General features: G+C 62.8%; 54 protein-coding genes and 1 riboswitch (1 of these 55 running past the window's edge). Of the genes, 31 read left to right on the top strand and 23 right to left on the bottom strand.

What is annotated here, in order from left to right:
- From AC2FNS_RS09210 to AC2FNS_RS09230, 5 genes are all read left to right on the top strand, one after another.
- Window positions 1-1335, top strand: a 1335-nt coding sequence (locus tag AC2FNS_RS09210; protein WP_496803823.1) for a glycine cleavage T C-terminal barrel domain-containing protein, incomplete at its 5' end; no start/stop codon positions are given.
- Window positions 1336-1337: 2 nt separating this feature from the next.
- Window positions 1338-2882 carry a trimethylamine methyltransferase family protein gene (locus AC2FNS_RS09215; protein WP_496711831.1) on the top strand — a complete coding sequence of 515 codons (1545 nt, stop codon included), beginning with the start codon at window positions 1338-1340 and terminating at the stop codon, window positions 2880-2882.
- Between the two features lies 1 nt (window position 2883).
- Window positions 2884-3570, top strand: a complete 687-nt coding sequence (locus AC2FNS_RS09220; RefSeq protein WP_496711830.1) for a TetR/AcrR family transcriptional regulator — start codon at window positions 2884-2886, stop codon at window positions 3568-3570.
- Complete coding sequence (locus AC2FNS_RS09225; RefSeq protein WP_496711829.1) at window positions 3557-4861, top strand: NAD(P)/FAD-dependent oxidoreductase; 1305 nt, start codon at window positions 3557-3559, stop codon at window positions 4859-4861. Before AC2FNS_RS09220 ends, AC2FNS_RS09225 begins: the two co-directional genes overlap by 14 nt.
- Before the next feature lie 54 nt (window positions 4862-4915).
- On the top strand, window positions 4916-5647 hold the full coding sequence (locus tag AC2FNS_RS09230) for a hypothetical protein (RefSeq protein WP_496711828.1): 732 nt from the start codon (window positions 4916-4918) through the stop codon (window positions 5645-5647).
- On the opposite strand, the gene AC2FNS_RS09235 is transcribed toward AC2FNS_RS09230, so the two are convergent.
- Entirely contained in the window at window positions 5635-9063 is a 3429-nt protein-coding gene (locus AC2FNS_RS09235; RefSeq protein ID WP_496711827.1) for an indolepyruvate ferredoxin oxidoreductase family protein, read from the bottom strand. The two genes, AC2FNS_RS09230 and AC2FNS_RS09235, sit on opposite strands and share 13 nt — an antisense overlap.
- A 139-nt stretch (window positions 9064-9202) precedes the next feature.
- Between AC2FNS_RS09235 and AC2FNS_RS09240 the strand changes: the two genes are divergently transcribed.
- Window positions 9203-9664, top strand: a complete 462-nt coding sequence (locus AC2FNS_RS09240; protein ID WP_496682521.1) for an Lrp/AsnC family transcriptional regulator — start codon at window positions 9203-9205, stop codon at window positions 9662-9664.
- Here AC2FNS_RS09240 and AC2FNS_RS09245 read toward each other — a convergent pair whose 3' ends face one another.
- A complete protein-coding gene (locus AC2FNS_RS09245) occupies window positions 9665-10036 on the bottom strand; it encodes a DUF3307 domain-containing protein (RefSeq protein WP_496727619.1) in 372 nt (123 codons plus the stop codon).
- 146 nt (window positions 10037-10182) lie between these two features.
- Between AC2FNS_RS09245 and AC2FNS_RS09250 the strand changes: the two genes are divergently transcribed.
- Window positions 10183-13269 (top strand): cyclic nucleotide-binding domain-containing protein, encoded by a 3087-nt coding sequence (locus AC2FNS_RS09250; RefSeq protein ID WP_496797723.1) that lies wholly within the window; start codon window positions 10183-10185, stop codon window positions 13267-13269.
- 6 nt (window positions 13270-13275) lie between these two features.
- Here AC2FNS_RS09250 and AC2FNS_RS09255 read toward each other — a convergent pair whose 3' ends face one another.
- The 9 genes from AC2FNS_RS09255 to AC2FNS_RS09295 all read right to left on the bottom strand — a co-directional run bounded on the left by AC2FNS_RS09255 (window position 13276) and on the right by AC2FNS_RS09295 (window position 21508).
- The gene (locus AC2FNS_RS09255; RefSeq protein WP_496797724.1) at window positions 13276-13563 is read right to left on the bottom strand and encodes an ArsR/SmtB family transcription factor; all 288 of its coding nucleotides are present in this window, start codon (window positions 13561-13563) and stop codon (window positions 13276-13278) included.
- A 115-nt stretch (window positions 13564-13678) separates the two neighbouring features.
- Window positions 13679-14911, bottom strand: a complete 1233-nt coding sequence (locus AC2FNS_RS09260; RefSeq protein ID WP_496711823.1) for a mandelate racemase/muconate lactonizing enzyme family protein — start codon at window positions 14909-14911, stop codon at window positions 13679-13681.
- A 31-nt stretch (window positions 14912-14942) separates the two neighbouring features.
- Window positions 14943-16037, bottom strand: a complete 1095-nt coding sequence (locus AC2FNS_RS09265; RefSeq protein ID WP_496711822.1) for a Zn-dependent alcohol dehydrogenase — start codon at window positions 16035-16037, stop codon at window positions 14943-14945.
- A gap of 80 nt (window positions 16038-16117) precedes the next feature.
- The gene (locus AC2FNS_RS09270) at window positions 16118-17317 is read right to left on the bottom strand and encodes a TCR/Tet family MFS transporter (RefSeq protein WP_496711821.1); all 1200 of its coding nucleotides are present in this window, start codon (window positions 17315-17317) and stop codon (window positions 16118-16120) included.
- Window positions 17318-17434: 117 nt separating this feature from the next.
- Window positions 17435-18148, bottom strand: coding sequence for an alpha/beta fold hydrolase (locus tag AC2FNS_RS09275; protein ID WP_496743104.1), 714 nt, complete (start codon window positions 18146-18148; stop codon window positions 17435-17437).
- 13 nt (window positions 18149-18161) lie between these two features.
- Entirely contained in the window at window positions 18162-18950 is a 789-nt protein-coding gene (pcaD, locus tag AC2FNS_RS09280) for a 3-oxoadipate enol-lactonase (protein WP_496682535.1), read from the bottom strand.
- A 73-nt stretch (window positions 18951-19023) separates the two neighbouring features.
- On the bottom strand, window positions 19024-19998 hold the full coding sequence (locus tag AC2FNS_RS09285) for a threonine ammonia-lyase (protein ID WP_496711819.1): 975 nt from the start codon (window positions 19996-19998) through the stop codon (window positions 19024-19026).
- Entirely contained in the window at window positions 19995-20822 is an 828-nt protein-coding gene (locus tag AC2FNS_RS09290; protein WP_496711818.1) for an alpha/beta fold hydrolase, read from the bottom strand. Before AC2FNS_RS09290 ends, AC2FNS_RS09285 begins: the two co-directional genes overlap by 4 nt.
- Complete coding sequence (locus AC2FNS_RS09295; protein ID WP_496711817.1) at window positions 20822-21508, bottom strand: haloacid dehalogenase type II; 687 nt, start codon at window positions 21506-21508, stop codon at window positions 20822-20824. The genes AC2FNS_RS09290 and AC2FNS_RS09295 overlap by 1 nt, the downstream gene beginning before the upstream one ends.
- A 128-nt stretch (window positions 21509-21636) precedes the next feature.
- Here AC2FNS_RS09295 and AC2FNS_RS09300 point away from each other — a divergent pair, with 128 nt between their 5' ends.
- A complete protein-coding gene (locus tag AC2FNS_RS09300) occupies window positions 21637-22065 on the top strand; it encodes an FKBP-type peptidyl-prolyl cis-trans isomerase (protein WP_149775631.1) in 429 nt (142 codons plus the stop codon).
- Between the two features lie 11 nt (window positions 22066-22076).
- Here the strand turns inward: AC2FNS_RS09300 and AC2FNS_RS09305 are convergent, their stop codons facing one another.
- From AC2FNS_RS09305 to fabA, 4 genes are read right to left on the bottom strand one after another with little or no spacing between them, the layout of a single operon-like run.
- Window positions 22077-22271, bottom strand: coding sequence for a hypothetical protein (locus AC2FNS_RS09305; protein WP_496682542.1), 195 nt, complete (start codon window positions 22269-22271; stop codon window positions 22077-22079).
- Window positions 22272-22330: 59 nt separating this feature from the next.
- The gene (locus tag AC2FNS_RS09310) at window positions 22331-23122 is read right to left on the bottom strand and encodes an enoyl-ACP reductase FabI (protein ID WP_496711816.1); all 792 of its coding nucleotides are present in this window, start codon (window positions 23120-23122) and stop codon (window positions 22331-22333) included.
- A gap of 5 nt (window positions 23123-23127) precedes the next feature.
- Window positions 23128-24357 (bottom strand): beta-ketoacyl-ACP synthase I, encoded by a 1230-nt coding sequence (gene fabB, locus AC2FNS_RS09315; protein WP_496686890.1) that lies wholly within the window; start codon window positions 24355-24357, stop codon window positions 23128-23130.
- A gap of 48 nt (window positions 24358-24405) precedes the next feature.
- On the bottom strand, window positions 24406-24915 hold the full coding sequence (gene fabA / locus AC2FNS_RS09320; protein WP_149775635.1) for a bifunctional 3-hydroxydecanoyl-ACP dehydratase/trans-2-decenoyl-ACP isomerase: 510 nt from the start codon (window positions 24913-24915) through the stop codon (window positions 24406-24408).
- A gap of 187 nt (window positions 24916-25102) precedes the next feature.
- Between fabA and irrA the strand changes: the two genes are divergently transcribed.
- Both irrA and AC2FNS_RS09330 read left to right on the top strand, forming a co-directional pair.
- Window positions 25103-25522 carry an iron response transcriptional regulator IrrA gene (gene irrA / locus AC2FNS_RS09325; protein WP_490360294.1) on the top strand — a complete coding sequence of 140 codons (420 nt, stop codon included), beginning with the start codon at window positions 25103-25105 and terminating at the stop codon, window positions 25520-25522.
- A 111-nt stretch (window positions 25523-25633) separates the two neighbouring features.
- On the top strand, window positions 25634-26431 hold the full coding sequence (locus tag AC2FNS_RS09330; protein ID WP_496711314.1) for a phytanoyl-CoA dioxygenase family protein: 798 nt from the start codon (window positions 25634-25636) through the stop codon (window positions 26429-26431).
- A 10-nt stretch (window positions 26432-26441) separates the two neighbouring features.
- Here the strand turns inward: AC2FNS_RS09330 and AC2FNS_RS09335 are convergent, their stop codons facing one another.
- Window positions 26442-27305, bottom strand: a complete 864-nt coding sequence (locus AC2FNS_RS09335) for a hypothetical protein (protein WP_496711315.1) — start codon at window positions 27303-27305, stop codon at window positions 26442-26444.
- 122 nt (window positions 27306-27427) lie between these two features.
- Between AC2FNS_RS09335 and miaB the strand changes: the two genes are divergently transcribed.
- The 16 genes from miaB (at window position 27428) to AC2FNS_RS09415 (ending at window position 44992) form a co-directional block, all read left to right on the top strand.
- Window positions 27428-28747, top strand: a complete 1320-nt coding sequence (miaB, locus tag AC2FNS_RS09340) for a tRNA (N6-isopentenyl adenosine(37)-C2)-methylthiotransferase MiaB (RefSeq protein WP_496711316.1) — start codon at window positions 27428-27430, stop codon at window positions 28745-28747.
- 244 nt (window positions 28748-28991) lie between these two features.
- Complete coding sequence (locus AC2FNS_RS09345; protein WP_496711317.1) at window positions 28992-29687, top strand: outer membrane protein; 696 nt, start codon at window positions 28992-28994, stop codon at window positions 29685-29687.
- A gap of 139 nt (window positions 29688-29826) precedes the next feature.
- Complete coding sequence (locus AC2FNS_RS09350; RefSeq protein ID WP_496682556.1) at window positions 29827-30849, top strand: PhoH family protein; 1023 nt, start codon at window positions 29827-29829, stop codon at window positions 30847-30849.
- A gap of 35 nt (window positions 30850-30884) precedes the next feature.
- Complete coding sequence (gene ybeY, locus AC2FNS_RS09355; RefSeq protein WP_496711318.1) at window positions 30885-31379, top strand: rRNA maturation RNase YbeY; 495 nt, start codon at window positions 30885-30887, stop codon at window positions 31377-31379.
- Window positions 31380-31415: 36 nt separating this feature from the next.
- Window positions 31416-32300: a hemolysin family protein gene (locus AC2FNS_RS09360; RefSeq protein WP_496682560.1), complete on the top strand. Its 885-nt coding sequence runs from the start codon at window positions 31416-31418 to the stop codon at window positions 32298-32300.
- Window positions 32297-33802, top strand: coding sequence for an apolipoprotein N-acyltransferase (gene lnt / locus AC2FNS_RS09365; protein ID WP_496797681.1), 1506 nt, complete (start codon window positions 32297-32299; stop codon window positions 33800-33802). The genes AC2FNS_RS09360 and lnt overlap by 4 nt, the downstream gene beginning before the upstream one ends.
- A 42-nt stretch (window positions 33803-33844) precedes the next feature.
- A riboswitch (SAM-SAH riboswitch) is annotated at window positions 33845-33894 on the top strand.
- A gap of 5 nt (window positions 33895-33899) precedes the next feature.
- The gene (gene metK / locus AC2FNS_RS09370) at window positions 33900-35081 is read left to right on the top strand and encodes a methionine adenosyltransferase (protein WP_496686899.1); all 1182 of its coding nucleotides are present in this window, start codon (window positions 33900-33902) and stop codon (window positions 35079-35081) included.
- 127 nt (window positions 35082-35208) lie between these two features.
- A complete protein-coding gene (gene trmB, locus AC2FNS_RS09375; protein ID WP_496682565.1) occupies window positions 35209-35919 on the top strand; it encodes a tRNA (guanosine(46)-N7)-methyltransferase TrmB in 711 nt (236 codons plus the stop codon).
- 68 nt (window positions 35920-35987) lie between these two features.
- Entirely contained in the window at window positions 35988-37334 is a 1347-nt protein-coding gene (aroA, locus tag AC2FNS_RS09380) for a 3-phosphoshikimate 1-carboxyvinyltransferase (RefSeq protein ID WP_496711320.1), read from the top strand.
- Window positions 37331-37948: a (d)CMP kinase gene (gene cmk / locus AC2FNS_RS09385; RefSeq protein ID WP_496711321.1), complete on the top strand. Its 618-nt coding sequence runs from the start codon at window positions 37331-37333 to the stop codon at window positions 37946-37948. The genes aroA and cmk overlap by 4 nt, the downstream gene beginning before the upstream one ends.
- 320 nt (window positions 37949-38268) lie before the next feature.
- Window positions 38269-39945: a 30S ribosomal protein S1 gene (gene rpsA / locus AC2FNS_RS09390; protein ID WP_496682571.1), complete on the top strand. Its 1677-nt coding sequence runs from the start codon at window positions 38269-38271 to the stop codon at window positions 39943-39945.
- A 273-nt stretch (window positions 39946-40218) separates the two neighbouring features.
- Complete coding sequence (ihfB, locus tag AC2FNS_RS09395) at window positions 40219-40503, top strand: integration host factor subunit beta (protein WP_149775649.1); 285 nt, start codon at window positions 40219-40221, stop codon at window positions 40501-40503.
- Window positions 40504-40510: 7 nt separating this feature from the next.
- Window positions 40511-40861 carry a lipopolysaccharide assembly protein LapA domain-containing protein gene (locus AC2FNS_RS09400; RefSeq protein WP_496682576.1) on the top strand — a complete coding sequence of 117 codons (351 nt, stop codon included), beginning with the start codon at window positions 40511-40513 and terminating at the stop codon, window positions 40859-40861.
- An 8-nt stretch (window positions 40862-40869) separates the two neighbouring features.
- Window positions 40870-41514, top strand: a complete 645-nt coding sequence (locus AC2FNS_RS09405; RefSeq protein WP_496686905.1) for a phosphoribosylanthranilate isomerase — start codon at window positions 40870-40872, stop codon at window positions 41512-41514.
- 118 nt (window positions 41515-41632) lie between these two features.
- The gene (trpB, locus tag AC2FNS_RS09410) at window positions 41633-42880 is read left to right on the top strand and encodes a tryptophan synthase subunit beta (RefSeq protein ID WP_496682055.1); all 1248 of its coding nucleotides are present in this window, start codon (window positions 41633-41635) and stop codon (window positions 42878-42880) included.
- Window positions 42881-43336: 456 nt separating this feature from the next.
- Window positions 43337-44992: an autotransporter domain-containing protein gene (locus AC2FNS_RS09415; protein WP_496711322.1), complete on the top strand. Its 1656-nt coding sequence runs from the start codon at window positions 43337-43339 to the stop codon at window positions 44990-44992.
- A gap of 27 nt (window positions 44993-45019) precedes the next feature.
- Here AC2FNS_RS09415 and AC2FNS_RS09420 read toward each other — a convergent pair whose 3' ends face one another.
- The 7 genes from AC2FNS_RS09420 to AC2FNS_RS09450 all read right to left on the bottom strand — a co-directional run bounded on the left by AC2FNS_RS09420 (window position 45020) and on the right by AC2FNS_RS09450 (window position 50897).
- Window positions 45020-45397, bottom strand: coding sequence for a DUF2237 family protein (locus AC2FNS_RS09420; RefSeq protein ID WP_496681978.1), 378 nt, complete (start codon window positions 45395-45397; stop codon window positions 45020-45022).
- Between the two features lie 9 nt (window positions 45398-45406).
- Entirely contained in the window at window positions 45407-46570 is a 1164-nt protein-coding gene (locus tag AC2FNS_RS09425; RefSeq protein ID WP_496711323.1) for a serine hydrolase domain-containing protein, read from the bottom strand.
- Between the two features lie 78 nt (window positions 46571-46648).
- The gene (gene pth / locus AC2FNS_RS09430) at window positions 46649-47329 is read right to left on the bottom strand and encodes an aminoacyl-tRNA hydrolase (RefSeq protein ID WP_496686909.1); all 681 of its coding nucleotides are present in this window, start codon (window positions 47327-47329) and stop codon (window positions 46649-46651) included.
- Window positions 47330-47458: 129 nt separating this feature from the next.
- Complete coding sequence (locus tag AC2FNS_RS09435) at window positions 47459-48106, bottom strand: 50S ribosomal protein L25/general stress protein Ctc (RefSeq protein WP_496681983.1); 648 nt, start codon at window positions 48104-48106, stop codon at window positions 47459-47461.
- Between the two features lie 110 nt (window positions 48107-48216).
- Window positions 48217-49383 carry an alpha-hydroxy acid oxidase gene (locus AC2FNS_RS09440; RefSeq protein ID WP_496711324.1) on the bottom strand — a complete coding sequence of 389 codons (1167 nt, stop codon included), beginning with the start codon at window positions 49381-49383 and terminating at the stop codon, window positions 48217-48219.
- A 158-nt stretch (window positions 49384-49541) separates the two neighbouring features.
- A complete protein-coding gene (gene trpA, locus AC2FNS_RS09445) occupies window positions 49542-50333 on the bottom strand; it encodes a tryptophan synthase subunit alpha (protein ID WP_496681988.1) in 792 nt (263 codons plus the stop codon).
- A 78-nt stretch (window positions 50334-50411) separates the two neighbouring features.
- Window positions 50412-50897 (bottom strand): acyloxyacyl hydrolase, encoded by a 486-nt coding sequence (locus tag AC2FNS_RS09450; RefSeq protein ID WP_496711325.1) that lies wholly within the window; start codon window positions 50895-50897, stop codon window positions 50412-50414.
- Window positions 50898-51091: 194 nt separating this feature from the next.
- On the opposite strand from AC2FNS_RS09450, the gene ychF reads away from it, so the two are divergent.
- The 5 genes from ychF to fdhF form a co-directional block, all read left to right on the top strand.
- Window positions 51092-52189 carry a redox-regulated ATPase YchF gene (gene ychF / locus AC2FNS_RS09455; RefSeq protein ID WP_005978002.1) on the top strand — a complete coding sequence of 366 codons (1098 nt, stop codon included), beginning with the start codon at window positions 51092-51094 and terminating at the stop codon, window positions 52187-52189.
- 72 nt (window positions 52190-52261) lie between these two features.
- Window positions 52262-53143, top strand: a complete 882-nt coding sequence (locus tag AC2FNS_RS09460) for a LysR family transcriptional regulator (RefSeq protein WP_496711326.1) — start codon at window positions 52262-52264, stop codon at window positions 53141-53143.
- An 86-nt stretch (window positions 53144-53229) separates the two neighbouring features.
- On the top strand, window positions 53230-54933 hold the full coding sequence (locus tag AC2FNS_RS09465; RefSeq protein ID WP_496711327.1) for an NAD(P)H-dependent oxidoreductase subunit E: 1704 nt from the start codon (window positions 53230-53232) through the stop codon (window positions 54931-54933).
- A gap of 1 nt (window position 54934) precedes the next feature.
- On the top strand, window positions 54935-55171 hold the full coding sequence (locus AC2FNS_RS09470; RefSeq protein WP_170364886.1) for a hypothetical protein: 237 nt from the start codon (window positions 54935-54937) through the stop codon (window positions 55169-55171).
- Window positions 55164-56555: the beginning of a formate dehydrogenase subunit alpha gene (gene fdhF / locus AC2FNS_RS09475; protein WP_496711328.1), read on the top strand. 1392 nt of this gene lie beyond the right edge of the window; the window shows 1392 of its 2784 coding nt (coding positions 1-1392); the start codon lies at window positions 55164-55166; its stop codon lies beyond the right edge, outside the window. The genes AC2FNS_RS09470 and fdhF overlap by 8 nt, the downstream gene beginning before the upstream one ends.

The raw sequence follows: 56555 nt of genomic DNA on the forward strand, positions 1-56555 counted from the left end.
GTCGGCAAGACGCTGGCCGAATGGATGATCCATGGCGAGCCCGAGGCCGACGCCTGGCCGATGGATGTGGCGCGCTATGGCGACTTTGCCCAGAACAAGCGCTACATCCGCGAAACCACCGGCCAGTTCTATTCCCGCCGCTTCGTGATGACCTATCCGAACGAGCAACTGCCTGCCGGACGCCCGTTGAAGATGTCGCCGGCCCATGACGCAATGACCGAGGCGGGTTGCAAATGGGGCATCAGCTGGGATCTCGAGGTGCCGCTTTATTTCGCGCCCAAGGGGTTCGAGGAAACGCCGACGCTCAAACGCTCGAATGCCTGCAACATCGTGGCCGAGGAATGCCGCACCATCCGCGAAGGCGTGGGCCTGATGGACATCACCGGGTTTTCACGGTTCGAGGTTTCGGGGCCGAATGCGGAAATCTGGCTTAACAAGGTGATGGCCTCGAAACTGCCGGGACCGGGCCGCGCGAAACTGGCGCCGATGCTGGGCGAGAACGGGCGGCTCAAGGGCGACCTGACGGTTCTGAACTGGGGCGACGGCACTTGGTGGATCATGGGCAGCTATTACCTGCGGGCCTGGCACATGCGCTGGTTCGACGATCACATGATCGACGGGGTCACCGTGCGCGACCTGGGCGAGGAGGTCTGCGGCTTTGCCGTGGTTGGCCCGAAATCGCAGGCGGTGGTCGAGAAACTGGCCGAGCAGGATATCTCAACCCTGAAATTCATGGGCTGCGGTGACTACGACATCGGCCTCGTGCGCGCCCGCGTGGCCCGCATGTCGGTCACCGGCGAAAAGGGCTATGAGATCAACTGCCGCTATGGCGACCACATCGCCCTGCGCCGCGCGCTGCTTGAGGCCGGAGCCAGCGAAGGCATCCGCGAATGCGGCTTCAACGCGATGCTGTCCACGCGGCTTGAGAAGAGCTTTGGCATCTGGTCGGCCGAATTCACCCAGGCCTACACACCCGGCATGACCGGCTTGGACCGCTGGATTGACTGGGACAAGGATTTCGTCGGTAAGGACGCAGCTCTGGCCGAGCGTGAGGGCAACGGCCCGGCGCAGGTTCAGGTGACGCTCGAGGTGGACGCGCTGGATGCGGATGCCAGCGGGTACGAGCCGGTCTGGGCGGGCGACCAGCGCGTGGGCTTCGTGACCTCGGGCGGGTATGGCCACTATATCGGAAAGTCGCTGGCGATGGCGCTGGTGGACCGGGACAAGGCGCAGCCGGGAACCGAACTGTCGGTGCACGTGGTCGGGGTCGAGCGTCCCGCGCGGGTGATCGCGCCGTCGCCTTATGACCCCGAGGGCAAGGCGATGCGGGGCTGATCGTGGCGGCGCGGGGCAGGGATCGCCGTCGGCGGGGCCGGGGCGCTGAGGCCGTACCCGCGACCCATCGGGATGTTAACTATCGCCAGTTGCGCAACCCGTTTCCGGTGATGGAGGTCTTTCCCGCCGACCAGATCGCCGACATGCACGAAACCGCTCTCCGCACGCTGGAGGAACTGGGCGTCAAGGTCCTGCTGCCCGAGGCGCGGCGCCTGTTCGCCGCCGCGGGGGCGCGGGTGGATGAAGACAGCGAAATGGTGTTCATCGGTCGCGATCTGGTCGAGGCTGCGGTGGACTCGGCCCCGAAATCCATCGCCTGCCGGGCAGGGGCGCGGCATCGCGACTTCACGCTGGAGCTGGGCAGCCTGGTGTTTCAACCCGGCGCAGGCGCGCCCAATGCCACCGATCTGGAACGCGGCCGCCGCCCGGCCAGCGGGCAGGATTACCTCGAGTTCCTGAAGCTCACCCATCATTTCGACGTGTTCCAGATGATTTCGCCGCAGGTCGAGCCGCAGGACGTGCCGACTCACCTGCGCCACTATTTCACCACGCAGGCGCAGATGGAGTTGACCGACAAGTTTCCGTTCTTCTTCTCGCGCGGGACGCCGCAGGTGATGGATTGTTTCCAGATGCTGGCCGTCGCGCGGGGCCTGCCGGATGACGAGTTTCGCGCCCGGCCGCATTGCTACACCATCATCAACACCAACAGCCCGCGCACGCTGGACATTCCGATGGCGCAGGGGCTGATCGACTTTGCCCGTCACGGTCAGATGTCGATCATCACGCCGTTCACGCTGATGGGAGCGATGGCGCCGATCACCGTTGCGGGCGCGATCACCCTGTCCCATGCCGAGGCGCTGGCCGCCCTGACCCTTACCCAACTGGCAAATCCCGGCGCGCCGGTCTGCTATGGCACCTTCACCAGTAACGTGGACATGAAATCAGGCGCCCCGGCCTTCGGCACGCCCTCGCATTTCCAGGCCTCACTGGCGGCGGGGCAACTGGCGCGGCATCTGGGCCTGCCGTGGCGGTCGGCGGCCGGGTCGGCCTCTAACGCCAATGACGTGCAGGCCGCCAATGAAAACCAGTTCGGGCTGTGGGGTTGTCTGATGGCGGGGGCCACGGTGATCATCCATTCGGCCGGGTGGCTGGAAGGGGGGCTGACCGTGTCCTTCGAAAAGCTGGTCTGCGATGCCGAGGTGCTGAACATGGTAGCCGAGCTGTGCGCAGGGGCTCAGGCGGGTTCGGCGGAGATCGGGTTTGACACTGCGTTGCGCGAGGTCGAGCCCGGCAGCCATTTCTTCGCCGCCAGCCAGACGATGGAGCGCTACACCACCGAATTCTACGAACCGCACCTGCATGACTATGCCAATTTCGGCACCTGGACCGAACGCGGATCGCTCGATGCGAACCATCGGGCCACCGCGGTCTGGCGGGACATTCTGAACAATTTCGAACCACCTGCGCAAGACCAGCCGGGGCTGGATGCCATGCGTGATTTCATCGCCCGCCGATCCGCCGAGGGCGGCGCGCCGCCGGAGAGTTGAGATGAACAGCAAACCCATCCTGCATCGTGACGACCCCAAGGCCGAGCCGCTTGTCGGCAACGTCAAGGTCACGCGCGATGACTGGTTGAACGTGGCGATGGATGTCTTGATCTCGGACGGGGTCGAGCAGGTCAAGGTGCTGAACCTAGCTGACCGCATGGCGGTGTCGCGGTCCTCGTTCTACTGGTACTTCAAGTCCCGGCAGCACCTGCTGGATGCGCTGCTGGATCGCTGGCAGGCCACCAACACTGCTGCCCTGATCGCGCAGGCCGAAGCCCCGGCCGAGACCATCACCGCCGCCGTCTGCAATGTGCATCGCTGCGTGGTCAACACCGCCTTGTTCGACACGGCGCTGGATTTTGCCGTGCGCGACTGGGCGCGGCGGTCGGGCAAGGTGCGGCGGATGCTGGACCAGTCCGATGCGCGCCGCCTGGCCGCGCTGCGCGCCATGTTTGCCCGCTATGGCTATGAGGCGGTCGAGGCCGAGACCCGCGCGCGCGTGCTGTACTACATGCAGATCGGCTATGATCTGGCGCAGTTGAACGAGCCATTGGCGACGCGCCTGTCGTTGGTGCCGCATTACCTGTACGTCTTTACCGGGGTCGAACCGCGGCCCGAGGAAATCGAGGAATTCAGCGCCTATGCCAAGCGCTGCTGGGAGGGAGGATCAAGCCATGAGCCAGCCTGACGCAATCATCATCGGAACCGGCGTGATCGGCGCGGCCATCGCGTTCGAGATGGCCAAGGCCGGGTGGAAGACCCTCTCGCTGGACCGCAACGCGCAGGTGGGGCATGGCTCGACCGCCGGGTCCTGCGCGATCATCCGGATGCACTATTCCACCTTCGACGGCACAGCCTTTGCGTGGGAGGGCTATCACTACTGGCGCGACTGGGCCGACTATCTGGGCCTGCCCGACGGGGCCGATCTGGCGCAGTTCCGCGAGACCGGGTGCCTGGTCATGAAGACCGAGGCCAACGGCCACTTGGAAAAACACAAGAAATACAGCGCCGAGTTGGATTGCCCCTTCGAAGAATGGTCAGTCGAACAGATTCTCGACCGCCTGCCGATCTACTCTCTTGAAAGTTTTGCCCCGGCCAAGCGGATGGACGACCCGGAATTCGGCCAGCCGAACGGGGCGCGGATGGGCGGCGGGGTATTTTGGCCTAAGGCGGGTTATGTAACCGACCCGGCCTTGTCGGCGCAGAACCTTCTGGATGCTGCCAAGCAACACGGCGCGCAGGTACGGACCGGGGTCGAGGTCGTAGAAGTCTTGCAGGAAGGTGGCAGGGTCAAAGGCGTCCGGCGGGCCTCGGGCGAAGAGATTCACGCGCCCGTGGTGATCAACGTGGCCGGGCCGGGATCGTCGATCATCAACCGCATGGCGGGTGTGCTGGACGACATGACCATCGAAACCCGCCCGCTGCGGCAGGAGGTGGTGCATGTGCCGGCGCCCGAAGGGTTCGATTTCGAGCGTCAGGGAACCATCGTCTCGGACAGCGACATTGCCTGCTACTGCCGGCCAGAACATGGCAATCACATCCTGATCGGATCCGAGGACCCGGACTGCGACCCGCATCAGTGGTGCGAGGACGATGTGCACTACAACCACGACTTCACGGACCAGTGGACGACGCAGGCGATGCGATACGCGCAGCGCGTTCCCAACCTGGGCATCCCCTCGCGGATGCGGGGGGTCGTGGATCTTTATGACGCCTCGACCGACTGGATCCCGATCTATGACAAATCCAGCCTGTCGGGCTTTTACATGGCCTGCGGCACCAGCGGGAACCAGTACAAGAACGCGCCGATCGCAGGCAAGATGATGGCCGCGCTGGTGGAGTATTGTGAGGGCGGTGCGGATCAAGACGCCCAGCCCCTGCAATTCGAGCTGCCCTATATCAAACGTACCATCGACGTGGGTTTCTATTCCCGCAAGCGGCCCATCAACGAGGAAAGCAGCTTTTCGGTCCTTGGCTAGCCATGCCGGACAAATGCGCTAGCTCTCGGGAAACACTGAGAGAGGGCGTGTGCGATGGCGGAGAATGACACCAGAGTTCTTATCTTGGGAAGTGCGCCCGCAGCACTGGCTGCGCGGGATTGGGCGCGCGGGGCGTTCACTCATATCGTGGCCATCAACAACGCCTGGCGCATCCGCGAAGATTGGGATTTCCTGATCCATCCCGAGGATTTTCCGGCCGAGAACCGCCCCGACTGTCTGACAGCGACGCAGCGCATCGTGACGGCGCAGGATTATGTCCCGATCCAGAACGCGTATGGCGGCTTCGTCTATGCCGGTGGAACCATGGCCTTTACCGCCGGGTACTGGGCGCTGGGCGATCTCAAACCATCGGTACTGGCCTACTTTGGCTGCGACATGGTCTATCCGCGCTCGGGCAATACCCATTTCTACGGCCAAGGAACGGCCGATCCCTTGCGCGCCGACGTCACCCTGCGCTCGCTCGAGGCGAAATCGGCACGGCTGGCGCTGCTGGCGGCGCGTCAGGATTGCAATGTGGTGCGGTTGTCCTCCGGACCCAGCCGGCTGGTCTATCCATCCGTTTCACATACAGAAGTGATCCCCGAGGCCCTGCCGAGCACCGAACACGTCGATGCTCTGCTGCAGGCCGAGTGTGAGGTCGGTTACGTGGTGCCATCCGGCCGGTATTGGGAGGTCGAAGACCGGTTCGATCCAGTCGTTGTCGACCGGCTGGATGCGGCTTGGCTCGCAGCTTACAAGGCCTCGGTGCTGGATCAGGCGGCCTGAGCGCGCGGCGCGCGCAACAAGTCTTCGACCTTTCGTCTGGCAGTCTCGGCCGCTTGTATCCGAACCGGGCCATAACCGCGGATCTCGTCAGCGCAGGCCAGGATGCTTTGCCACGTTTCGGCATCCCGATCGCCGTACTCGGCCACAACGCGGTCCAACAGCCCCTGATACCAATTCAGCAGATCGCGGTGGAGGCGCGCTTCGGCGTGATAGCCAAACGGATTGAGAGCTGTTCCGCGCAGCGCCCGCATCTTTGACAGGCCCCGCAGAACCGGCTGCATCCAAGGTCCGAACGCCTTTTTCAGCGGTCGGCCCCGTGCGTCCGTTTTGCGGCTCAGCAGGGGCGGAGCCATGTGAAAGCGGACCGCAAAATCGCCCTCGAACTGGTTGGCCAGGTCCTGGGCGAAATGGTCCGAAGTCATCAGCCGCGCGACTTCGAACTCATCCTTGTAGGCCATGAAGCGGAACAGGTTGCGAGCGACGCTGCGCAGCAGGGTCTCGTCAGCCTGCGGCAGCGCCGAGCGGAGGGCGGCGAAACGATCGGCATAGGCCTGCGCGTATTTTGCGTTTTGATACTCGGTCAGGTAGGCGGTGCGGCGCGCAATCATCTGATCCAGTGTTTCGTCCGAACCAAAGTCGTCGGAAGGCAGCGCCAGAACGTCCGGACGAACCGCCATGTTGCGCCCGATTGCAAAAGCCAGACGGTTCTTCTCGACAGCGACACCGTTCAGCAGGATCGCCTGACCCAGCGCGACATGCGATACCGGCACAAGACCGTGCTGCCACGCAAAACCCAGCATGATCACATTGGCAAACACGGCATCACCCAGCAGGTTTTCCGCCACCGCATTGGCGTCGAAACCGAACAGGTTTTTCGCCCCAACCACGTTCTGAATTGCCTGTTCACGGGCTTTTACCTGCAACTGAGCGTCGCGGCGCAGAACGATATCGCCGGTCGGCATTTCCGCCCGGTTCAGGACCACGCGCGTACCCTTGCGGTAATGCGCCGAGGCTTTGGGGGCCGAACTGACGACGACGTCGCAACCAATCACCGCATCGGCCGCGCCCTGATCAATGCGGACCTGGTTCAGCGCGTTTGGAGTGTCTCCCAAACGTATATAGCTGAGAACGGTTCCGAATTTCTGAGCAAAGCCTGTGAAATCCAGGACCGAGGCGCCTTTCCCCTCGAGATGGGCCGCCATCGTGATCAGCGCACCAACTGTCACCACGCCTGTGCCGCCCACGCCGGTGACCAGCAGCTCGAACGGTTTGTCCAGGCGGGGCAGGGTAGGGTCGGGGAGCCCGTCCTCGAGTTTTGCCAGATCCAGCTTTGCCATGCGTTTGCGGCGTTCGCCGCCTTCGATGGTCACGAAGCTGGGGCAGAATCCGTTGAGACACGAGAAGTCCTTGTTGCACGAGCTCAAATTGATCTTGCGCTTGCGGCCGAGCGGGGTTTCGCGCGGCTCGACGCTCAGGCAGTTGGATTCGACCGAGCAGTCGCCACAGCCTTCGCAGACTAGGTCGTTGATCCAGACGAACCGCTTGGGGTCCTCCATCGTGCCGCGCTTGCGGCGGCGGCGCTTTTCGGTGGCGCAGGTCTGTTCGTAGATCAGGACGGTCACGCCCGGCGTCTCGCGCAGCTCGCGTTGCAAGGTGTCCAGTTCGGCGCGGTCGTGGAAGGTTGTTTGCGCCGGGAAATCGGCGTGGTGGAATTTAGAGATGTCGTCCGAAACGATAGCGATCCGCTCGACGCCCTCGGCGCGGCAGGTCTGGGCGATGCCGGCCACGCTGACCGGCCCGTCCACCGGCTGGCCACCGGTCATGGCCACGGCGTCGTTGTAGAGGATCTTGTAGGTGATGTTGGTCCCGGCCGCGACCGCCTGCCGGATCGCCAGCGAGCCCGAGTGATACCAGGTGCCCTCACCGAGGTTTTGGAAGATGTGCTTGCCGCCGTTGAACTTGGACGCCACCACATGCGGCACACCTTCGCCGCCCATCTGGGCATAGCCGACGGTGTGGCGATCCATCCACGAGGCCATGACGTGGCAGCCGATGCCGCTGGCCGCCATCGAGCCCTCGGGCACCTTGGTCGAGGTGTTGTGCGGACAGCCCGAGCAGAAATAGGGCGTGCGGGTCGCTCCGGGCACGTTGATCAGTTGCGGCGGCCGTTCGGTCAGCGCCTTGGCTTTGGCGGGCAGGCCTTCTTCGGGGAAGAACTTGTCCAGCCGGGCCGCCACGATCGGGACCAGCATCAGCGGGTTCAACTCGCCCGTCCACGGGATCAGCGGCTCGCCATGGCTGTCGTATTTGCCCACCATCTTGTGCGGCTTGTCGCCTGGCCAATCGTAGAAGTATTCCTTGAACTGGCTTTCGATGATGCCGCGCTTTTCTTCGACGACCAGCACCTCGGCCTTGCCCTTCACGAAGCGCAGCGCGTTGCGCCGCGCCAGCGGCCAGACCATGCCGACCTTGTAGATGTCGATGCCCAGACGGCGGCAGGCGGTCTCGTCCAGTCCCAGCAGGCGCAAGGCCTCCATCAGGTCCAAATGCGCCTTGCCAGTGGTGACAAAGCCGAACTTGGCGTTGTCGATGTCATAGACGCGCCGGTCGATCGGGTTGGCCTCGGCAAAGGCGCGCACGGCGCGCAGCTTGTGCTGGATGCGGGTCTCGATCTCGGGGGAGGGCAGGTCAGCCGAGCGCACATGCAACCCGCCGGGGGGCAGGTCGATCTCGGGCAGGATGAACTGTCGGTCGGGGTGCAGCTCGACCGAACGGGCGCTTTCGACGGTTTCCGAAATCGCCTTGAACCCGACCCAAGTGCCGGAGTACCGCGACAGAGCAAAGCCGTATTCGCCGAATTCCAGATACTCCTCGACCGAGGCCGGGTTCAGCGTGGGCATGAACCATGCCATGAAGGCCACGTCGGACTGGTGTGGCATGGATGAGCTGACGCAGCCATGGTCGTCGCCGGCCACGACCAGCACGCCGCCCTTGGGGGCCGAGCCATAGGCGTTGCCGTGTTTCAATGCGTCGCCTGAGCGGTCGACGCCCGGCCCCTTGCCGTACCACATCGAGAAGATGCCTTCGAATTCGCACTGCGGGTCCAGGGTCGCCTGCTGCGCGCCCAGAACGGCGGTTGCGCCCAGATCTTCGTTCACGGCGGGCATGAAGGTGATGTTGTCGGATTTCAGCCGTTCGCGCGCGCGCCACAGTTCCAGATCCAGCCCGCCCAAGGGCGAGCCGCGATAGCCCGAGACGAACCCGCCCGTGTTCAGCCCGGCATCGCGGTCGCGCCGTGCCTGATCCATCAGGATGCGTGCCAGCGCCTGCGTGCCGGTCAGGAATACCCGGCCGGTGGTCTGTTCATAGCGGTCTGCAAGTTGATAGGTCCGAAGTGCGCTGTCGTGGTGGCTCATGGCTGGGGTCCGCGCGTAGTTTTGAACCCGAGAATTCTGGACCGATCTGTGTGAAAAATCGTTCCAATTTCTCCGAGAAAATAGGTATTATCCGAAAAATTTGTTCACAAATATGCGATTTTTGAAATAATCTGGGCGCATGTTGGAGCTGGACGACAGAGATCGCCGCATCCTGGCGCTTTTGCAGAAGAACAGTCGCATGTCGAATGCCGATCTGGCGGATGCGGTGGGTATGTCGGCTTCGGCCCTTTGGCGGCGCGTGCGCGCGCTGGAAGAGGCCGGTGTCATCGAACGCTATGGCGCGGTCGTGAACCCGGCCGCGATGGGGTTGGCGTTCGAGGCGATCGTGCATGTGCATCTGACCCGCCACGACCCGGACCGGATCGTGGAATTCATCCGCGCGATCGAGACATGCAAAGAAGTGCAGGAGTGCTATTCCACCACCGGCCAGGCCGATTACCACCTGCGGGTCCTGTGCCGGGATCTGGCTGCCTACAATGAGTTTCTCGAGAATTTCTTGTTTCGATTGCCGGCAGTTGCCAGCGCGCAGACGAATGTCGTCCTGCGCCCGGTCAAGCGCAACCGGCCGGTCGAGCTGTGATCATCTGGGCACGAACTCGACCCATGCCCAGGCCATACCGACATAGGTCAGGTTGTGTAAAAACTGATCCAGCCCCGCCGCGCGCCAATACGCCGCCTGGTTCGGTTGCAACTGCTTTTTGTCGGAATAGCTGGCCTTGGCGAAATCGATGTTGAAGTGGATGATCCACTCCAGCGCCACGATCATCAGAATGAAGGACAATGGGGCGCCGAAGATCACGAATACGATGACCGAGCCGATGACATGCACCAGCGCATGCTGGGCGCGCCCAGCATGGAAATACACCCCGCGCCCCGACAACATCTTGGGGGTCTGGAGATAGAAGTCGGCAAACATGTGCTTGACTTGAAGCAACGCAACCAAAAGCAGCACTGTGCCCAGTGTGGCAGGCAAATGAACCCTCCCGATATCATCCCCAGCACAGATTAGGTGCAAATTCCCGCGTTCGCAAATGAACTAGTTCACACAAGCCGAATTAGTTTCCCACCACCTGAATCCGTTTGCGTCGCCGATTGCGAATGCTGTACCGTCGGACTGCTTTGTTCATTCGAACGTTGCCAGTTTTGAGATTTGGTTCATCAGCAGGGGCAGGCGCCATAGAACGTTCGATTTTCGGGTTTATCTGGAAGTACTCAAAACGCGATCAGCTGATCCTGTTGGCCGTGACGGCGACCCTTTTCCCACTGCTGTATCTGACGCTGGAACTGCCCAAGCGCATAATCAACGATGCGATCGGCGCCTCGAGCGAGGTGGTCGATGTCTGGGGCTTTGCCCTGGAACAAACGACATTCCTAATCATTCTTTGTTTTGCGTTTTTGGCCGCCGTCCTGGCGCATGGCTTGATGAAAATGCGCATCAACACCATGAAGGGCGTTCTGAGCGAACGCATGCTGCGTCGGTTCCGCTATCAGCTGATCCGGCGGGCGGTGCGGTTCCCGCAGCCCTATTTCGAACGGGTCAGCCAAGGCGAGCTGGTTTCGATGATCACCGCCGAAAGCGAGCCGATGGGCGGCCTGATGGGCGACGCGATCAGCCAGCCGGTTCTGCAGGCCGGACAGATGCTGACCATCCTGTCCTTCCTGTTCCTGCAAAGCGTCTGGTTCGGCCTGGCCGCTGTGGCGCTGATACCGGTGCAGGCCTGGCTGATTCCGCGGCTGCAACGGCAGATCAACCTGCTCAACAAGCGTCGCATTCAAGAGGTCCGCGTTCTGGCCGCCCAGATCGGCGAAAACGCGGCCGGCGCGGCCACCCTGCGCCAGAACGGCGGATGGCGCTATCGTCTGGCGTTGATCTCGGCGCAGCTGGGCCGATTGTTCGGCATCCGGTTCGAGATCTACCAGAAGAAATTCTTCATGAAGTTCATCAACAACTTCATCACCCAATTGACGCCGTTCATGTTCTACCTAGTGGGCGGTCTGTTGGTGCTGCAGGGGTCGGTGTCATTGGGGGCGCTGGTGGCCGCCCTGGCCGCGTACAAGGATCTCAGCTCTCCCTGGAAGGAACTGTTGACCTACTACAACCAGACCCAGGACATGTCGCTGCGGTGGGAGGTGGTGATCGAACGCTTTGCCCCCCAAGGAATGTTGGATGAAAGGCTGTTCGAGGGCACGCCCGAGGACGTTCCGCACCTGAAGGGCGACATCGTGCTGGATCAGGTGACGGTGCGCGATCTGGACGGGAACCAGATTCTGGACGATCTGAACCTGACCTTCGGTGCCGGCCGGACCATCGGCATCGCCGCCCCCAGCGAGGAAGACCGCCGCGCGCTAGCCGATCTGCTCACGCGCGAGATCCTGCCCGGATCGGGCAAGGTCGAGGTCGCCGGGCAGGATCTGTCGGGCCTGCATCAGGCGGTGATCGCCGCCCGGATCGGGCATGCGACCTCGCGCCCGGTGATGTTTCAGGGAACCATCGGCGACAACGTGATGATGCCGCTGCGGCAGCGCCCGTTGACCCCACCGCCCGACGATCCGGACTTTCAGGAAACGCTGCGCGCTGGCAACAGCGCCGATCCGCTCGACGCCGAATGGCTGGAACCGTCGCTGGCCGGGTTTGAAACCACCCAGGACCTGCGGGACTGGTGGCTGAAGCTGATCGAGGGGATGGGTTCGGGACCGACCCTGTTTCAGCGCGGGGCCGAGCAGGTGTTCGATCAGGACCTGCACCCCGAACTGGCCGCCCGATTGATCGAACTGCGGCCGGTGGTGCAGGATGCCATTCGGACGGCCGGTCTTGAACAGCAGGCGCTGCTGTTTGACCGTGCGTCCTACAATCCGGCGCTGCCTGTGGCCGAAAATCTGTTGTTTGCGGTTCCGCGCGTTCCGGTGACCCAGCAGTTGCTGGCGCGGCAGACCGTTTTTCTAGGTCAGTTGCGAGACTTGGGGCTGGACGAGACGCTGGTGGCGTTGACGCGCGACGTGATCGAAATGTTGCGGCAGATCTTCGGGCTGGATGGAACCGACCACCCGCTGTTCCGGAAACTGGGGCTCGAGGCCGCAACCTACGAGGCGGCGGTCGAACTGGTCGAGCGGACGCGCGAGACCGGGGCTGCCGGGCTGGATGACGAGCAACTGGCCAGCTTGCTGGCGGTGCCGTTCGTGATCTCGGCCGAGCAGATCGGGCCGGCCTTTTCCGACGAATTGAAGAACCGCATTCTGGAATTGCGCCACAGCCATTCGCACAAGCTGATGGAGCGGCTGAACGACGTATTCGCGCCGCTGGATCCCAACCAATTCGCCCCGGGCCTGACGGTGTTGGAGAACGCGCTGTTCGGCAAGGTCAGCCAGATCGGCGGCGCCCGCTCGGACGAGGTGCGCAAACTGGTCGCCGATGTGCTGGCCGAGAACGGCGCGCGCCCGATGGTGATCGAACTGATCTACGACATCCCGGTCGCGCTGGGCGGGCAGAACCTGCCGGCGGCCCTGTCCGAGCCGCTGGCCTTCACCCGCGCCACGATCAAGAAGCCCGACATTCTGATCCTGGAAAACGCGCTTGCCAGCTATGGCATGGAAACCCAGATCGCGGTGTTCCGGAACCTGCGGGCGCTGCTGCCCGACACCACGATCATCTATCTGAACGATCAGTTCCAGACTCCGGGCGTGTTCGACATGTATGTCGAAATCCGGCAAGGTCGGGTCGTGTCAGATCAAATCGCATCCGAATCCGAAGGCGAAGGCGCAGCCTCGGCCGATCTGGTCCGCAAGCTGCGCGCACTTGAACAGACGCCGTTGTTTTCGGGGTTGGACCGGCGGCAGTTGCGCCTGCTGGCCTTCGGGGCGCAATGGTATCGCGCCAGCGCCGGAGAGGTCGTTTTCCTGAAAGACGATCAGCCCACCGACGGGGCCTATATGATCATCGAGGGCGAGGCGGGATTGTACCTGCCGCAAGAGAGCGGCCCCGACCAATTGGTGACCCGCGTCGGGCCGGGCACCCTGGTCGGCGAATTGGGGCTGATCCGCAAGGAGCCCCGCGCGCTGAGCATGGTGGCCGAAACCGATTTGACCTGTCTGCGCATCGGCGAAGAAGAGTTCCTGGCCGTGGTCGAAAACGACGCGGCGACGGCGTTCAAGTTGATGCAGGTGATCGCGGGGTATGTCTCGCGCTGATCCGGGTCAGCTTTGCGGCTTGCAGTACAGCGAATACAGCAGATCGATGACCTGCGCCGTGTTCCCGTCCGCAAGCGAATAAAAGACCGTCTTGCCCTCGCGTCTGGTCGAAACCAGCCCTTCGGCCCGCAGCCGCGCCAACATCTGGCTGACTGCGGCTTGGCGCAGATTCAGCAGTTTCTCCAGCTCTCCCACCGACTTTTCGCCGGCGCTCAGGTGGCACAGGATCATCAGCCGCCCTTCATGGGCGAGGGTCTTGAGGAACGCGGCGGCTTGGGTCGCGCTTGCGGCCATGTCCAACGTTGGTTTGGCGGGCTGAAATGTTCGGTCAGTGTCTGGACGGGTCAAGATACACCTTGCAGCGCTGAAGATCGGGCCGGGCCTGTATGCACCAAGCCGCCCGGTCTTGTCACCCCTCGGTGGCAGGGGCGCCGCCTTGGAAGGCATTGCCGTTGACATAATCGCAGGGGTCTTCCTGCATCTGCAGGTGCAGACCGTCGCCGGAATAGGGATGGGCGCGGGCCAGATCCTCATCGACCTCAATACCCAGACCAGGGGCCGAAGGCGGTTCGACAAAGCCGTTCTCGACCCGGATCGAGCCCTTGATCAGCCGGTCATGAAACGGCGTTTCGATGGTCTCCAACAGCAGCAGGTTCGGGATCGAGGCCGCGAGATGGATGTTTGCGGCCCATTCCACCGGCCCGGCATAGAGATGCGGCGCCATCTGCGCGTTGAAGACCTCGGCCATGGCGGCGACCTTCTTCATCTCCCAGATGCCACCAGCCCGCCCCAAAGCGGGTTGCAGGATCTCGGCCGCACCGGAGCGCAGGACCGCGCCGAATTCGGCCTTGGTGGTCATCCGCTCGCCTGTGGCCACGGGAATGCGGACATTGCGCGCGACGCGGGCCATGTCCTCGATCATGTCCGGAGGGGTGGGCTCTTCGAACCACAGCGGCGAGTAAGGTTCGATTGCCTGCCCAAGGCGGATGGCGCCCGCGGTGTTGAACTGGCCATGGGTGCCGAACAGCAGGTCGGCCTTGTCGCCCACGGCCTGGCGGATCGCCTTGCAGAAGGCCACCGACATCGAGATGTCGGACATGGCCGGCATATGCCCGCCGCGCATCGTGTACGGACCGGCCGGGTCGAACTTGACCGCGGTGAAGCCGCGCCGGACCATTTCGGCGGCGCTTTCCCCGGCCTGTTCGGGCGAGGTCCAGAAATCGGTCAGATTGTGCTGCGGCAGCGGGTACAGATAGGTGTAGGCGCGGATGCGATCGTTCATCCGGCCGCCGATCAGAGCGTATACCGGGCGGTCCCGGTCCTTTCCCAGAATGTCCCAACACGCGATTTCCAGCCCCGAGAATGCCCCCATCACAGTCAGGTCGGGGCGCTGCGTGAAGCCGCTGGAATAGGCGCGGCGGAACATCAGCTCGATATTCTCGGGGTTTTCGCCGGCCATGTGGCGGTCGAACACGTCACGGATGACGTGTTTCATCGCCTTGGGGCCGACCGAGGAGGCATAACATTCTCCCCAGCCCGTGATGCCGGTGTCGGTGGTGACCTTCACCAGAATCCAATAGCGCCCGCCCCAGCCCGGTGCGGGCGGAGCGGTCACGATGATGTCGAGATCCTGCAGTTTCATCCGGTCTCCTCCCGCCGGTGGTCCGGGGCCGTCAGCCCCGGTCGAATACGATGACGTTGCGCTTGGCCGACCCGGTCTTGGTGTCCTCGATGGCCTCGTTGATCTGTTCCAGCGTCCAGCGACCCGAGATCAGCTCGTCCAGCTTCAGCCGCCCCTGTTCATACAGATCGATCATCCACGGAATGTCGCGTTGGATCACCACGTCGCCCATCTTCGACCCGACCATGCCCTGACCCAGTGCTGCCAGAATGACCGGCTCATAGCTGGATTGCGCGCCGGAATGCGGCATGCCGATCATCACCGCCTTGCCACCACGACCCAAATAGCGGGGCGCCTGATCATAGGCGGGGATGGCCCCAACGGTGATCAGAACCGCATCGCCCCCCCGACCGCCCAGGGCCTTGTACGCCGCTTTCCACGGTTCTTTCAGCGTGGCCAGAACCCCGTGCGTGGCGCCGAACTCCTTGGCGATCTCGAGCTTTTCTTCGGTCATGTCGACGGCCACGATCCGCCGGGCTCCGGCCAGCCGCGCGCCCTGGATGGCGTTCAGGCCCACCCCGCCCGCGCCGATGACCACGACATCCTGACCCGGGCGCAACTGCGCGGCGTTGACCGCCGCCCCCAGGCCGGTGATCACCCCGCAGGACAGCAGGCTGGCCACGTCCTTGGGCATCGCGTCGGGGATCTTTACGATCTGGCGATGGCTGACCACAACTTTTTCGGCAAATGCGCCACAGGCCATCGCCTGTTCCAGCGGCCCACCGTCCGCCGTGCGCAGCGGCCCGTTCACCGTGTCATAGGGCGTTTCGCAGATCACCGGCTTGCCGCTGGCGCAGGACGGGCAAGACCCGCAAGCGCGGATCAGGGTCACCACGACCGAATCGCCAACCTTGAATCCGCCGCTGGCTTCTCCGACGGCCGAGACCACACCTGCGGCCTCGTGCCCGTAGACGGCGGGCAGAAACCCGCCCCACGCGCCGCTGGCATAGGTGATGTCGGAGTGGCAGATCGCCACCGCATCCAGCGTGACCTCGACCTCGCCCATGCCGGGCGGCGCGATCTGGATGTCTTCGATGACAAGCGGTTGGTTGAAGGCGCGGCATACGGCGGCTTTGATGGTCTGCATGGATCCCTCTTTTGGTTTGGGTCACGGTGGCGTTTGAAACCGTGGGCTGCAAGACGGAAAACGTCATTCCCATGTCGTTGTTACATATCGGAAGCCCGGACCCGTAAAAACAACGCGAAGCCCGCCAGCATCAGGCCCATCGCCAGCAGGAAAGGCGCCCCCGGCAGATAGATCGCGGCATCGGGCCGGGCGAACTGCGCAAACACTGCCGTCATGACCAGTGGGGAAAGGATCATGGACAAGGCGTGCAGGGCGGCCAGCACACCTTGCAACTCGCCCTGTTGCGAATCCGGCGTGGCGCGCGACATCTGCGCCTGCAGCGCCGGGGTGACCATCGCGCCCAAGGCGGTGATCGGGATCAGCATCAGGGCGATGGTGCCATTGGTCAGAAAGCCCAACAGCAGAAAGCTGACGATCTCGAACACCATGCCCAGCAGGATCGTTCTGCGCTCGCCCAGATGCCGGGTGGCCGGGCGGATCAGCCCGCCCTGAACGGCAGCCATGCCCAGCCCGTAAACGGCCAGAGACAGCCCGATCATCTGGGTCGACCAGCCGAACCGCTCGACCGTGAAATAAGACCAGATGGCCGGGTAGACATAGATCGACACCGAATACAGGAAATAGACCCACAGCAGCGGCCTGATACCGGGCAGGCCGGCAATCGCGCGCAGGGCGCTGTCGGGCCGGGCGCGCCGCCACTGGAACGGGCGGCGGTTTCTGTCGGTCACCGTTTCCGGCATGACCAGAAATCCAAGGCAGAAATTCAGCACCGACAGCCCCGCGGCGGCCCAGAAAGGTGCGCGTGTGCCATATTCGCCCAGCAGCCCGCCCATCAACGGCCCCAGCACGAATCCGACCCCGAATGCCGCGCCCAAAAGCCCGAAATTGGCTGCCTTGTCATGGGGTTTCGACACGTCGGCGATAAAAGCCGCGGCGGTGGAATGCGTGGCCGCCGTGATGCCGCCCAGAAGGCGCCCGGCCAGCAGCAGCCAAATGCTGCCCGCAATCGCCATCACGACATAGTCCAGCGCCATCATCAGCAGCGACACCAGCAGAACGACCCGGCGCCCATAGGCATCGGACAGATTTCCCAGAACCGGCCCGAACAGGAATTGCATGGCCGCGAAGGCGGTGCTGAGAATGCCGCCCCAGATAGCGGCCGAGGCCAGAGACCCGCCCTGCACCTCGACGATCAGCTGCGGCATGATCGGCATGATCAAACCGATGCCCATTGCATCGATCATCACGGTTCCGAACGCAAAAAGAAAAGGAAGCCGCATGCCTGTGCCAACTGTTATTTTTCGGGCCGAGCCTAGCGAGGCCATGCCGGTCTATGAACCCGCTCGGGGTGGTTTGCGGCGGCAAACGGCTTGTGACGTGCGGTCACTTCCCAACCGCTAGAGCCGGGCGGCCAATCCGCTCAGTTGCTGTGCAAGATGTCCGGGTTGCGAAAAGAAGGGCGAGTGCGAACTGTCGATGGATAGGCGCAGATCCGGTGGTGCGATCTGGCTCATGTCCTCTTGGTATTCCGGGGGAATGGTCCGATCGTCTGTGGCGCGGATATAGGCCTTGGGAACGCGGGCAAAACCGCCGCTCAGGTCCAAAGGCGTGTCCTGGGGGCGGATGGCCTGGGGGCACAACCGCGCAAGGGCATAGCGCACCGTTTCAGGCGCGCAGTCATGATAGAACAGGCCCTCCACCCGTTCCGGCAGGACGGTGTAGGATAGGCCGTCGGCCGATTTTTCAACCGCATCCGCAATGAGTTGTCGCGGAGACTGCCGGCGCATGTCGATCATCGAAAGGCCGGGCCGGGGCACGTAGGCACACAGGTATATCAGCGCCCGCATCCGGTCGGGCGCATGGTCGGCCGCGGCACTGATCGGATAGCCGCCCCAGGAATGCCCGACCAGGATGGTGTCGGGAGTGGACGCCGCAAGTATCGCGTCACGGCAATCGTCAAGGGTGACGGCCGACACCGGCGTCGGGTCCGCGCCGTGGCTGGGCAGGTCGATAGCGCGCGCGCTGTGCCCCAGCGATCTGAGTTTGGGGATCAGGTCGCGCCAGCACCAGGCGCCATGGCACGACCCGTGGATCAACAGAAAATTCGCCACCGGTTCCTCCTTCTCAGACGTGCCCGGTTTCGGCCAGAAAATCCGACAGCAGCGCCGCGTAGTCGCCGGGCCGTTCGACGCAGGGCAGGTGTCCGGCCTTGCGGATCAACTCGAACCGCGAGCCGGGGATCAGATCGACCGTTTCGCGCACAAGGTCCGGGGGTGTTGATCCATCCTCGGACCCGGCGATGCCCAGCGTCGGCAGGCGCAATCCGCTGGTCGGCGTGAAGAAATCGGTTCCCGATATCGCGGCGCTGCAGCCCAGGTACCCTTCCAACGGCTGCCGCACCATCATGTTGCGCCACAGGTGGACGTCCGGCGAGGACCGGAACGCCTTGGAAAACCATCGCTCCATCGTCGCGTCGGCCAGGGCTTCGATCCCGCCTTTGCGCGCAGCCGCGATCCGGTCGGCCCATATCGCCGGAGTGCCAATCTTGGCTGCCGTGTTCGACAGCACCATCGCCCTGATCTGGTCCAGTCGTTTCACGGCCAGACCCTGTGCAATCATACCACCGATGGACAGTCCGACAAAGACACAGTCGCGGACCTGAAGGTGATCCAGCAATCGCTCGGCATCGCGCACCAAAGCGCCCATCGAATAGGGGCCGGGCGGCTGCGAAGACAATCCATGCCCGCGCTTGTCATAGCGGATGATGCGCAGACCGTCGGGCAGCAACGGCAGGATCGGGTCCCACAGGCGCATATCGGTCCCCAGCGAGTTTGCAAAGACGACGGGTGCCCCGTCAGGGGTTCCGTCCTCGCGATAGTGCAGCTTGACCTCTCCGAAATCCGCGATGTGCATCTGGGCGACCTTTTTCTTCTATTGGGTTTCTGCAGCGTTTGCCGCACCTTATGGCATCTGTCCCGACCGCTTGTCAGGTCAGGAATTCCAATGCCCCGGCAAAGACCTGCGGATCGACATTCCCGCCCGAGGCCACGACGATCACCGCATCGCCCGCGATCTCGTCCTTTCGGAACAGCGCCGCCGCCAGCGAAACCGCACCGCCGGGTTCCAGCACGATCTTCAGGCGCAGAAAGGCCTGGGCCATCGCCTGCAGCGCCTCGGCCTCGGAGACCGCCAGACCGGGCTCGCACAGGCGGTTGAGGATGGGAAAGGTGATCTCTCCGGGTTGCGGCGTCAGGATCGCGTCGCAGATATTGCCGGAGGTGGCCGCATTCGCCTGGATGCTGCCTGCGGCCAGCGAGCGTTTCACATCGTCGAACCCCTCGGGCTCGCAGGGGCGGGCGCGCAGGCCGGGCGCGTGGCGGTCCAGCGCCAAGGCGACGCCGGCAGTCAGCCCCCCGCCGCCGCAGCATACCAGAACATCGGCAGTCTCGACACCCAGATCGCGGGCTTGCTGCGCCAGTTCCAGGCCGACGGTGCCTTGCCCGGCGATCACCTGCGGTTCGTCATAGGGGCGGATCAGGGTCAGGCCACGTTCGGCCGCCAGCGCCTCGCCGATATCCTCGCGGCTTTCGGAGGCGCGGTCATACAGCACGACCTCGGCCCCCAGAGCGCGGGTGTTCTCGATCTTCAGCCGGGGCGCGTCTGCGGGCATCACGATGATCGACCTGGTGCCATGCAGCGTTGCGGCATGGGCTACCCCTTGCGCATGATTGCCCGAGGAATAGGCAATAACCCCGCGTTTGCGGGCCGCGTCGTCCAGCACGGAAATGGCCGACCAGGCCCCGCGGAACTTGAAGCTGCCAGTGTGCTGCAGGCATTCTGGTTTCACCAGCACCCGGCGCCCCGCGATCTGGTCCAGAAAGGGCGAGGTCAACAGCGGCGTTTTGCGCACATGGCCAGCCAGACGGTCGGCGGCGGCTTCGATCAGGTCAATGGTGCTCATGCCAGTTCCAATGTCTTGCGGATGATGTCGAGGGATTGTGGCTCGTCCAAAAACGGGACATGGCCGCGATCGGGCACGTCGCCCGTGATCAGGCCGGGATGGCGCGCGCGCATGGCATCGACCGTTTCGCGGCTCAGAAGGTCCGAGTTGGCGCCGCGGATCACGCCTGTTGGCACGGCGCGCAAGGCATCGAACAGGGGCCACAGGTCCGGGGTTTCGCCGGCTTCGATCTGTTCCAGCAAGGCGGTGCGCAGGGCCGGGTCATAGCGCAGGGCCAAACCATCGGCCGTTTCCTCGTACTGGAACGCGGCCTGTTTGCGCCAGACCGCAAGCGGAACGCCGGGGAATTGCGGCTCCATCATCTGTTTCAAGATCGCAGCCGCCTGATCAAGCGTTTTCGACACCGGTTTGCGGCCCACATAGTCGATGATCCGGGCGATGCCCTGCGGCTCGATCACCGGGCCGACATCGTTGAGAATCACGGCGGCCAGACGGTCGGGATGGGTGGTTGCCAGCGTCATGGCGATCAGCCCGCCGCGCGAGGTACCCAGGATGCTGGCCCGGTCCAGGGCCAGATGGTCCATCAACGCGATTACGTCCTGCGCCTCGTGCGCGACGGTATAGTTGCGGTAGTCGGGGTCGTGGGCCGATTGCCCCCGGCCGCGATAATCCAGCGCGATCATGCGCAGATCGGCGACATGCGGTGCCAGGAACGAGAAATCGAGACTGTTGCGGGTCAGCCCGGCCAGGCACAGAAGCGGCTGCCCCTGGCCGGTGTCCGCGTAGTAAAGGTTCAGTCCATCGGTGGTCGTGAAACGCGGCATCACAGGCCCGCCAGTTCGGGGATGCGCGTCAGGTCGGACAGCACATGGGCGGGTGCCCAAGGCAGCCGGTCCATCGGCTCACCCGCTCGGTTCACCCAGGCCGTGACGAAGCCGTATCCGCTGGCGCCGGCCGCGTCCCAGCCGTTCGAGCTGACGAACAGCACTTCGGACCGGTCGCAACCGAACCGGGCGGGGACAAGATCATAGACCTTGGCATGGGGTTTGAACACGCCGACGCTTTCGACCGACAGCACATCGTCCAGCAACGCGCCGATGCCCGCCGACCTGACGGCGGCGTCAAGCATCGGTGGCGAGCCGTTCGACAGGATCGCGGTCTGCAGACCGCCGGATTTCAAGGCCTTCAGCATCGCGGGTACTTCGGGATAGGCCTGAAGCTCCCAATACAGATCCAGCAGACGCTGGCGCAGGTTTGGGTCGCCCTGAAGGCCGGTCGCGTCGAGCGCCCAGTCAAGCCCGTCCTGCGTAACGTCCCAGAAATCGGCATGTGCGTCGGCCACGGCGCGCAGCCATGTGTATTGCAACTGCTTCAGGCGCCAGTGATTGGCAAGCTCGGGCCATTTGGCCTGCAACGCTTCAAAGCCGGGCTCGGCTGCCGCCTGCCGCGCCGCGGCGGTCACGTCGAACAGGGTGCCATATGCGTCGAAAACGCAGGTCGTGATTGCCATGTGATCCTCCGCCGTGATTGCGCGCAGGTTTGCACAACTGCCCCAGTGGGAAAAGCGCAAAAGGGTTTACAACGGCGCGGCAGGCTCTAGGTTGGGCGGCTCTTTCTACTTCAAGGCCGGAGGCCACCATGACCGCAATCAAACAAGGCGACACCGTTCGCATTCACTACACCGGCACTTTGCAGGACGGCAAAGTCTTCGACAGCTCGGAAGGGCGCGAGCCGCTGGAATTCGCGGTCGGATCCGGCCAGATCATTCCAGGGCTGGATTCGGCCCTGCCGGGGATGGAAGTCGGCGACAAGAAACGGGTCGAAGTGGCGTGCGAAGACGCCTATGGCCCGGTGAATCCTGCGATGCGTCAGGACATCCCGCGCGAAGGCATTCCGGCCGACATTCCGCTGGACCCCGGCACCCAGTTGCAGATGCAGACCCCGGACGGGCAAGCGTTGCCGGTCACCGTGGTCGAGGCCACCGACACCACTGTTACGCTGGATGCCAACCATCCGCTGGCCGGGCAGGATCTGACCTTTGATATCGAGGTCGTTTCGGTCAACTGACCGGTCCGGGCCTATAGCCCGGGCACCAGATCCAACAACGACCCAACCGCGGACCGCAGCTGCGGTTGGGTATAGAACACCCACAAGATCAACAGTGTCGTGAGGGTCAGCAGCAGTTTGCGCGCACGCTCGCTGAGGAACCTTTCCTTTCGACGGGCCTGTTGCACGCGCGGGCTGCTGGCGATTATTCGGTCAAGTTTGCTCATGTGCCGAAACCTGCCGCCGAAAATTGGTCAAATCTTGGCGGCGACAGGGAAAGATCGAGTCACATGAAAACGGGCTGAGGCATGCCCAGAACGTGGAACCCGCCATCGACCCGGATGATTTCACCGCTCGTGCAGGCGCCGGCATCCGAAGCCAGATAAACGGCGGTGCCGCCCACCGCTTCGAGCGTGGCGTTCGAGCGCAGCGGCGCGTTCTGGTCGCAGAACTTGTAGGTCTTGCGCGCACCGCCGATTGCCGCACCGGCCAGCGTCTTCATCGGGCCCGGCGAAATCGCGTTGACCCGGATGCCGTCGGGCCCCAGGTCGTTGGCCAGATAGCGGGTCGCCGATTCCAGCGCCGCCTTGGCCACGCCCATCACGTTGTAGTTCGGAACCACGCGGTTCGACCCCTGATAGGTCAGGGTCAGCAGGGTGCCGCCATTGTCCTTCATCATCGGATAGGCGCGACGCGCGACTTCGATGAAGGAATAGGCCGACACATCCAGCGAGTGCTTGAAGTTGGCCCGCGTCGTGTTCAAGAACCGGCCGGTCAGTTCGGTCTTGTCCGAATATGCGATGGCATGGACCAGAAAGTCGATCGTCGGCCAGCGCGCGGACAATTCGCCAAAGGCCCGGTCCAGCGAGGCGTCGTCGGTCACGTCGGCATCGACCATGAAGTCGCTGCCCAAGCTTTGCGCCAGCGGCTCGAGCCGCTTGCCGAAGGCCTCGCCCTGATAGGTGAAGGCCAGCTCGGCCCCGGCCTCGTGCATGGCCTTGGCGATGCCCCAGGCGATCGAGCGGTCATTGGCTACGCCCATGATCAGACCGCGTTTTCCCTTCAGACAGTTTGACATCTCGATCACCCGTTATACTTGGACAGAACCATGGAGCCATTCGTGCCGCCAAAGCCGAAGCTGTTCGTCATGACACTATCCAAGCCTGCGTTTTCAACCACTTGCGTGGCAATTTCGCCGGGCTGAATGCCTTCGGCCAATGTGTCGACGTTGATCGACGGTGCAATGAAATCATGTTCGAGCATGAGCAGGCAGAAGATCGCCTCGAGCGCGCCCGCCGCGCCCTGCGCATGGCCGGTCATCGACTTGGTCGAAGAAATCGGCGGCACGCTGCCCTCGCCGAAAATGCGGCGCACAGCCTCGACTTCGCCCACGTCTCCGACCGGGGTCGAGGTACCGTGCGCGTTGATATAAGAGACCTTCCGGCCCTCGGGCAGGGTCTGCAGCGCCAGGCGCATGGCCCGCTCGCCACCTTCGCCCGACGGGGCGACCATGTCATGGCCGTCGGACGTCGCGGCAAAGCCGGTCACCTCGGCATAAATCTTGGCGCCCCGCGCCAGCGCGTGGTCCAGATCTTCCAGCACGACGATGCCCCCGCCGCCGGAAATGACAAAGCCGTCACGATCCTGATCGAACGCGCGCGAGGCTTTCTCGGGCGCGTCGTTGTACTTGGACGACATCGCGCCCATCGCGTCGAACAGGCACGATAGGGTCCAGTCCAGTTCCTCGCCGCCGCCGGCGAACATCACGTCCTGCTTGCCCATCATGATTTGCTCGGCCGCATTGCCGATGCAGTGCAGCGAGGTCGAGCAGGCCGAGGTGATCGAATAGTTGATGCCCTTGATCTTGAAGGCGGTGGCCAGGTTGGCCGAAATGGTCGAGCACATGCACTTCGGAACGGCAAACGGGCCGATCCGCTTGGTCGCGCCGGTTTTCAGAACGGTCTGATGCGCCGTCAGCATGGCGCTGGTCGACGGCCCGCCCGAACCCGCCACCAGGCCGGTGCGCGGGTTCACGACCTGATCTTCGGTCAGGCCGGCATCGGCGATCGCCTGGCTCATCGCGATATGCGCATAGGCGGCGCCGGGGCCCATGAACCGCAGTGCGCGTTTGTCCACGTGCTCGGCCACGTCGATCTTGAGTGAACCGGCCACCTGGCTGCGAAAGCCGTGTTCGACCATCTGTTCGTTGGCCTCGATGCCGGATTTACCTGCCTTGAGCGAGGCCAGAACCTCTTCGGCATTGTTCCCAATGGAGGAAACGACCCCCAATCCGGTTACGACGACGCGACGCATAAGCGTACTCCTGTATTCCGTTCTGTGCTTGTTGCCGATCAGCTGAGGTCAGCTTTCTGACAATGCAACCTTCATGTCCTTGACCTGATAGATGACTTCGCCATCCGCCTCGACCCGGCCATCTGCCACTCCCATGGTCAGACGGCGGGTTTGCACGGCCTTGGTGAAATCGACGTAATAGGTCAGCATCTTGCGGTCGGGGCGCACCATGCCGGTCAGCTTGACTTCGCCCACACCCAGCGCATAGCCACGACCCTGCCAGCCCCGCCAGCCCAGGTTGAACCCGGTCAGCTGCCACAGGCCATCCAGGCCCAGGCAGCCGGGCATGATCGGATTGCCGGGGAAGTGGCATTCAAAGAACCACAGGTCCGGGGTGATGTCGAACTCGGCAACCACATGGCCCTTGCCGTGCGCGCCCCCGTCGGCCGAGATCTCGGTGATCCGGTCCATCATCAGCATCGGCGGCGCGGGCAGCTGGGCGTTGCCGGGGCCGAACAATTCGCCGCGGGCGCATTTCAGCAGATCGTCCTTGTCAAAGCTGCTAGGGAATTGGGCCATTCTGCCGCGTCTCCTGCCTGGGGTCTGTTGGTTCAATCTGGCCTCGTCTAGCACCCGTTTGCAAGGTCCTGCAAGAGCAGCCGAACACATCGGGCGGATGGGGCCGATCGGATTGCGAATGAATTTCAATTGAAATTGCCGGCGGACGGCACTTATATATTGGATCAGACAATCGGATTGCGAATTCATGACGGATCAAAGCCGGGACATTGCGACGAACTGGTTGGTGCACGCCGGGCTGCGCCCGACGCGTCAACGGGTTGCCTTGGCCGAACTGCTTGTCGGAGACGGGCGGCACCGCCATGTCACCGCCGAAAGCCTGTTCGAGTCGGCCAAAAAGAGAGGTGATGCCGTTTCGCTGGCCACCGTCTACAACACGCTGCGCGCCTTTTGCGATGCGGGTGTACTGCAAGAGATCACGGTGGACGGGTCCAGAAGCTATTTCGACACCAACACCCATGACCACCCCCATTTCTTCTGGGAAGACGAGGGCCGGCTGAGTGATGCGCCCTCGGATCAGCTGGTGATCCAGCGTCTGCCCCAGGCGCCCGACGGGGTCGAGATCGCATCCGTCGATGTGGTCATCCGCCTGCGCAAGAAGGCCTGACAGGCGCGGCCTTTTCCCCCTTGGTGTCTGCGGCATTTCACGTCGGAACTTCCGGTTGAACTGAGTCGTCGATCGTGCACAGATCGCCGGGCACGTCAGTCGGAGTTCATCATGCCACACCCCCTTGTCACTCCACAGATGATCGATGCCTTTCAGAAGGACGGCGTGGTTCTTGTCAAAGGCCTGTTCGCTGATCACGTTCAATCCCTGCGTGACGGGGTGGCCCTGAACATGGAACAGCCCAGCCCCTATGCCTCGGAAAACAGGAAAAAGGGCGAGACGGGCCGGTTCTTCGACGATTACTGCAACTGGTCGCGCATTCAGCAATTTCAGGAGGTCATCCAGTCTTCGCCTCTGGCCGAGGTCGCCGCCGACCTGATGCAGTCCGAAACCGTGCAGATGTTCCACGACCATGTGCTGGTAAAAGAGCCGGGCACCTCGATGGCCACGCCGTGGCATCAGGATGGGCCCTACTATTTCGTCGAGGGGCGGCAGACGATCAGTTTCTGGTCGCCGCTGGATCCGGTGCGCGAGGCCACGCTGCGGTGCGTCGCCGGCTCGCATCTGTGGGAAAAAGAGGTTCTGCCGACGCGCTGGGTCTCGGAGGAGGGGTTCTTTCCCAACGAAGGCCAGTACATCCCGGTGCCCGACCCCGAGGCCGAAGGGATGCGGATCGTCGAATTCGAGATGGAGCCGGGCGACGCGGTCGCCTTTCATTTCCGCACCCTGCACGGCGCCCGGGGCAACCGCTCGGACCGGCGTAGGCGGGCGTTTTCGGTGCGTCTGGTGGGTGACGACGCGCGCTATGTCGAGCGTCCGGGGCGGACCTCGCCGCCTTTTCCGGGCCATGACATGCGGCCGGGTCAGCGTCTGCGCGAGGACTGGTTTCCGATACTGCTGAGGCGCTGAAGGCGCGGCTTCAGAACCACTGGCCCGGCTCGATCAGGCCCAGTTCGAGCAGTTGGTTGGAATTCCACTGGAACGGAACCGAGTTGGGCCAGCGAAAGCTGGTGATCGGGCCGCCCGGCCCGGCCGTGCTGCACAGCGCCTTGGCCGCGCGGAACGAACAGATGGCCGCGGTCAGGTTGTGGTGCCAGGGGCAGGCATATGTGTTGTACTCGGGCTCGTTGAAGCTGTGGTCTGGCAGAAGCGTCAACCCTTTGCGGGTCTTGAACAGGCCGATGCGGTCGATGCGTCGCCGTTCGTAGGGGATGCGGTCCTCGAACCGCCAGCGCAGCCCGCCCGACATGTCCAGTTGACGTTCCAGCGGGGTGCCATCCCGGTCGTGCCGGCTGTGGGCGTAGTATCCGGTGCTGTCCAGCATGGCGTGATCGGGGGCGACCCCGTTTGGATGTGCGGTCAGGTCGTCGGCATAGATGTCGATGACATGGCACAGCATCGCATCGCTGCGTTCTTCGGCGTGAAAGGTCAGCATTTCGCCGATCGATCGCGTCTCGCAGAAGGGAAAGACCAGGTATTCCGAGTTGTAGCAGTAATACATCCAGATCGACGGCGTCGCGCGGATGATGCGGTTGATGGCGTCAAAGACCGCCTCGCGCGGGGTGCAGCGCATGGACACCCGGTGGACGCGCTGGGTAAGGTCGGGCGCCATCGCGAAATCCGGCGGCATGAAAGCGATCACCGATTTGAATCCGAGGTCGAGGTGATGGCGCAGCGTGCCGTCGATTTCCACGTCGTCCTCGGCAAAGATCAGGGCCACCGGCCCCTTGGACAGGGCCGCCCGCCCGGATCTGAGGAAATCATCGAGAGAATCGTGCTGCATCGCCTGTTTGCTGCCTGCCTCGCTGGAATTCTCGGTCAAATTCGGGTAATTGCGCCGGCATTGCAAGCGGCGTTCGATGCGTATAGACGACGCCGGTCCAGCGAACGTAGAAGGCCCAGCCCATGTCCGAACCGAAAAAGCTGTATATCAAGACCTATGGCTGTCAGATGAACGTCTATGACAGCGAACGCATGTCCGAGGCGCTGGGCGGGCAGGGCTATGTGGAAACGCAGTCGCCCGAAGATGCGGACATGATCCTGCTGAACACCTGCCACATCCGCGAAAAGGCGGCCGAGAAGGTGTATTCCGAACTGGGCCGCTTCAAGGGGTTGAAGGCCGAAAAACCCGATCTGAAGATCGGCGTGGCGGGCTGTGTGGCGCAGGCCGAGGGCGAAGAGATCATGCGCCGGCAGCCGCTGGTCGATCTGGTTGTCGGACCGCAGAGCTATCACCGCCTGCCCGAACTGGAAGCCAAGGCGCGTGCGGGCGAAAAGGCGCTGGATACCGATTTCCCCGAAGAGGACAAGTTCGAGAAGCTCAAGAACCGTCCAAAGGCCAAGCGCGGCCCGACGGCCTTCCTGACCGTGCAGGAAGGCTGTGACAAGTTCTGCGCCTTCTGCGTTGTGCCCTATACCCGAGGGGCCGAGGTCAGCCGTCCGGCCGACCGCATCCTGCGTGAGGCGCAGGACCTGGTAGAGCGCGGCGTGCGCGAGATCACGCTGCTGGGCCAGAACGTCAACGCTTATCACGGGGCCGGTCCCGATGGCGACATGACCCTGGCCGGGCTGATCTGGGAGTTGAACAAGATCGACGGGCTGGAACGCATCCGGTTCACCACTTCGCACCCCAACGACATGACCGACGATCTGATCGAGGCGCACGGCACCTGCGAAAAGCTGATGCCCTATCTGCACCTGCCGGTGCAGTCGGGGTCGGACAAGATCCTCAAGCGGATGAACCGCAGCCACACCGCCGAAAGCTATCTGCGTCTGATCGAGCGGATTCGGGAAGCGCGCCCCGATATCCTGATGTCGGGCGATTTCATTGTGGGCTTCCCGGAAGAAACCGAAGAGGATTTTCAGGCCACGTTGGATCTGGTCGAGCAGGTTCGCTATGGCTATGCGTATTCGTTCAAATATTCGACCCGGCCGGGCACGCCCGCAGCCGAGCGCCCGCAGGTCGATCCGCAGGAGGCGGATGAGCGCCTGCAGCGTCTGCAGGCCCTGATCACGCGGCATCAGCGCGAGGTTCAGGACGCCATGGTCGGTCGCACCGTGAACGTCCTGTTCGAGAAACCCGGCCGGCTGCCGGGGCAGATGGTTGGGAAATCCGAGTACCTGCACGCGGTGCATGTCAGCGGAGCTGAGCTGTCCGCCGGCGATCTCCGGCCAGTCCGGATCACGGCGTCGGGGGCGAACTCGCTTGCGGGGGAGCTGCTCTGATTCGCTTTGGATGGTTGTCGCGCCCCACGAATTGACGCGCAGTCTCCAAATTTACCCTTGATTTAGTGTTTGCTCCTATGGTCCGAGGGGCCCAGTCGAGTTTTGGGCTGGCATGGCCCGGTTTGGGATCAGGCGCTCTCGGATGGTGTCCGTCACGGGGCGAAGGAGGTGACGAGTGAAACGAGTATGGGGTGCGCACGCGCGACAGGTGCGGATGACTCTTGCAGGCGCGGCAGTGGCGGCAATGGCTGGAACATCGACAGCGGCGAGTGACTTGGGTGGAAATGTTCGCGATCCTCAGGTGGTCGGGCCTCAGCGGTACGCGGATGATGTCAGCGCCTTCTATGTCGGGATCAGCGGGGCCTATGGGTCTGGTGGTTCCGATCGGTTCGGTCTGACCACGCCCATCCGCACCTTCCCCATCGGAGAACTGGATCTGAAAGGGTACTATGGCGGGGTCCGCGGCGGTTGGCGCGGTGTCGTTCCCGCCACGGGGGGCCGAGATTATGTCTACGGATTCGAATTGGGGTACGACTGGTCCGGTCTGGACGATGACGTGGTGACCGATATTGCGGGCACGGTGGTTCGCGGCGGCTCTGAAATCAACAACGTGATGTCTGTTCGTTTCAAGAACGGCCTGACCAATCCCAGTGGTACGGTGCTTTACTTCCTGACGCTTGGGCTGGTCTATGGCGATATCACCACCACCAATAGCATAACCATCGGTGGGACCACGCAATCATTCGACAACGACGACAGCCGCAACGGTTTCACGGCCAGCATCGGAGCCGAACACCAGTTGGGCAACAACTGGTCCATCACCGGTGAGTTCGAGTATGTTCAATTCCAGTCGGAAGTCATCGATTTCGGTTCGGGTTTCTCGACGAAATCCACACCCAGCTACAAAGGGCTGAGGTTTGGTTTGAACTATCGGTTCTGAAACCGCGTTGGGCATTGTGCCCGCGCACTCGGTATTGGCGGATTTGTTCACACCCAAGCAAATTCCTGAAACTGTGGCTTGCGCCCACCGATCCTTGTTGTCTACGCTTGGGATGACAACGCCAAGACAGGAGAACGGATTGGCCATCGGTGCCCTGACCCCACCGCAAAACGAAATGCCCCACGGCGAGGCGTTTCTGGAATTTCCCGACAACCGGCTGTTGATTGACCTTTGCGGTGAATATGACCGCAACCTGGCCGACATCGAAAGCAAGCTGACTGTTCAGATCGTCCGCCGCGGCAATCAGTTGGTTGTGATGGGCGACGAGGAGGCGCAGAAACAGGCGATTGAGGTTCTGCAGGCCCTGTACGCCCGGTTGGAAGGTGGCCGCGATGTCGCAGCCGCCGATGTGGATCGCGAATTGCGGATGGGCAACTCCGAGGCCGGCACCGGCTCACGTGATGGCGATCAGCTCGAGATGTTCAAGGGCGGACCGGTCGAAATCAAGACCCGCAAGAAGCTGGTCGAACCCCGGACCGACGCGCAGAAGGCCTATGTTCAGTCCCTGTTCCAAAACGAGCTCGCCTTTGGCATCGGGCCGGCCGGGACGGGCAAGACCTATCTGGCCGTGGCGGTCGGTGTTTCGATGTTCATCGGCGGGCATGTGGACCGGATCATCCTCAGCCGCCCGGCCGTCGAGGCGGGCGAAAAGCTGGGCTATCTGCCAGGCGACATGAAGGACAAGGTCGATCCCTACATGCAGCCGCTTTATGATGCGCTGAACGACTTTCTGCCGGGCAAGCAACTGGCCAAGTTGATCGAAGAAAAGCGGATCGAAATCGCGCCGCTGGCCTTCATGCGCGGGCGGACCCTTTCGAATGCCTTCGTCGTCCTGGACGAGGCGCAGAATGCCACGACCATGCAGATGAAGATGTTCCTGACCCGCTTGGGTGAAGGCAGCCGGATGGTCATCACGGGGGATCGGTCGCAGGTCGATCTGCCGCGGGGCGTCGCTTCGGGGCTTGCCGATGCGGAACGGTTGCTGAAGACGATCCCGAACATCGGTTTCAACTACTTCACCTCGAAAGATGTCGTACGCCACCCGCTTGTCGCCGCGATCATCGAGGCGTATGAGGCCGATTCAGGCCGGGAGGCCGGCTGAAATCCGACAGCCCGTCGGCCGTGGAGCAGTGCGACATGAACCTGGAGATCTCCATCGAGGATACCCGCTGGCAGCGGTTGGAGGCGCTGTCCGGCAAGGCGGTTTCGGCAACGCTTGCGCATCTGGGGCTGGACCCCGACTTGTGCGAGGTCAGCATACTGGGCTGCGACGATGCCCGAATCGCCGAGCTGAACGCCGAATTCCGAGGCAAGCCCGCACCCACAAACGTGCTGAGCTGGCCGGCCGAGGATCTGGCCCCCGAAGATCCCGGTGCCACGCCGCCCTTACCGGAACCGGATTTCACCGGCGAGATCGCGTTGGGCGACATCGCGATCTCGTTCGATACCTGCCGGCGCGAGGCGGAGGAGGTCGGAAAACCGATGGACGACCATGTCACGCATCTGATCGTTCACGGAATGTTGCATTTGTTGGGCTATGACCACGTTCGTGACCAGGACGCCACTGTGATGGAGCGGTGCGAAATCGAAATACTTGGCAAAATGGGTATCGGTAACCCATATAATGCGTGACATGGGGCCTTGTGCCCGATCAACTGGAACAGGAAAATGGGCGACATAGACGGCAGTTCTGGGGCAGCGCAAAGCGCGCATTCACGGAACGGCGACGAAACCAAAGAGAAAAGCGGGCTTTTCTCGCGCTTGCTGGAAGCGTTCTCTCCAAACAGCGAAGACACGGGCGGCGCGGTCAACGGGCATGCGGCCGAAACAGTGCAGCCTCGTGGCATGATCAACCTGCGGCGGATGCGGGTGGAGGACGTGGCCATACCGTCGGCAGATATCGTCTCGGTTCCAGTAACGATCGGCAAGGATGAGCTGGCGCAGGTCTTCCGCGAGAGCGGCCTGTCGCGCATTCCGGTCTATGAGGGCACGTTGGACACGCCGCTTGGCTTCGTCCACCTGAAGGATTTTGCGCTGACCCACGGGTTCAATGGCAGTACCAAGCCGTTCGACCTGCGCTCGATGCTTCGGCCGCTTCTGTTCGTGCCACCGTCCATGCCGATTGGCGTTTTGCTGGCCAAGATGCAGACCGAGCGGCGCCACATGGCGCTGGTGATCGACGAATATGGCGGTGTTGACGGTCTGGTGACCATCGAAGACCTGATCGAACAGGTGGTCGGCGAGATCGAAGACGAGCATGACGCCGACGAAGACCAGATGTGGGTCCAGGAGCGGCCCGGCTGCTACATCGTACAGGCCAAGGCGCCGCTTCAGGATTTCGAGGCCGAGATCGGCAGGTCTCTGACCAATCACGAGGACGTGGACGAGGAAGAAATCGAAACTCTGGGCGGTCTGGTCTTCATGCTTTCAGGGCGCGTGCCGGCGCGAGGCGAGGTGGTCCAACATCCCGACGGGCCGGAATTCGAGGTGATCGATGCCGACCCGCGCCGGATCAAGCGTTTGCGCGTGATGGTGCCGGATATGGCTGCATGAACCCAGCGAAGCGGTGGTCGCGCGCTGTGCGGTACCTGGCGGCCGCCGGGCTGGGTGTGGTTGCGGCATTTGGTCTGGCGCCATTTGGGTATTGGTGGGCCACTGCTGTATCGTTGGTTCTGTTGACGCCGCTGTTCTTGGCCAGCGAGACCCGCACGGGCGCGGCCGCAGTCGGCTGGTTTTTTGCGACCGGCTATTTCTCGCATGCGCTCTCGTGGATCATCGAGCCGTTTCTGGTTGAGCCCGAACGCCATGGCTGGATGGCGCCGTTTGCGCTCGTGTTCATGGCGGGCGGGCTGGCCCTGTTCTGGGCGCTGGCGTTCGGGCTGGCGCATTGGGTGCGGGGAACGGCGATGCGCCGGGCCATGTTGCTGGCGCTGGCCGTGTCCCTGGCCGAGTTTGCGCGCGGATATGCTCTGACGGGGTTCCCTTGGGCGGGTCTGGCGCAGATCTGGGTGGATACGTATGTCGCGCAGGTATTGGCCCTGGTCGGCCCCTATGGTCTGGGTGCGCTGACCCTGTTTTTGTTTCTGCCGCTGGGCGCTGCTTTGGTTGGCGATCGTCCGGCGCGGCATGCGGTGGGGTCTTTGGTCGCGATTGCGGTCTGTGCCGGGCTGGGTACGGCCTATGCCGCCATGCGGCCACCGGTTGCGCAGACCGGAAAGATCGTGCGCCTGAACCAGCCAAATGCCCCCCAGCACCAGAAATGGGACCCAGCCTTCACGCCCGTGTTCTTTGCGCGCCAGATCGAGTTCACGGCCGCCGAACCCAGGCCCCACCTGATCGTCTGGCCCGAAACCTCGGTGCCGGCGTGGCTGGACAGCGCGCAGCCCTATCTCGACGCCATTGCCGATGCCGCGCAGGGCACCCCGATGGTTCTGGGAATTCAGCGGGCCGAGGGGCTGCGCATCTACAACTCGGTGGTGTATCTGGATGAATCCGGAAAGCGGGCAGGCCTGTATGACAAACATCATCTAGTGCCGTTTGGCGAATACATCCCCTTGGGCGATCTGCTGGAGCGGTTCGGGCTGAGCGGCCTGGCCGCCACGACCGGAAGCGGATTCAGCGCCGGTCCCGGTCCGCGCCTGTTGCGGGCCGGAGATCTGGGGAGCGTTCTGCCGCTGATCTGCTACGAGGCCATTTTCCCGCAGATTGCCGCCGCCGGACCTGAACGGCCCAGCCTGCTGTTGCAGGTCACCAACGATGCCTGGTTCGGGACTCGGTCGGGCCCGTACCAGCACTTGGCCCAGGCCAGAATGCGTGCGATCGAACAGGGGCTGCCGCTGGCCCGGTCTGCCAATACCGGCGTTTCGGCGATGATCGACCCGCTGGGCAACGTGACCGCTGCGCTGCCGCTGGGCCAGGCGGGGCATGTCGATGCCGGCCTGCCGCTGCCATTGCCGCCGACCCCTTATTCGCGGTTCGGGGATTTTCCGGTGTTTGTGCTTCTGGTGGGCCTGTTCGTGCTGCTTGGGCGCAACGTTCGGCCTGTTGGCGAATAAATACCGATTGACCGTCTGTTTCTGGGGGCGTATCCCGTCGGATGCCCGTCACAACGGCTTCCTGGCGTGACGGGGGAAATCTTAATGGAGCGCTTTCATGTCCCGACAGAACTACACCTTTACTTCGGAATCCGTTTCCGAAGGGCATCCCGATAAGGTCTGTGACCGTATTTCCGATGCAGTCCTCGATGCCTTTCTGAGCGAAGAACCCGAAGCGCGCGTAGCGTGTGAGACCTTTGCCACAACCGATCGTGTGGTGATCGGGGGTGAGGTCGGGCTGTCGGATCAGGAGCGGCTCCATGACTACATGGGCCGGATCGAAGAGATCGCGCGCGCCTGTATCAAGGATATCGGGTACGAGCAGGACAAGTTCCACCACGAAACGGTCGAGGTGACGAACCTGCTTCACGAGCAATCCGCGCATATCGCACAGGGGGTGAATGCGTCGGGCGACAAAGACGAAGGCGCAGGCGATCAGGGCATCATGTTCGGTTACGCCACAACGGAAACCCCGGCCCTGATGCCGGCGCCGATCCAGTATGCGCATGCAATCCTGCGCCGCCTGGCCGAGGTTCGCAAAAGCGGCGCCGAGCCTGCGCTGGGACCCGATGCCAAGTCGCAGTTGTCGGTGATCTACCGCAACGGCAAGCCGGTGGGCGTCAGCTCGATCGTGCTGTCCACGCAGCATCTGGACGAAGCGTTGACGTCGGACGACATCCGCCAGATCGTCGAACCCTATGTGCGAGAGATCCTGCCCGAAGGCTGGCTGACCGACCAGACCGACTGGCATGTGAACCCCACCGGCAAGTTCGTCATCGGCGGCCCCGACGGCGATGCCGGCCTTACCGGGCGCAAGATCATCGTCGATACCTATGGCGGTGCGGCCCCGCATGGGGGTGGGGCGTTTTCGGGCAAGGACCCGACCAAGGTCGACCGGTCGGCGGCCTATGCCGCGCGGTATCTGGCCAAGAACGTCGTGGCCGCCGGCATGGCCGAGCGTTGCACGATCCAGCTGAGCTATGCGATCGGCGTGTCCAAGCCGCTTTCGATCTACGCCGACACCCACGGCACCGGACAGGTTGACGACGCCTCGATTGAACGGGCCGTCGGGCAGGTAATGGACCTGACCCCGCGCGGCATCCGCGAGCATCTGCAACTGAACAGGCCGATCTATCAGCGCACCGCGGCCTATGGGCATTTCGGGCGTGAACCGGATGCCGACGGCGGCTTCAGCTGGGAGCGGACCGATCTGGTCGAGGCCTTGAAAAAGGCTGTCTGAGCCGGCATCGGGAAACAAAACACGGCATGGCGCGTCCGATGTGGCGCGCCGTTTCCGTTTCGAAGGGCGCCCCTCCGGCGCGGCCCGACCCTTGCAACGCAAACGCCGCCGCAGTAAGGGCACCGGCATGAGCACCCAGTCACCCGAACGCCCCCGCAGAAACTTCTACGGCCGCTTCAAGGGCAAGACCCTGAAGCCCAGCCAAAAGACCTATCTGTCCGAGGACCTGGCCGCCCTGTCGCCGGGCGCGGTGGATTGGGACAGCAACCCCGACCGCACCCCTATCGACCTAGACGCGCTGTTCGGCGGCAAGCCGGTATGGCTTGAGGTCGGGTTCGGCGGTGGTGAGCATCTGGTGCACCAGGCGCAGCAGAACCCCGATATCGGCATCATCGGCGCCGAGCCGTTCATCAACGGCGTGGCCATGCTGCTGGGCAAGATCCGCCGGGCCGAAGTGACCAACCTAGCGGTGCATCCCGGCGATGTGCGCGACCTGTTCGACGTGCTGCCCGATGCCAGCATTTCGCGCGCGTTCCTGCTCTATCCCGATCCGTGGCCCAAAAAGCGGCACCACCGCCGCCGCTTCGTGACGCCCGAGCATCTGGAGCCGCTGGCACGTGTGCTGAAACCCGGCGCGATTTTCCGCGTGGCGACCGATATCCCGGACTACGTCCGCCAGACACTCGAGGAAGTGCCCCGCGCCGGTTTCGAATGGCTGGCCGAGGGGCCCGAGGATTGGCGCAAGCCGTGGGACGACTGGATTTCTACCCGCTACGAGCAGAAAGCCCTGCGTGAAGGCCGCACGCCGCACTACCTGACGTTCCGCCGCAACGGGTGATTGCGGCTGGACGCTGCGGCGCCAATTCGCTAATCGGCAGGGGCACTGATAGCGCAAAAGGAGCCCTCATGTCCGGACACGGCACGCCCATCCCGATGACCTCGCATCCCTGCGGCCCGCTGACCGGCACGGCCGAAGTGCCGGGCGACAAGTCGATTTCGCACCGCTCTCTGATCCTTGGGGCGATGGCCGTGGGCGAGACCCGGATCTCGGGCCTGCTGGAAGGCGAAGACGTTCTGGACACTGCCAAGGCGATGCGCGCGTTCGGAGCCGAGGTGATCTCGCACGGGAATGGCGAATGGACGGTGCACGGCGTCGGCGTGGGCGGCTTTTCCGAGCCGGATCAGGTGATCGACTGCGGCAACTCGGGCACGGGCGTGCGCCTCATCATGGGCGCGATGGCCACCAGCCCGATCAGCGCGACCTTCACCGGCGATGCCAGCCTGAACAAGCGCCCGATGGCGCGGGTGACCGATCCGTTGGCTTTGTTCGGGGCACAGGCCGTGGGCCGCTCGGGCGGGCGCCTGCCCATGACGATCGTCGGCGCGGCCGATCCGGTGCCGGTGTGGTACGAAGTGCCGGTGCCCTCGGCCCAGGTGAAATCAGCTGTTCTACTGGCCGGCCTGAACGCGCCCGGCAAGACCGTGGTGATCGAGAAGGAAGCCACCCGTGACCATTCCGAGCGGATGTTGGCGGGGTTTGGCGCCGAAATCACGGTCGAGGACACCGACGAAGGCCGGGTCATTACCCTGACCGGCCGGCCCGAGTTGAAGCCGCAGGTGATCGCCGTGCCGCGCGATCCGTCCAGCGCTGCCTTCCCGGTCTGTGCGGCGTTGATCACGCCGGGCTCGGACGTTCTGGTGCCGGGCATCGGCCTGAACCCCACGCGTGCCGGCCTGTTCACCACGCTGCGCGAGATGGGTGCCGATCTGACCTATGAAAACATGCGCGAGGAAGGCGGCGAGCCGGTTGCCGATCTGCGTGCGCGCTACTCGCCCGACATGAAGGGCATCGACGTCCCGCCCGAACGCGCGGCCTCGATGATCGACGAGTATCCGGTGCTGTCGGTGGTTGCGGCCAACGCGACCGGCAAGACGATGATGGGCGGCGTCAAGGAACTGCGCGTCAAGGAAAGCGACCGCATCGACGCCATGGCGCGTGGCTTGCGGGCCAACGGCGTCACGGTTGACGAGGGCGATGACTGGTGGTCGGTCGACGGGCTGGGCATTGGCGGCGTGCCCGGCGGCGGCGCCTGCGCAAGCTTTCTGGACCATCGCATCGCCATGTCTTTCATGGTGATGGGCATGGGCGCGCAACAGGCTGTCTCGGTTGATGATGGCAGCCCCATCGCGACCTCGTTCCCGATCTTCGAGCCGTTGATGAACGGCTTGGGCGCCAAGGTCGAGCGCACATGAGCTTTACCGTCGCCATCGACGGCCCGGCCGCTGCGGGAAAGGGCACGATCTCCAAGGCCGTGGCCGCGCATTTCGGGCTGGCGCACCTGGATACGGGGCTGCTGTATCGTGCGGTCGGCCGGCGCACGCTGGACGGCACCGACCCGGTCGAGGCTGCGCGGTCCTTGACGGCCGAGGAGTTGGAACAGGGCGATCTGCGCACTGCCGAGATCGCGCAGGCGGCGTCGAAGGTGGCGGTGATTCCCGAGGTGCGCGCAGCCCTTGTCGATTTCCAGCGCAGCTTTGCCCGGCGGGCCGGCGGCGCGGTGCTGGACGGGCGCGATATAGGCACGGTGATCTGCCCCGAGGCCGAGGTGAAGCTGTTCGTCACCGCCAGCCCCGAAGTGCGCGCCGAGCGGCGCTATTTGGAACTTGTGGGGAAGGGCGCGGATGTGACCCGCGCGCAGGTTTTGGCCGATGTCCGCGAGCGCGACGCGCGGGATGCCGAACGCAGCACAGCCCCGATGAGACCGGCCGACGATGCCGTTCTTTTGGACACCACGGACCTGAGCATCGAGGCCGCTTTGGAAAAGGCGATCACCGTCATTCAGGAAAAGCTGTCCTCGGGCATGTGAGGCCGCGGACAAACCGTTTGAAAATGCCGGGCCGCGAACAGCAGGGTGGCCGCCCGGGCGCTGGAGTGACCGCCCGAGCCTGCATGGCATCGCCGAATGCGCCGGAATCGTCCGGAAACCCTTGCGGTGCGGCCGCCAAGTTGCTACAGAGCGCCCGTCGACAAGGCAATTTGAGCCATAAAACAATGAGACGAGCAGGGTCGGACACAACCGGCCCTCTTTGTTTTGTGGCACTGTTTCAGGTTGCCGGACCAACTCCAAGACCGGCGGAGACAACCGCTCGGCCAGAAAAAACGTTATGCAAAGGAAAACAACGCCACATGGCTAACGCAACCATGGAGGAATTCGAAGCCCTCCTGAACGAAAGCTTCGAAATGGACACCCCCGAAGAGGGTTCGGTTGTCAAAGGCAAGGTCATCGCGATCGAAGCGGGCCAAGCCATCATCGACGTCGGCTACAAGATGGAAGGCCGGGTCGATCTGAAAGAATTCGCAAATCCCGGCGAAGCCCCTGAAATCGCTGTTGGCGACGAGGTCGAAGTGTACCTGCGCGCCGCAGAAAACGCCCGTGGCGAAGCCGTCATCTCGCGCGAGATGGCCCGCCGTGAAGAGGCCTGGGATCGTCTGGAAAAAGCCTATGCCGACGACGAGCGCGTCGAAGGTGCCATCTTCGGCCGCGTCAAGGGCGGCTTCACCGTGGATCTGGGTGGCGCAGTTGCGTTCCTGCCCGGCAGCCAGGTTGACGTGCGCCCTGTGCGCGACGCTGGCCCGCTGATGGGTCTGAAGCAGCCGTTCCAGATCCTGAAGATGGACCGCCGCCGTGGCAACATCGTCGTGTCGCGTCGCGCCATCCTGGAAGAATCGCGTGCCGAACAGCGCGCCGAAGTCATCGGCAACCTGTCCGAGGGCCAGACCGTCGAGGGTGTCGTCAAGAACATCACCGAATACGGTGCCTTTGTTGACCTGGGTGGCGTTGACGGCCTGCTGCACGTCACCGACATGGCATGGCGCCGTGTGAACCACCCGTCGGAAATCCTGTCGATCGGCGAGACCATCAAGGTTCAGGTCATCAAGATCAACAAGGAAACCCACCGCATCAGCCTGGGCATGAAGCAGCTGCAGGAAGATCCGTGGGATCTGGTTGCCGCCAAATACCCGCTGGGTTCGGTGCACAAGGGTCGCGTCACCAATATCACCGACTACGGTGCGTTCGTCGAGCTCGAGCCCGGTGTCGAAGGTCTGGTGCACGTGTCCGAGATGTCCTGGACCAAGAAGAACGTCCACCCCGGCAAGATCGTTTCGACCAGCCAGGAAGTCGACGTCATGGTTCTGGAAATCGACGGCGCCAAGCGTCGCGTGTCTCTGGGCCTCAAGCAGACCCAGCGCAACCCGTGGGAAGTGTTTGCAGAAACGCACCCCGAGGGCACTCAGGTCGAAGGCGAAGTCAAGAACATCACCGAATTCGGTCTGTTCATCGGCTTGGAAGGCGACATCGACGGCATGGTGCACCTGTCCGACCTGTCGTGGGACGAGCGTGGCGAAGATGCCATCCAGAACTACCGCAAGGGCGACGTCGTTCAGGCGGTCGTTTCGGAAGTTGATGTTGAAAAAGAGCGGATCTCGCTGTCGATCAAAGCCCTGGGCGGTGACAAGTTCGCCGAAGCCGTGGGCGGCGTGAAGCGTGGCTCGGTCATCACCGTTGAAGTGACCGCGATCGAGGATGGCGGCATCGAGGTGGAATACGAAGGCATGAAGTCCTTCATCCGCCGTTCGGACCTGAGCCGCGACCGTGCCGAACAGCGCCCCGAGCGTTTCTCGGTCGGTGACAAGGTCGATGTCCGCGTGACCAACGTCGACAGCAAGACCCGCCGTCTGGGCCTGTCGATCAAGGCGCGCGAAATCGCCGAAGAGAAAGAAGCCGTTCAACAGTACGGCTCGTCGGACTCGGGCGCATCGCTGGGCGACATTCTGGGCGCCGCGCTGAAGTCGGGCGACTAAGCCCGGCCCAACGGCATAAACCCGAATTGGCGGCCCCGTACATCCGTGCGGGGCCGTTTCTTTTTCGAATCAACGCGTTCTGAAAATCCGGGTTAATCGGCATTAGGTTCATGCTTGTTTCCCCGAAATTACACGTCGCTGCGCGAATTTCGCGTTCTTTTCTGCAAATTGCGCCCCGGACGGCCAGAGTTTGCGTTCCCCATGCCAGCGTTTTTTCCTATACTGTCCAAACCAGTAGACGAGACGACACGGTGACCTGGGAGGGTAGCACGCATGATCCGTTCAGAACTGATTCAGAAGATTGCCGATGAAAACCCGCATCTGTACCAGCGCGATGTTGAGCGGATCGTGAATACCGTTTTCGAAGAAATCACTGACGCCATGTCACGTGGCGACCGTGTCGAGCTGCGCGGTTTTGGCGCATTTTCGGTGAAAAAACGGGATGCACGCGTTGGCCGCAACCCGCGCACCGGTGAAACCGTTCAGGTCGAGGAAAAATGCGTGCCGTTTTTCAAGACAGGGAAGTTGCTAAGGGACCGTTTGAACGGTAAGGCGTGATCTCATGATGCGCTACATTCGATACGGGTTCCTGGCGGCGCTGGGAATCGTACTGGTCTCAGTCTCCTTGGCCAACCGGCAAATGGTACAGTTAAAGCTGATGCCAGATGCCTTGGCCGAGTTGCTGGGCTTCAATCTTTCGACAAATCTGCCCCTGTTTCTTGTGGTCCTGGGCGGCGTGGTCGCCGGTCTTGTCATCGGTTTTCTGTGGGAGTGGTTGCGCGAGCACAAGCATCGCCGCGATGCGTCGGTGAAATCCACCGAGGTGCGCAAGCTTGAGCGAGAGGTCAAAAAGCTGAAGAAAAAACAGAGCGAGGGTGAGGACGATGTGCTTGCCCTGCTGGACGAGGCCAGCTGAGCGTACTGATGCCCGGCGAAATCAGCGTCAAGATCTGCGGCCTGACCGCACCGGATGCGTTGCGTGCCGCCGTTGATGCGGGCGCGCGCTATGTGGGGTTCGTGTTTTTTCCGAAATCTCCGCGGCATCTGGAACCCGCCGCAGCGCGCGACCTGACAAGCCATGTCCCCGTGGGGGTGGCCAAGGTCGCTTTGACGGTCGATGCCACCGATGCCGAGCTGGACCGGCTGTTGGACATGGTTCCGCTGGACATGCTTCAGCTTCACGGCAAGGAGAACCCCGCGCGCGTTTCCGAGATTCGTAGCCGTTTCGGCCTGCCGGTGATGAAGGCCATCGGCGTTGCCGACGAGGCGGACCTGGCGGCGATCGACCTCTATTCCGACGTGGCCGACCAGTTGCTGATCGACGCCAAGCCTCCCAAGAACGCCGATCTTCCGGGGGGCAATGGGTTGGCCTTCGATTGGCGGCTGCTGGCCGGGCGTAAATATTGGCGCCGGCCTTGGATGCTGGCCGGAGGGTTGACGCCTGACAACGTGGCCGAAGCAGTGCGGATGACCGGCGCACGGCAGGTCGATGTCTCGTCGGGCGTGGAATCGGCGCCGGGCGTCAAGGACCCGGCTCTGATCGACGCCTTCATTCGCGCGACGCGATGACCGCCCAGGGCTGTTGGCGCCGGGCTGAACGGTTTGCCTCGCCCCGATTGCCGCGATTTGCGATGGCAAATCCCGCCGCCAGCACCTATGAACGTTGGGCAAGATGATGGAGACCACCATGGCCAATGATCTGTTCAATTCCTTCATGTCCGGCCCGGATGAAAACGGCCGCTTTGGCATCTTCGGCGGGCGGTTCGTCAGCGAAACGCTGATGCCGCTGATTCTGTCGTTGGAGGAGGAGTACGAGAAGGCCAAGACCGACCCGAGTTTCTGGGCTGAGATGGATGATCTGTGGGCCAATTATGTCGGCCGTCCGTCGCCCCTTTATCATGCCGAACGCCTGACCGAGCATCTGGGCGGTGCCAAGATCTATATGAAGCGCGACGAGCTGAACCACACCGGCGCGCACAAGATCAACAACGTGCTGGGTCAGATCATCCTGGCGCGTCGCATGGGAAAGACCCGGATCATCGCCGAAACCGGGGCCGGGCAGCACGGTGTCGCCACCGCGACGGTCTGCGCCAAGTTTGGTCTGAAATGCGTGGTCTACATGGGTGCGCATGATGTCCAGCGGCAGGCGCCCAACGTGTTCCGCATGCGTTTGCTGGGGGCTGAGGTGATTCCGGTGACCTCGGGCCGCGGTACCCTGAAGGACGCGATGAACGACGCGCTGCGCGACTGGGTGACCAATGTGCGCGACACGTTCTATTGCATCGGTACGGTCGCCGGGCCGCACCCGTACCCGGCGATGGTGCGCGACTTCCAGTCGATCATCGGCAAGGAAGCCAAGGAACAGATGATGAAGGCCGAGGGTCGTCTGCCGGACACGATCATCGCGGCGATCGGCGGCGGCTCGAACGCCATGGGGCTGTTTTATCCGTTCCTGGATGATCCTTCGGTCAACATCATCGGCGTCGAAGCGGGCGGCAAGGGCGTCAACCAAAAGATGGAGCATTGCGCCTCGCTCACGGGCGGTCGGCCCGGCGTGCTGCATGGCAACCGGACTTATCTGCTGCAGGATGACGACGGCCAGATCCTCGAGGGGTATTCGATCTCGGCCGGACTCGACTATCCGGGCATCGGCCCCGAACATTCATGGCTGCACGATATCGGGCGCGCGCAATATGTGTCGATCACCGACAAAGAAGCTCTTGAGGCGTTCCAGCTTTGCTGCGCGACCGAGGGCATCATTCCCGCGCTCGAACCCAGCCACGCACTGGCGCATGTCATGAAGATCGCGCCGGAGCTGCCCAAGGATCACATCATCTGCATGAACATGTGCGGACGCGGCGACAAGGACGTGCAAACAGTCGCCAAGTATCTGAACTTCGATATGTCCGACACCGAAGGGCGCGACGCGGGCTGACCGGCCTCCTAGCGTTGGAAGATTGCGTTCTCGGGGCCTTGCAGCCCCGAAACCGCAGCCTTTAGGCGACCTTGTTTCCGGTGCGGGTGGAGTGCGCATTAGTCGTTCAAATTGTTGACAGCTCAGGCCTAAGCCGATGGTCGTCCAACACCAGGGTGGTCGCGTATCCGGGCAACGGCGTTGGGATGCCGGTTGCCATAGAAACTACATTTTTCAATATCCTAGCCGGTCCATCGATCCCGCGCGCCCGTGTGTGGAAATCAACCCTTGTGTCGCAGAGGCAGCAGACGAATGGTGACTCGCTTGCGGAATCTGTACAGCGGATTTCGGTTCAATTAGCCTCAAGTCAAGAATGTATGTGGGTGCGGTGGGAACAGACCCCCAAGCATGATTGACGATTGCACGGCGCGGCTTGGCAAACCTTGGCCGCCCGCGGTGGTGACTTAGGAGATTGGGATGGTTTGGTCGGTCTTGCGCAAGTCTTTGGTTCTGCTGTTGGCGGCCATGTTCGTGTTAATTGGCGAGTGGCGGCAGGCCCGGGCCTTCGGTCCGCCACAGTTCATCGGATCGACAGTGACGACGCCGAATGGCGGCAACATCTTCTTTACTAATCTTCAGGGAACTTCGACAGCTTTCGTCTCGCTTGGCGGTTCGGGCGAGGTGCCGGGTGGGGCCATCTACAGCGGGGGTTTCATCTTTCCTTTGCCGGCGGTAACGCCTGCCGGCTTGACAGCTTTGGGCTGGGTGGACGTGACCATCCTCAGCCAGAACGGAGCCGATGCGACCTATTCCACCGATGGCTACATGGGGGTGGTATTCACCGCCCGCGAAACACCAGGCGGCCAACTCTACCGATACGAGATCGCGCTGTCTGGCGTCACCACCACGCAGATCATCAACACCCGAACTGCCGTGGACACCACACGCCCGACAGTGACGATCAGCCCCTTGTCGGCGACTTCCGGCGGGCAGTATCAGGCGACGATCACGCTCAGCGAGCCCAGCACGAATTTCGTGGTGGGCGATCTGTCGGCTACCAATGCCACCGCCGCGATGACGGGTTCAGGAGCAAATTACGTGGCGACGCTGACGCCGCAAAGCAACGGGCCGATCGAATTATTCGTGCCTGCAAACGTGTTTACCGATGCAGCCGGAAACCCGAACTTAGCTTCGAACCGGGTCAGCTCGGTCCAGCCCGTGGTGAATACCCAACGGTTGATTCAGGCCTTTCAGAATGCGCGGGCAAACAGCCTGGTTTCCAATCAGCCCAAGCTGACGCCGTTCCTCTTGGAACCCGGAGGCGGCGTTCTGGATGCCGCGGCGACGCAAGGGGCGGGATATCTGAACTTTGCCAGCAGCCGGGCCTATCCGATCTGGTTCAACCTGACCGGAAACTGGAGTTCCCAGGACGATTTCGACAGCTCTTATGCGCTGGCGGTCATGGGCGCGCACCGGCAGATCAATCCGAATTTGCTTGTTGGGGGCATGGTGCAGATCGACTACGCCAAGACCGAGGACGGTGTGGGCGATGTCGATGGGACGGGCTGGCTGATCGGCCCCTACGTTGTGGCCAAGATGCCCGGGCAGCCGGTGTTCTTCGAAGGCCGTGCGCTGTATGGACAAGCCAGCAACGAAATTTCGCCGTTCGGCACCTACACGGACAAGTTCGACAGCGATCGCTGGCTGGTGCAATCGCGCGTGACCGGTCAGATGCAGTATGGGGACCTGACCCTGATGCCGCTTCTGGACGTCAGCTATGCCTCCGATGACCAGAAGGCTTATTCCGACGGGTTGGGGAACCGGATCCCGGATCAGGACTTCAGCCTGACGACGGCCAGGCTGGGTCTGGATTTCAGTCGCCCCATTGTGGTGTCGCGTGGCGAGATGACGCTGACCGGCGGCCTGTCGGGGGTCTGGAGCAGCACCTCGGGCGCCGGGACCGCCGTCGGAGTGGCTCCGATCGGGGATACCACACGCGGCCGGGCCGATCTTGGGCTCGACTACCGGTTGGAAAACAGCAGCACACTGTCAGCCGGGATCTATTATGACGGTATCGGCGAAAGCGGTTTCGAAAGCTATGCGGTCAACGTGATGTGGCGAATGGCGTTCTGACGCATCTGGTCAGGCATCGCTTCGCTGTCAGTCGGCTGGCGCCCGGTAGGATGCAAGCACGCTCAGCGGCACGATTTCGAGCGCGCGCTGATGGGTCGCTTCGAGATGCACGAGGGGAGCGCAGCCCTCGTCATGCGCCTGCAGGAACCGGCCAGCACAAAGGCACCAGCGGTCGCCGGGCTTTAGACCGGGAAAGTCGAACTCGGGCCGCGGCGTGCTGAGGTCGTTGCCGACATATTTCGAATAGGCCAAAAACTCGGCCGTCATCACCGCGCAGACCGTGTGGCTGCCACGATCTTCGGGGCAGGTATTGCAGGCCCCGTCACGGAAGAACCCTGTCAGCGGTTTCCGCGAACACGGGGCCAGAACCCCGCCCAATACGTTGATGCTGTCCTGTTTCTGCATGACTCCATCTTACAGGCTTTGGGCGATCTTGCGGAACATTTCGATGTTCTGTTCGTTGACGCCGGACTCGCGGAACTTTCGATCAGCCCCCGTGGCCACGATCAGGACGCCGCGAGGTTGGTCGAAATACATGTACTGCCCATAGACGCCGCGGGCCAGAAACTCGCCTTCATGTGCCCCAACCGGGATCCACCATTGATAGCCATAGCCGATTTTTCCCGGTTCGGTCGGAGCGGTGGGCCAGGTCGACTCCGCAATCCAGTCGGCCGGCACCATCTGGCGGCCGTCGTGTACACCGTTCTGCAGGATCATCTGCCCAAACCGCGCATAGTCGCGGGTGGTGAAGTTCAGCCCGCCCAGCACAAAGGCCACGCCAGCCCCGTCGGTGACATAGTAGCCATCGCGCTCCAATCCCAGCGGCTGTACGATTTTCTCCATCAGCAGGTCGGGAATACTGCGGCCGGTGGCGCCGCGGATAACCATCCCCACGACATGGGTGTCGATCGAGACATATTGCCAGACTTCGCCGGGGGTGGCGAAACTCTCGGTAAGCGCGGCAGTGAAATCGTCCAATTCTCGACCCAGGGCCACCACGCGCCCCATCCGGTTGATGTCGGAATTGGGGTCCAGGTAGTCTTCGTCAAAGGTCACGCCGCTGGCCATGTTCAGCACATTGCGGATCGTGGCGGGTTCGTAGGCGCTGCCTTTTAGCTTGGGGGCATATTTGACGACCGGATCGTCCAGTGACTCGATGGCCCCTTCGTTCATGACGATGCCAAACAGCGCCGACAGATAGCTTTTGGCCATCGACCATGAAACCCGCCGGTCATCCGGCCCGGTGCCCAGATAGTATTCCTCGAACCGGATCTGGCCATCCTGCATCACCAGCAGGGATGTCACCGCCCTCTCCTCGATCCAGTCCTGGCTGCCCTCAGGCAGGTCAAACGCGGGGCCGTAAGGCAACTCCCAGGTCGGGCCATCTCCGCGGGGCAGGGGGGTCGTCAGAAAAGCCTGATCCATGTGCGAGAAGTTGTGGACGATCTTTTCCTCGGAAAACAGAGAGTTCACGGCCAGCAACCGCTGGATCTCTTCCTGTTTCCAGACGCCGACGACGACGGCGGCCAGCGCCAGCATCAGCACGATGCGCAGCAGCCATTTCAGGACCGTTTTCATGTTTCCCTCCCCTGTTGACGGCATTGGAGCGCGATGCCGTTCAATCCGCAATCGCTACGTTGCGGCAGGCTTCGGGGCCTATTTGAACTTGTCCAGCAGCTTCTGCATCGCCGAACGCGTGTCGGCCTCGGGCGCGGTGGGGTGGGTAGCCGGTTTGGGCGCGGGCTTGGTTGCCGTGGTCGAGCTGCGCGGCGGCGCGGTGCGCAGGGCGACGGCATTCATGAATTTGGCCGTATCGCCCTCGGCCAGATGCACGGCGCCATCGGAAACCCCGCGCAGAACGTCCTCCAGCCACTGAGAATCAGCCTTGGCGAAGTCGCCCAGTACGTAGGCCGAGACCAGTTCCTTGCGGCCGGGATGCCCGATGCCCAGACGCACCCGGTCATAGGCCGCCCCGATGTGGTCATGGATCGACCGCAGGCCGTTATGCCCCGCATGTCCGCCGCCCGATTTGGCACGCACCTTGCCGGGGGCAAGGTCCAGCTCGTCGTGGAACACGGTCACGTCGGTCGAGTCGAGCTTGTAGAACCGCATCGCCTCACCCACGGACTGGCCCGACCGGTTCATGAAGGTCATCGGCTTGAGCAGCAGAACCTTTTCGCGGCCCAGCCGGCCTTCGGAAACCTCGCCCTGGAATTTGGACCGCCAGGGGCCAAAGCCATGCGCGTCGGCGATGGCGTCCACGGCCATGAAGCCGATATTGTGCCGGTTCCTCGCGTATTTCGCGCCCGGGTTGCCCAGTCCGACGAACAGTTTCATCCTTGGTTCCTTGCGTTGCACGGCATGTTGGTTGCACCGATCAGGTAAACAAGCGCGGTCTGCGGTTCAAACGAAAAACGGGGCGCCTTGCGACACCCCGTTTGAATTCGGAACAATCTGGGACTGGATTTATTCCTGATCCTCGCCGACGACTTCGACTGCATCGGCAGCTACTTCTTCTTCGCCGTCCTCGTCATCGGTGACCAAGCCGGTCGGGGCCGAGATGTTGGCGATCACGAAGTCACGATCGATGGTCGGCTTGGTGCCGTTGGGCAGATCGACCGACGAGATGGTCACGACGTCGTTGATGTTCAGGCCGGTCAGATCGACGGTGATCTTTTCGGGAATGTCACCGGCGGTGCAGACCAGTTCGACCTCGGGGCGGACGACGGTCAGAACGCCGCCCTTCTTGATGCCGGGAGCCGCGTCTTCGTTGATGAACTCGACCGGGATGTACAGCGCGATCTTGCTGGTGCGGCGCAGACGCATCAGGTCCAGGTGGGTCGGCAGGTCCTTGACCACGTCACGCTGCACGTCGCGGCAGATGACGCGGACGTCTTCGTGGCCCTCGACCTTCAGGTTCCACAGAGTCGACTTGAAGCGGCCTGCCTTCAGGCGCTTGAACAGTTCGTTGAACGGAATCTGAATCGGCAGCGGGTCTTTGTCGCCACCAAATACGATGCCCGGAACCATGCCGTCGCGGCGTGCCTGACGAGCGGCGCCCTTGCCCGTCCCCGTCCGTTCCAGAGCTACGAGATCAGGAATCTCACCAGCCATGATAAATCTCCAATGTTAGGGCAGGGTGCCTCCAAGGCTGTCACCCCGCGTGAAGCGGCGTCCTTAGACCGAATCCGGCCATTTGGAAAGGGGTAAAAACGATTTCCGCGTCATTCCTGCCAGCGGCCGCAGAAATCCTGCGGGACAAGCAGGTTGTGCGGCCCCAGATCGGCCACGTTGCGCTCGCCGCACAGGGCCATGGTGGTGTCCAGTTCCTTCTGGATCACTTCCAGCGCTGTGGTCACGCCCTTTTGGCCCATCGCGCCCAGCCCGTAGACGAAAGCGCGCCCGATATAGGTGCCTTTGGCCCCCAACGCCAGCGCCTTGAGCACGTCCTGCCCCGAGCGGATACCGCTGTCGAGATGCACTTCGACATCGCCGCCCACCGCATCCATGATCCGCGGCAGCATCCGGATTGAGCTGAGTGCGCCGTCCAATTGCCTCCCGCCGTGGTTCGAGACCACGATGGCGTCGGCGCCCAACTTGGCCGCCATCTTGGCGTCTTCGGGGTCAAGGATACCCTTCAGGATCACCTTGCCGCCCCATTGCTCCATCAGTTTCTCGATCTTTTTCCAGTCGAGGCTGGGATCGAACTGTTCAGCGGTCCACGCACCCAGCGACGAGGCGTCCGAGATGCCCTGAACATGACCCACGATATTGCCGAACTCGCGCCGTTTCGCGCCCAGCATCTCGATGCCCCAGGCCCATTTCGTCATCAGGTTGGCGATGGTCTTGGCGGTCAGTTTCGGCGGGGCGGACAGGCCGTTCTTCAAGTCCTTGTGCCGTTGGCCGAGGATTTGCAGATCAAGGGTGATGACCAGGGCCGAGCATTTGGCATCCTTGGCGCGCTGGATCAGGCGGCGGACATAGTCCTCGTCCTTCATGGTGTACAGCTGGAACCAGAACGGCGCACCGGTATGTTCGGCCACATCCTCGATCGAGTTGATCGACATGGTCGACAGCGTGAAGGGCACGCCGAAATCCAGCGCGGCCTTGGCGGCCTTCATTTCACCATCCGCATGCTGCATCCCGGTCAGGCCCACGGGCGCAAGGGCCACCGGCATGGCCACGTCCTGTCCTATCATCTGCGACGCGGTCGAACGGCCGGACATGTCCACCGCAACCTTCTGGCGCAAGCGAATGTCGTGGAAATCCGCGCTGTTGTCGCGAAAGGTCTGCTCGGTCCAGCTGCCGCTTTCGGCATAGTCATAGAACATCCGGGGCACCCGGCGTTCATAGATGCGTTTGAGGTCGTCGATATTGGTAATGACAGGCATGGCCGCGCCCTTCTGCAGATTGGTTAGGTTTCTTTACCAATTCTTCCGCCAAGGCGCAACGGCCAGTTGCGCATGTGGTCAGGTGGGTCAAAGACGCAAAGATAAACCGCCGCAGGCGTGCGGCCTGCAGCGGCTGAAATCCGTTTCGGATTTTGCCGTCAGGCGCTGTGGGCGCCGTCTGACAGCGATTTCACGAAGTCCAGAACCTCGGCCACCGGTTTTCCGGCGGCGATCTGGCTGACGATGGCCGAGCCGACCACCGCCCCGTCGGCAACGCTGGCGATGGCGCGTGATTTCTCGGGCGTGTTGATGCCGAACCCCACGATCACCGGAAGATCGGTCGCCGCCTTGATGCGCGCGACCTCGGGGCCGACATCGGTGGCCTCGGCCTCGGCCGCACCGGTGATGCCGGTGATCGAGACGTAATAGACAAAGCCCGAGGTATTCTGCAGCACCCGCGGCAGGCGCTTGTCATCGGTGGTGGGTGTGGCCAGCCGGATGAAGTTCAGCCCGGCCGCCTGCGCGGGCAGGCACAGCTCGTCGTCTTCCTCGGGCGGCAGGTCAACGACGATCAGTCCGTCGATGCCGGCCTCTTTGGCGTCGGCCAGGAACTTGTCCACGCCGCGGCTGTAGATCGGGTTGTAATAGCCCATCAGCACGATCGGCGTGGTGTCGTCGGTTTCCCGGAACGCCTTGGCCAGATCCAGCGTGCGCTGCAGCGTCATGCCACCGTCCAGTGCCCTTTGACCGGCGGCCTGAATTGTCGGGCCGTCAGCCATCGGATCGGTGAAGGGCAGACCCAGTTCGATCACGTCGACGCCGGCCCCCGGCAGGCCGCGGACGATTTCAAGCGAGGTGTCATAGTCGGGATCCCCGGCCATGACATAGGCGACAAAGGCCTTCTTACCCTCGGCCTTCAGGGCGGCGAACTTGGCGTCGATACGGGTCATGGACGATCCTTGCATACAGGTTTGGACCCGATGTGCAGAAAGTTTGGCCGAAAATCAATCCCGTCCTGACCGCCGGGGTCAGAAGTTCAGATGATACCGCAGCATAAGGGCGTTCATGCCGGGGTTTTTTTCTTGCGTGCTTGCGTTCGATTTGTGGGTGATCGCAAGCGATACGTCGTTGCCGCCGTTCAGCGTATAGCCGACGCCCAGCAGGCTGCGGATCTGAAAGCTGCCGCCCAGGTCATTCAGCGCCAGCGACTCGTTGTAATAGCCGGGCATCACGCTGCCTTCGATGAACCATCGGTTGGCAAACTGGTAGGTTCCGATCAGTCCGGCCCCGATATGGCTGTCGCCGTCCTTGTCCGATGAAATCGCCGCACCCCAGGTCGCACTGAACCGTTCGGCCTGATGGAACGGCCGGTGCTGATATTCCAGCGAAAAAATCGCCTGGTCCACCGACAGGCTGTCCGAGAAATCGGCATAACCGGCCCCAAAGATCACGGATTGAGCGGGAGCCATGGTCGCAAAGGCTGAAAGTGCGGCTGAGGCAAGAAGGTTTTTCATGTCAAATCATCACCGTTGAGGAACTCGGATCGTAGATAGGAACCGTATGTCGGTGAGTTCAACACGAGAAGACGCACGATTCCGCGAAATATCGTGATGTTGCGGATGGGACTCAGTCGGGCGGCGGACCAGCGCCTTGCGGATTCCTCGTGACATGCATAGAAGCAGCCGTCGAATGGCATCAGGAGGCCGCAATGGGTTTCAAAATGGGTATCGTGGGTCTGCCGAATGTCGGCAAGTCGACCCTGTTCAACGCGCTGACCAAGACCGCGGCCGCGCAGGCGGCGAATTTCCCGTTCTGCACGATCGAACCCAATGTGGGTGACGTTGCGGTGCCGGATGCGCGCCTGGACAAGCTGGCCGCCATTGCCAAATCCAAGCAGATCATCCCGACCCGGATGACCTTCGTCGACATCGCCGGACTGGTCAAAGGCGCCTCGAAGGGCGAAGGGCTGGGCAACCAATTCCTGGCCAACATCCGCGAGGTGGACGCCATCGCCCATGTGCTGCGCTGTTTCGAAGACGGCGACGTAACCCATGTCGAGGGCCGCGTCGATCCGGTTGCCGATGCCGAGACGATCGAGACCGAGCTGATGCTGGCCGATCTGGAAAGCATTGAAAAGCGACGCGCCAACCTGGTGCGCAAGCTCAAGGGCAACGACAAGGAGGCCCAGCAGCAGGACCGCCTGTTGGCCGCCGCACAACAGATGCTGGAGGACGGCAAGCCCGCCCGCCTGGTCGAGGTCAGCGACGAGGATGCGAAGGCCTGGAAAAATCTGCAACTGCTGACGACCAAGCCGGTTCTCTATGTCTGCAACGTATCCGAGGAAGATGCGGCCACCGGCAATGAGTATTCCGAACGCGTCGCCAAGATGGCGGCCGAGCAGGGCAATGCCCACGTCATTATCAGCGCCAAGATCGAAGAAGAGATCAGCCTGCTGGAGCCGGACGAGGCACAGATGTTCCTGCAGGAGATGGGGCTGGAAGAACCCGGCCTCGATCGCCTGATCCGCGCGGGTTACGACCTGCTCAAGCTGGAGACCTATTTCACCGTCGGCCCGAAAGAGGCCCGCGCCTGGACCATCCGTCGCGGCACGCTGGCCCCGCAGGCCGCGGGCGTGATCCACGGCGATTTCGAAAAGGGCTTCATCCGCGCCGAGACCATCGCCTATGACGACTTTGTCGCCTGCAACGGTGAACAGGGCGCCAAGGAAGCCGGCAAGATGCGGGCCGAAGGCAAAAGCTATGTCGTCAAGGATGGCGACGTGCTGCACTTCCTGTTCAACACCTGATCGCGAAACGTCTTTTCCCGGCGGGCAAACCCGGTATCCTGCGGGCATCCTCCGCAACCCCGAGGCCCGCCCGTGTTCGACCTTCGCGACCTGCACCTGCTGTCCGCGCTTGCGCGCCATCGCCATTTCGCCAAGGCGGCCGAGGAGTGCGGCATCTCGCAACCCGCGTTCTCGATGCGCATCCGCAACCTCGAGGATCGGCTGGGCGTGTCGATCGTGCGCCGGGCCAACCGGTTTCAGGGCCTGACCGAAGAGGGCGAGATGATCGTCCGCCGCGCCCGCCGTATCTTGGATGACGCCAAGGCGCTGGAGCAGGAGGTGCAGGCGATCAAGGGCGAGATCACCGGCACGCTGATCCTTGGCGTGATCCCAACCGCCATCGCATTTACAGGCCGCCTGATCAAACATCTGCAGGCGGCGCATCCCCGCATCCTGTCGCGGATCGAAACCATGTCGGCCACCGCGATCCAGTACCGGCTGGACGAAGGCAGCATTGATGCCGGGATCACCTATGGCGACAGCATCGGCACCGACCTGCGCCATGTTCATCCCCTATACGAGGAAACCTATGTGCTGCTCGTGCCCGAGCACATGACGCAGGAAACCGGCCCGATCCCTTGGGCACGCGTGGCCGAGTTCCCGCTCAGCCTGCTGGAGCCGCAGATGCAGAACCGGCGCATTCTCGACCGGATTTTCGCCGAACAAAGTCTACATCCTCATGTAGTGGCCGAAACCAGCGGATTCACCGCCTCGATGGTCATGGCGCGCGAAGGGCTGGCGGCGACGGTTGTGCCGCGCGTTCTGGTACGGGCGCTGGGCGATCTTGAGGGGACGCGGGTCCTGCCTTTGGTCGATCCGGTGGTCAGCAAGCCGATCTGTCTGGCGACCTTGGCGCGCGACCCGGAACTGCCGACGGTCGATGCCTTGCGACGGGTGGTGACGTCTTTGCGGTGATAAACCGTCGTTATCGTGCCATTCGGTTTTGCGATTTGACGATATGGTTTGCTGATGAGACACGGGGCCTCAATTCGGAGGGCATCATGGCACCATTGGACACCAAGCCATCAGGCGCGCCCAAGGGCGTCTGGAAGTCAGGCAAAGGCAAGGGGCGGCACACGCCCAAGGGCCGTCAGTTCACGGACGAGGCGCAGGCCGAGATTCAGCGCCTGCTGGGCGACCGCCCGCGCCGCCGCGACCTGCTGATCGAGTTTCTGCATCTGATCCAGGACACGCACGGCCATATCAGCGCCGACCACATTGCCGCGCTGGCCGTTGAGATGCGGATCGGTCAGGCCGAGATCTACGAGACCGCGACTTTCTATGCCCATTTCGACGTGGTCAAAGAAGGTGAAACGCCGCCCCCCGCGCTGACCATCCGCGTTTGTGATTCCCTGTCCTGCGAATTGGCCGGCGCACAACAGCTGAAGAAGGCGCTGGAAGATGGGCTGGACCCGTCCGAAGTGCGCGTTCTGCGCGCGCCCTGCATGGGGCGCTGCGACACCGCGCCGGTGCTGGAAATCGGGCACAACCATATCGACCACGCCACCCCAGAAAAGGTGCAGGCCGCCATCGCGGCGGGCGATACCCACGCCCATCTGCCCGACTACGAGACCTTCGCGACCTATTTCGAAAACGGTGGTTACGCCAAACTAAGAGAACTGCGCGAAGGTGGCGACTGGGAAGCGGTTCAGGAACAGGTTCTGGCCTCGGGCCTGCGCGGCCTAGGCGGCGCCGGTTTCCCGTCGGGCAAGAAATGGGGCTTTGTCCGCATGAACGACGGCCCGCGTTACCTGGCTGTCAACGGTGACGAGGGCGAGCCCGGCACCTTCAAGGACCGCTACTATCTTGAACGCACGCCGCATGTTTTCCTCGAAGGGATGCTGATCGCCGCATGGGCAGTCGAGGCTGAGACCTGCTTCATCTACATGCGCGACGAATACCCGGCGGTGCTGGAAATCCTTCGGCGCGAGATTGCAGCGTTGGAACAGGCCGGGATCGTCGAGAAAGGCTATATCGACCTGCGCCGCGGTGCGGGCGCCTATATCTGCGGCGAAGAATCCGCGATGATCGAGTCGATCGAGGGCAAGAAGGGCCTGCCGCGCCACCGCCCGCCCTTTGTGGCGCAGGTCGGCGTGTTTGGCCGCCCGACGCTGGTGCACAATGTCGAGACGCTCTACTGGGTGTCCAAGATCTGCCGGGAAGGCCCGGAAATCCTCAATTCGGTTGAAAAGAATGGCCGCAAAGGCCTTCGCAGCTACTCGGTCTCGGGCCGGGTGGCCAAGCCGGGCGTCTACCTGCTGCCGGCAGGGTCGACCATTCTTGACGTGATTGATGCCGCCGGGGGCATGGCCGAGGGTCACGTTTTCAAAGCGTATCAACCGGGCGGGCCGTCCTCGGGCCTGTTGCCCGCGTCGATGGACGACATCCCGTTGGACTTCGACACTCTGCAACCGCATGGCACCTTCATCGGGTCCGCCGCCGTAGTGGTCCTGTCCGATCAGGACACCGCGCGCGACGCGGCGCTGAACATGCTGCGGTTCTTCGAGGACGAAAGCTGTGGCCAGTGCACGCCCTGCCGCGCGGGTTGCGAAAAGGCGGTCAAGCTGATGCAGGCCGACAAGTGGGACACCGACTTGCTGGAAGACCTGTGCCAGGTGATGGGTGATGCCTCGATCTGCGGTCTCGGGCAGGCGGCTCCGAACCCGATCCGCCTGGTCATGAAACATTTCGGGGAGGAGATCTAGGATGGCGTTAGTGACGCACCTTGAAAAAGACGAGAGAAACTTTCGTTCACTTCATCCTACGCAGGTTTCTTGCAAGTACCTGGTTTCTGAAAGTGATGGCAAAAAGGTTTTGCAGCTTAACACCTACGGGTCTGTGAACCGGGAAATACCCGACAAGTTGAGCCAAACACTGCAGTTTGACGAAAAATCGGCACGCGAGCTTCTTGCGGTTCTTAAGAAGGAATTTGGCGATGCTTGACGCAAGCGAAACCAAGACCGTCACCTTCAACCTGAACGGCGAAGACGTGACGGTACCCGAGGGCACCACGATCTGGGAAGCGGCCAACGGCAAGGGCCTGGTTATCCCGCACCTGTGCCACAAACCCGCGCCGGGCTATCGCCCTGACGGCAACTGCCGCGCCTGCATGGTCGAGGTCGAGGGCGAGCGGACGCTGGTCGCCTCGTGCATCCGCCCGGCGGCTGAAGGGATGGTGGTCAAAACCGACACCGACCGCGCCGAGAAATCGCGCGCGCTGGTGATGGAATTGTTGGTGGCCGACCAGCCAGAGCAGCCGCATGATGCCTCCAGCCATTTCTGGGACATGGCCAAGCTGAACGATGTCAGCGCCAGCCGCTTTCCGGCGAAAGAGCCCGAGAAGATTCCGCTGCTGGATGACAGCCATGTGGCGATGCGGGTCAATCTGGATGCCTGCATCAACTGCAACCTCTGCGTCCGTGCCTGCCGCGAGGTGCAGGTGAATGACGTGATCGGCATGGCCGGCCGCGGGCATACCGCGCAGGTGGTGTTCGACCAGAACGACCCGATGGGCGAGTCGACCTGCGTGGCCTGCGGCGAATGCGTCCAGGCCTGTCCGACCGGCGCCCTGATGCCCGCCACCGTGCTGGACGACCAGCAGCACGGCGACAGCAAGGATTACGACTCCGAGACCGAAAGCGTCTGCCCCTTCTGCGGCGTGGGCTGCAAGGTCAGCCTCAAGGTCAAGGACGGCAAGGTCAAATATGTCGAGGGCATCAACGGTCCCGCCAACGAAGGCCGCCTGTGCGTCAAGGGCCGGTTCGGGTTCGACTACATCCACCACCCGCACCGCCTGACCAAGCCGCTGATCCGGCGCGAGGATGCGCCGCCCAAGGGGTTGAACGTCGATCCCGCCGACTGGAGCACCCATTTCCGCGAGGCGACCTGGGACGAAGCGCTGGACCTGGCCGCCAAGGGGCTGATGAAGCTGCGGGATGAGGATCCGCGCAGCGTGGCGGGCTTTGGCTCGGCCAAATGCACCAACGAAGAGGCCTATCTGTTCCAGAAGTTCATCCGGCAGGGCTTTGGCCACAACAACGTGGACCACTGCACGCGGCTGTGCCACGCCTCGTCGGTGGCGGCGCTGATCGAGAACGTGGGCTCGGGCGCAGTGACCGCGACCTTCAACGAGATCGAAAATGCCGATGTGGCGATCATCATCGGCGCCAACCCGATCGAGAATCACCCCGTCGCGGCGACCTATTTCAAGCAGTTCGCCAAGCGCGGCGGCAAGCTGATCGTGATGGACCCGCGCGGCGTGGGCATGCGCAAATTCGCGACCGAGATGCTGCAGTTCCGGCCCGGTGCCGATGTCTCGATGCTGAAC

This window comes from Ruegeria sp. BHSA191 (genome assembly GCF_059613325.1).

Excerpts from the sequence above, each read along its gene's own strand:
- AC2FNS_RS09290 (WP_496711818.1), bottom strand. The coding sequence starts at position 20,822 with ATGCCGCGTTTCACGACCACCGATGGACTGAACCTTTACTACGCGGAC.
- AC2FNS_RS09345 (WP_496711317.1), top strand. The coding sequence starts at position 28,992 with ATGGCTGGAACATCGACAGCGGCGAGTGACTTGGGTGGAAATGTTCGC.
- pcaD (WP_496682535.1), bottom strand. The coding sequence starts at position 18,950 with ATGCACATCGCGGATTTCGGAGAGGTCAAGCTGCACTATCGCGAGGAC.
- AC2FNS_RS09220 (WP_496711830.1), top strand. The coding sequence starts at position 2,884 with ATGAACAGCAAACCCATCCTGCATCGTGACGACCCCAAGGCCGAGCCG.
- fabA (WP_149775635.1), bottom strand. The coding sequence starts at position 24,915 with ATGGCCCAATTCCCTAGCAGCTTTGACAAGGACGATCTGCTGAAATGC.
- cmk (WP_496711321.1), top strand. The coding sequence starts at position 37,331 with ATGAGCTTTACCGTCGCCATCGACGGCCCGGCCGCTGCGGGAAAGGGC.
- AC2FNS_RS09270 (WP_496711821.1), bottom strand. The coding sequence starts at position 17,317 with ATGCGGCTTCCTTTTCTTTTTGCGTTCGGAACCGTGATGATCGATGCA.
- AC2FNS_RS09250 (WP_496797723.1), top strand. The coding sequence starts at position 10,183 with ATGCTGTACCGTCGGACTGCTTTGTTCATTCGAACGTTGCCAGTTTTG.
- AC2FNS_RS09435 (WP_496681983.1), bottom strand. The coding sequence starts at position 48,106 with ATGGCTGGTGAGATTCCTGATCTCGTAGCTCTGGAACGGACGGGGACG.
- AC2FNS_RS09465 (WP_496711327.1), top strand. The coding sequence starts at position 53,230 with ATGGCACCATTGGACACCAAGCCATCAGGCGCGCCCAAGGGCGTCTGG.
- fabB (WP_496686890.1), bottom strand. The coding sequence starts at position 24,357 with ATGCGTCGCGTCGTCGTAACCGGATTGGGGGTCGTTTCCTCCATTGGG.
- AC2FNS_RS09225 (WP_496711829.1), top strand. The coding sequence starts at position 3,557 with ATGAGCCAGCCTGACGCAATCATCATCGGAACCGGCGTGATCGGCGCG.
- AC2FNS_RS09360 (WP_496682560.1), top strand. The coding sequence starts at position 31,416 with ATGGGCGACATAGACGGCAGTTCTGGGGCAGCGCAAAGCGCGCATTCA.
- AC2FNS_RS09330 (WP_496711314.1), top strand. The coding sequence starts at position 25,634 with ATGCCACACCCCCTTGTCACTCCACAGATGATCGATGCCTTTCAGAAG.
- trpA (WP_496681988.1), bottom strand. The coding sequence starts at position 50,333 with ATGACCCGTATCGACGCCAAGTTCGCCGCCCTGAAGGCCGAGGGTAAG.
- AC2FNS_RS09450 (WP_496711325.1), bottom strand. The coding sequence starts at position 50,897 with ATGAAAAACCTTCTTGCCTCAGCCGCACTTTCAGCCTTTGCGACCATG.
- AC2FNS_RS09470 (WP_170364886.1), top strand. The coding sequence starts at position 54,935 with ATGGCGTTAGTGACGCACCTTGAAAAAGACGAGAGAAACTTTCGTTCA.
- ychF (WP_005978002.1), top strand. The coding sequence starts at position 51,092 with ATGGGTTTCAAAATGGGTATCGTGGGTCTGCCGAATGTCGGCAAGTCG.
- AC2FNS_RS09405 (WP_496686905.1), top strand. The coding sequence starts at position 40,870 with ATGCCCGGCGAAATCAGCGTCAAGATCTGCGGCCTGACCGCACCGGAT.
- metK (WP_496686899.1), top strand. The coding sequence starts at position 33,900 with ATGTCCCGACAGAACTACACCTTTACTTCGGAATCCGTTTCCGAAGGG.
- AC2FNS_RS09440 (WP_496711324.1), bottom strand. The coding sequence starts at position 49,383 with ATGCCTGTCATTACCAATATCGACGACCTCAAACGCATCTATGAACGC.
- aroA (WP_496711320.1), top strand. The coding sequence starts at position 35,988 with ATGTCCGGACACGGCACGCCCATCCCGATGACCTCGCATCCCTGCGGC.
- pth (WP_496686909.1), bottom strand. The coding sequence starts at position 47,329 with ATGAAACTGTTCGTCGGACTGGGCAACCCGGGCGCGAAATACGCGAGG.
- AC2FNS_RS09335 (WP_496711315.1), bottom strand. The coding sequence starts at position 27,305 with ATGCAGCACGATTCTCTCGATGATTTCCTCAGATCCGGGCGGGCGGCC.
- AC2FNS_RS09305 (WP_496682542.1), bottom strand. The coding sequence starts at position 22,271 with ATGAGCAAACTTGACCGAATAATCGCCAGCAGCCCGCGCGTGCAACAG.
- trmB (WP_496682565.1), top strand. The coding sequence starts at position 35,209 with ATGAGCACCCAGTCACCCGAACGCCCCCGCAGAAACTTCTACGGCCGC.
- AC2FNS_RS09295 (WP_496711817.1), bottom strand. The coding sequence starts at position 21,508 with ATGGCAATCACGACCTGCGTTTTCGACGCATATGGCACCCTGTTCGAC.
- AC2FNS_RS09425 (WP_496711323.1), bottom strand. The coding sequence starts at position 46,570 with ATGAAAACGGTCCTGAAATGGCTGCTGCGCATCGTGCTGATGCTGGCG.
- AC2FNS_RS09310 (WP_496711816.1), bottom strand. The coding sequence starts at position 23,122 with ATGTCAAACTGTCTGAAGGGAAAACGCGGTCTGATCATGGGCGTAGCC.
- AC2FNS_RS09265 (WP_496711822.1), bottom strand. The coding sequence starts at position 16,037 with ATGCAGACCATCAAAGCCGCCGTATGCCGCGCCTTCAACCAACCGCTT.
- irrA (WP_490360294.1), top strand. The coding sequence starts at position 25,103 with ATGACGGATCAAAGCCGGGACATTGCGACGAACTGGTTGGTGCACGCC.
- ybeY (WP_496711318.1), top strand. The coding sequence starts at position 30,885 with ATGAACCTGGAGATCTCCATCGAGGATACCCGCTGGCAGCGGTTGGAG.
- lnt (WP_496797681.1), top strand. The coding sequence starts at position 32,297 with ATGAACCCAGCGAAGCGGTGGTCGCGCGCTGTGCGGTACCTGGCGGCC.
- AC2FNS_RS09240 (WP_496682521.1), top strand. The coding sequence starts at position 9,203 with ATGTTGGAGCTGGACGACAGAGATCGCCGCATCCTGGCGCTTTTGCAG.
- AC2FNS_RS09235 (WP_496711827.1), bottom strand. The coding sequence starts at position 9,063 with ATGAGCCACCACGACAGCGCACTTCGGACCTATCAACTTGCAGACCGC.
- AC2FNS_RS09420 (WP_496681978.1), bottom strand. The coding sequence starts at position 45,397 with ATGCAGAAACAGGACAGCATCAACGTATTGGGCGGGGTTCTGGCCCCG.
- AC2FNS_RS09400 (WP_496682576.1), top strand. The coding sequence starts at position 40,511 with ATGCGCTACATTCGATACGGGTTCCTGGCGGCGCTGGGAATCGTACTG.
- rpsA (WP_496682571.1), top strand. The coding sequence starts at position 38,269 with ATGGCTAACGCAACCATGGAGGAATTCGAAGCCCTCCTGAACGAAAGC.
- ihfB (WP_149775649.1), top strand. The coding sequence starts at position 40,219 with ATGATCCGTTCAGAACTGATTCAGAAGATTGCCGATGAAAACCCGCAT.
- AC2FNS_RS09255 (WP_496797724.1), bottom strand. The coding sequence starts at position 13,563 with ATGGCCGCAAGCGCGACCCAAGCCGCCGCGTTCCTCAAGACCCTCGCC.
- AC2FNS_RS09260 (WP_496711823.1), bottom strand. The coding sequence starts at position 14,911 with ATGAAACTGCAGGATCTCGACATCATCGTGACCGCTCCGCCCGCACCG.
- AC2FNS_RS09230 (WP_496711828.1), top strand. The coding sequence starts at position 4,916 with ATGGCGGAGAATGACACCAGAGTTCTTATCTTGGGAAGTGCGCCCGCA.
- trpB (WP_496682055.1), top strand. The coding sequence starts at position 41,633 with ATGGCCAATGATCTGTTCAATTCCTTCATGTCCGGCCCGGATGAAAAC.
- AC2FNS_RS09300 (WP_149775631.1), top strand. The coding sequence starts at position 21,637 with ATGACCGCAATCAAACAAGGCGACACCGTTCGCATTCACTACACCGGC.
- AC2FNS_RS09285 (WP_496711819.1), bottom strand. The coding sequence starts at position 19,998 with ATGAGCACCATTGACCTGATCGAAGCCGCCGCCGACCGTCTGGCTGGC.
- miaB (WP_496711316.1), top strand. The coding sequence starts at position 27,428 with ATGTCCGAACCGAAAAAGCTGTATATCAAGACCTATGGCTGTCAGATG.
- AC2FNS_RS09415 (WP_496711322.1), top strand. The coding sequence starts at position 43,337 with ATGGTTTGGTCGGTCTTGCGCAAGTCTTTGGTTCTGCTGTTGGCGGCC.